Here is a 52868-nt window from a genome sequence, read left to right as displayed (position 1 = left end):
GCTTCGTGTACGAGATCGCCTTCCACGTCGTCGCATTCTGCGTTCTGTGGTTCTGGCTGCGTCATCGACCCATCGCCGCCGGCGAGACGCTCACCCTCTTCATCGCGGCCTACGCGATCTTCCGGTTCGGCGTCGAGTTCGTCCGCGGGAACGACGTGGCCTGGGCGGGGCTGACCCGCCCGCAACTGTTCCTCGCCGTGTCGATCCCGCTCCTGATCGCGCGGCTCGTGTGGATGGCACGGCGCGGCGATTTCACTTCCGGTTCCCCCCGACCAGAGAGGCTTACGGATGCCACAGCAGCCTGACGCGCCCGACGAACACGAGGATGTTCCCCCGGAGGAGACGAAGGCACCGGACGGCGTCTCACCGCGGGACGACACACCGGAGCCGGAGCGCGGCGCGCAGCCGGATGCGCCCGATGCCGCGCCCGCGCCGCCCTCCGCTGCCGCGCAACAGGAGTGGCCTCCCCCGGCGGCCTTCCCTGCGCACCCCGGCGGCCCCGCGGCGACAGACGACGGCGTCGTTCCCGCGCCGCCTCGGGACACCGCTCCGCCGGAGGAGCCCGGAGCGCCGGCCGGATCCGGTGCCCCCGCGGCCCCGCCTGCGGCAGGCCGCGGGCCGGGGGTGGGCGTCGGCGTCGGTCTCGGGTGCGTCGCGCACGTGATCGCGTTCCCCCTGATGTTGATCACCCTGATGAGCGCCGCGGGCATCTGGGGTGCGCTCTGGCCGTTCTACGTCATCGGGCTGGCCGCGATCGTCGGGATGTTCTCCGAGGCCAGCCGGAAGGTCTCGACGGGGGTCCTCATCGTCAGTGCGGCCGCGTGGATCGTCTTCCTCGGCCCGTGCGTCGCGCTCGTGGGCGGCTGAGGTCGGCGGCCGGCGCGGCGCGCAGCGGAGCGGCGGCTGAGCTCGGCGGCCGGCGCGGCGCGCAGCGAGGCCGCGACTGGCTCGGCGATCGGCGCGGCGCGCAGCGAGGCCGCGACTGGCTCGGCGATCGGCGCGTCGCGCAGCGAGGCAGCGGGTGGCTCGGCCCCCGCCGCGCCCCGCGACGCGAGCGGAGGCCGACGATCAGCGACCGCTGCGTCGTGCGACGATCCCCGCGAAGAGCGCGTGCGCGGCCGGGCCGATCGACAGCACCATCAAGACCGTGCCGAAAACGGCCTGCTCGGCCTGCAGCAGGATGCCGCCCACGAGGAGCCCCGTGAAGAGCACCGCCGAGACGACCCGACGGATCATGCGCTCGAGGTCGCGCAGACGGCGCTCCACCCGCGGGACCTGAGCGGACACGCCGCCCTCCTCGACCCGGGAGATGAGCGCGTCGAGGCGCCGCGGCAGACGCGCGGTGAGGGCCGCGACCGAGGCGGCCTCGCGCGCCAGCGCCTGAACGGTGTTCCCGCTCTCCTCGCGGATGAGGCGCTGCGCGTACGGCTCGACGGCATCCCAGATGTTGAAGGCCGGATCGAGCCCGCTGCACATCCCGCTCGTCAGGGACATCGCCCGGACGATGAGGAGGAAGTTCTCGGGCAGCTGGAACGGCAGCGCCCGCACCACGTCACCGAACTCGACGGCGAAGGCACGGAACTCCCGCGGGTCCACCTCCTGCAGCTCGGCGAAACCCATCCCGCCGAAACGGGAGAACAGCTGGGTCATGGCCCGCTCGAGCTGAACGGTGTCGGCCGAGGGGAGCAGGACGCCGACGTCACGGATCCCGTCGACGAGACCCTTTCCGTCGCGCGACGCGGCGGCGATCAGCACGCGCCGCAGACCCTTGCGGAGGTTCGGCGGCACCTCGCCCATCATCCCGAAGTCGATGAACGTGAACCGCCAGGCCGGGGAGCCGGCATCCGTGGAACCGGGGAGCGGTGTCACGAAGACGTTTCCCGGGTGCGGGTCGGCGTGGAAGAACCCGTCGTCGAACAACTGGTCGAACATGACGGCGGCGAAACGCCGGGCGACCTCGGCGGGATCGATCCCCGCCGCGCGAAGGGCGTCGACGTCGTTGATCTTGATCGCCGTGACGTCCTGGAGGGTCAGCAGCCGTCGAGTCGTGCGCTCCCAGACCACCTCCGGGACGGCCACTCCCCCTTCGCCGCCGAAGTCCTCGGCGAAGCGTTCGGAGTTCGCCGCCTCGTGGAGGTAGTCGATCTCTTCCAGGCTCGTCGCGGCGAACTCCTCGACGAGAGCGGGCATGTCGACGCGGTCACGGACGAGGGCGACCCGACTCAACCAACCGCCGACCTTGCGGAGCGCCCGCAGATCGACGTCGACGATCCGGTCGATCCCGGGGCGTTGGATCTTGACGACCACATCGCGCAGCCCCGTGTCCTCGGCCAGCGCGTCGGTGAGGACGGCGCGATGCGCCTGCCCCAGTGAGGCGGCCGCGAGCGGGCGCTCGTCGATCGATGCGAACGCCCGCTCCAGCGGCATCCCGAGCTCTTCCTCCGCACGCGCCCGCATCTGGGCGAACGGCACCGACGGCACCTCGTCCTGCAGACCCTCGAGCTCTTTGGTGATGATGGGCGGCAGGACGTCGAGGCGCGAGGACATGAACTGTCCGACCTTGATCATCAGGCCGCCGAGGTCGATCGCGAGTCCGTGGAATCGGCGGGCGATGATCTGCAGCCGGCGGGTGCGGCCCCGGGCGGAGATCCGCTCGAGGCCGAGCCGCGGCAGGAACAGCTCATACCACCATGCCTGGACGAGATAGCGCGCGGCGAACCGCGTGATGCGCCGATAGCGGGCGCGCATGAGGGCGTCGTCGGTCATCGGATCTCCGGGATGCCGATGCCCCCACGAAGGCCGTCGGGATCGGGCACCCTCAGCTCTGGGCGAGGATGGAGTAGAGCTTACGGCGGGCCTCGTCGAGGATCTCGACGGCCTGCGCGACCTGCTCCTTGTCACCCGTGCGGGCAACCTGGGCCGCCGCCTGCGCCAGTTCGACACCGGCCTTCGGCAGCGCCGTCATCCGGCCGCCGTCGCGCGTGGTCGCCGACTCCCACGGAGCGGTGCGCTCGGTGGTCTCGTCGCCCGCCGCGGCGCGCCCTTCCTCGGTGAGCGAGTACGTCTTGCGCCCACCGGACTCCTCGGCGCGCACGAGGCCCTCGTCGGTGAGCAGCTGCAGCGTGGGGTACACCGAGCCGGGGCTGGGCTTCCACGAGCCGCCGCTGCGCTCCTCGATCTCACGGATGATCTGGTACCCGTGCATGGGCTGCTCGAGCAGCAGGGACAGCACGGCGGAGCGCACATCGCCCTTGTTCATCCGCGAGCCGCCCGAGGTCTTCTGCTCGAACTGCGTGCGGAGCTGCTCCATCGCGTCGAGGATGTTCGACATCGGCCAGCCTTGCCCGGCGGCACCGCGGGCGCCGAAGGCGTCTCCCAGGAACGAACCACTCATGATGACCTCCCGAAAAGCGGACTCCCGATGAGTCCAGCGATACACAACGATATATCGCTGAGGAGGAACCGAGCCTGAGAATTCCCGATCAGTACCAGTCGGTCGCCTGCGAGTGCGCCCACGCGCTGCAGGGGGTGCCGTAGCCGCGGGAGATGTAGTCGAGACCCCACTTGATCTGCGTCGCGGCGTTGGTCTGCCAGTCGTCGCCGAACGTGGCCATCTTGCTCCCGGGAAGGGACTGCGGGATGCCGGTCGCGCCGCTGGAGTTGTAAGCCTGGTAGTTCCACCCGGATTCCTTGGTCCACAGCGACACCAGGCAGGAGAACTGGTCGGAACCCCACCCGTACTGCTCGGACGCGTAGGACTGGGCGAACTCCTTCGCCCCCTCGGGGGTGTTGACCCGCGCCAACGCCTCGGCGGCTTCCTTCTGCCGCTGCGCCTCCGCCGCCGCAGCGGCCTCGGCCTGGCGCTGAGCCTCGGCCGCGGCATCCGCAGCCTCCTTCGCGGCGACGGCGTCGTTCAGGCTGCCGCGGAGGACGGCGACCCGCTCGGCGACCCGCTCGGCCTCGCTGCTGGCGTTCTGGCTCAGAGCCGGCACGAGCACGACCGGGAGCAGATCCGAGGACGACAGACGATCGGTCGCGGTCTCCAGCGCCGAGGTGTCCACCGACGCGTCTCCGACGGAGAGCGGCAGACCGGCCGTCTGGATGTCGGATTCGACCGTCGCCGCATCCGCGAGCGTGGCCTGGGCCCGGGTGAGCGCGGCGTCGGCGTCGCCGACGACGCCCTCGAGCGTGGGGGACGTCGCGACGGAGGATTGCGCCGCACGGAAGGCCGGAGCGGCGAACGAGGACGCCGCCGCATCGGGGAGCGACAGCGGCGCCGCCGCGGCGACCCCGGTCAGAGCGACGATCCCCAGAGCCACTCCGGCGCACGTGGCGGCGGTGGCGAGGGTGCGGCGGGCGCGGTTGACATGGGTGAGCTTCAGATCGGAACGCAGCAAAACGTGAGGAGTCTTTCGTCATCGGGCGCGTCTCGTCGGGTACGAGCGCGAAATCGTGCCGTCGGGTCGGCACAGGACCCCGAGTGTGAGGTGCTCTTCTGGACGTTATCTATTCGTTACCTGAAAGGCTCGTGCACGCCGCCGTCGCAGTCGGCCGCACCCGCGGAGGTCGCGGCAGGGGCACGGACCGGGTGCGCGAGCGCCCGGATCGAGAGCTGCGATTATCCCTCTGATCAGGTATTTATCAGGGAAGCGGCGCGACGCGCGCGCTTCCCGAGCGCCGGAGCGGGAGGGCAGACCGGCCACCAACGACGAGACGGGCCGATCCGGCGAGAAAAATTCCCGCGAATCGACCCGCCACGTGATGCTCCGGAGCCCTCAGCCCCGACCGGGCGGCGAAGCCCGCCCGGGATCAGGCGCGGTGCGCGCGGTAGTAGTGCAGCAGCGCCGCCGTCGAGGCATCCTGAGACGCGAGAGCGTCATCGTCGCCCTCGATCGCGGGAGCGATCTGCAGAGCGAGCTGCTTGCCGAGCTCGACGCCCCACTGGTCGAACGAGTTGATGCCCCACACGGTGCCCTGCGTGAACGTGATGTGCTCGTACAGCGCGATGAGCTGGCCGAGCACCGCGGGGGTGAGCGCCGGCGCGAAGATCGACGTCGTCGGACGGTTGCCGGGGAACGTGCGCGCCGCCACGAGCGCACCGGTCGTGCCCTCGGCCTCGACCTCTTCGGCGGTCTTGCCGAACGCCAGGGCCTTCGTCTGCGCGAGGAAGTTCGCGAGGAACAGACCGTGCACGTCGCGGCCGCCGTCGGCGAGCGGATAGGCCGGGTTCACGAAGGCGATGAAGTCCGCGGGGATGAGGCGCGTGCCCTGGTGGATGAGCTGGTAGAAGGCGTGCTGACCGTTCGTGCCGGGCTCGCCCCAGAAGATCTCGCCCGTGTCGGTCGTGACCGGCGAGCCGTCCCAGCGCACCGACTTGCCGTTGGACTCCATCGTGAGCTGCTGGAGGTACGCCGCGAAGCGGCTCAGCTGCTGGGCGTACGGCAGGACCGCGTGCGACTGCGCGCCGAGGAAGTTGGTGTACCAGACGTTCAGGAGCCCCAGGAGGACGGGCACGTTCTGCTCGACCGGCGTGGTCGCCACGTGGACGTCCACGGTGTGGAAACCGCTCAGCAGTTCGCGGAAGGCCCCCGGGCCGAAGACGATCGCGAGCGACAGACCGATCGCGGAGTCGACGGAGTAGCGCCCGCCGACCCAGTCCCAGAAACCGAACGCGTTGGCCGGGTCGATGCCGAAGGCCTCGACCTTGTCGAGCGCGGTGGAAACGGCGACGAAGTGATGCGCGACGGCGTCGACGCGCGCCTGGTCGGTGTCGTCGATGGCGCCCGCACCCGCGAGTCCGGCCCACAGCCAGTCCCGCGCGAGACGCGCGTTCGTGAGGGTCTCGAGAGTGGTGAAGGTCTTGGACGCGACGATGAACAGCGTCGTCTCGGGATCGAGGTCGGCGGTCTTCTCGGCGATGTCGGTCGGGTCGATGTTGCTGACGAACCGGGCCTGGATGCCGGCATCCGCCAGGGGCTTGAGGGCTTCGTACACCATCACCGGACCGAGGTCGGAGCCGCCGATGCCGATGTTGACGACGTGCGTGACCTTCTTTCCCGTCACGCCCTGCCATTCCCCGCTGCGCACACGCTCCGCGAACGTCGCCATGGCCGACAGCACCGCCTGGACGTCGTGGTCCACATCCTGCCCGTCGACGTGCAGAGCGGGCGTGGCGTCGGCGGGGCGACGCAGAGCCGTGTGCAGCACGGCGCGGTCCTCGCTCGTGTTCAGGTGCGCGCCACGGAGCATCTCGGCGAACCGCTCACGCACCCCCGTCTCGTCGGCGAGCGCGACCAGAGCGTCGAGGACCTCGGCGGTGACGAGGTTCTTCGAGAGGTCGACGTGCAGATCTCCCACGGTGCGGGTGAGGCTCTCGACGCGGCTGGGGTCTGCGGCGAACCATCCGCGCAGGTCGGGGTCGAAGCTCTCGCGGAGGGCCGTGAGGCGGGTCCAGGCGGACGTGGTGGTGGGGTCAACGGGAGCAGTCACGACCCCCACGCTAGCGACCCCGGGCGACACCCGCGCGCGGCGTGACGAACCGGGAGGAAAACGCTAGGAGACGGACGCTCGGGGTGGAGTCGCCGCGGTCCCCGGACCGGGCACCGGAAGAGCGATCTCCCGCGTGGCATCCCAGGGTTCGGTCCACCCGAGACGATCGAACAGGCCGTCGAGGAGCATCGCGGTGAAGCCCCACACCACGTGGGTTCCCGTCGCGTGCGGGACGAGGAACGCGGGCCCGCGCCACTCGCGGCCATCGCGATGGATCCGGGTGGTTCCGCGCCGCGCCGGGTCGAGCAGATCGGCCACCGGCGCCCGGAACACTGCCGCGGACTCGGCGGCGTCGACCGCGCGCACCGGAGTGGGCCGATCCCACCAGGCGACCACCGGCGTCACGAGATGCCTCGAGTACGCCAGGGGGACGCGCGGAAGCGTGCCGATGACGTTCACCCCGGCGGGATCGAGGCCGGTCTCCTCCCGCGCCTCTCGGAGCGCCGCGTCCACCGGGCCGGCATCCCCCGGATCGACCCGGCCGCCGGGGAACGCGATCTGCCCGGGGTGCGCACGGAGGGTGTCGGCGCGGGAGAGGAGGAGGACGTCCAGATCGGGGGGCACGGACGCGGCGGTGTGCGCCGCGGGCACGGCATCCAGCGTGCCGAAGAGCATGAGCACGGCGGCGGCGCGGGCACCCTCCTCCACCGGGAGTGCGCGCAGGTCGGCGAACATCTCCCCCGTCGCGTCCTCGACGACCGTACGGAGGTCGTCGCGCGGGGAGGGCATGGATCGAGGGTAGCCCCGGGCGACCGACGGGGCCGCGCGTTCCCGTCCCTGCCCCCGGCGGGGCGGGACGTGTGAGGATGAACGCGGGAGGTGCCCGATGACCGAAAGACTCCACGCCGTGACCCTCGTCGTCGACATGCCCATCACCAAGATCGACGCCCTCGACGTGATCGCCTTCGCCGCCGACGGCGGGGTGGACGATGCCCGCACGTCGCACCCGCGCGTGTGGTTGGCCCCCCACGCGTGGGTCGAGGTGGAGATCCCGAAGTTCGCCGATCCGCCGCCGTTCGCGATCGACGTCTATTCCGACGTCTCCGGCGAGGTCGCGTGGGCGCAGGCGCATCGGCTGCACGCCGCCCTGGAGAGGCTGGGCTGGACCGTCGAGCGGCCCCGCCGGAGCGCGCGATGAGCGTGAGCGGGGCCCGATGAGCACCCCCGAGGACACCCGACGGCCCCGCCTGCTCTACGTCGAGGACGACGGCGAGATCTCGGCCATGACCACCGAGGTGCTCGCCGAGGCGTACGACGTCACGCACGAGAGCGACGGTGTGGTCGCGCGCGACCGAGCCCTGCGCGAACGGTTCGACCTCATCGTCCTGGACCGACGGCTCCCCCGACTCGACGGGGAGCACATCGTCCAGGCTCTGCGCACGGCGCGCATCACCACCCCGGTTCTCCTCCTCACCGCCCTCGGCTCCGTCGCCGATCGCGTCGACGGCCTGGATGCCGGCGCAAACGACTACCTCGTCAAACCGTTCGACTACGACGAGCTGCTCGCGCGTCTGCGCGCCCTGCTGCGCGGCTTCCGCGCCGAGGGCCGCCGGCGGGCCGTGGCGGACTGGACGTACGTGCCGGATGCCGCGGCGGTGTACGCCCCGTCCGGTGCGCGCGTGACGCTCACCGCCACCGAGAACGCTCTGCTGGACCTGCTCACCTCGAGCCCCGACCACGTGTTCTCGCGCGAGCAGATCGCCCGTGACGTCTTCTCGTCCGTCGATGCGGTCACCACCGTCGACACCTACGTCCACTATCTCCGACGCAAGTGCGCCCCGGACGTGGTCGAGACCGTCCGAGGACGCGGCTACCGCGCGGGCGGTGCCCGGTGAGCGCCGCGGAGGACCGTCGGGTCGTCCGGCGGGCGGGGGCACGGGTCGGTCTGCTGGTCGGGGGCGCCTCCGCGGTCGCTCTGACGATCGGCGTGGCGATCCTGGTCGGCGTGCTGCTGACCGGCGCGCGGAGGGAGACCGACCACCACGGGGGTCGCGGCGGTCTCCCGGGCGATCGCGTCGTGGTCGATTTCGACGACGTCCTGCCGTGGGTGCTCGGCCTCGGGCTGCTCGGCGTCGCCGTGATCGGCGTCGTGGGGTGGGCGGCATCCCGATGGTCGGTCCGACCGCTCGACGAAGCGCTCCGACGCCAGCGGGCCTTCGTCTCGGATGCCAGCCACGAACTGCGCACGCCCCTGACGGCGCTCAGCAGCCGCGTGCAGATCGCGCAGCGGCGTCTCGCCCGCGGCGAACCGCTCGACGACACCCTCGACCGGCTGCGGCGCGACGCCGACCTCATGGACGACGTCCTCACCGACATGCTGCTGTCGGCGGAGGGGGCGGCGTCCGCGGACGGGACCGCGGCCGTGGCCGACGGCCTTCGGTCCGCGGAGGCGGTGGTGGCTCCGCTCGCCGCCGAGGCGGGGGTCGCGGTCGAGGTCGACGCGGGACCGGAGGGTCTCCGGGTCGACATGCCGACGGTCACCCTCACGCGGGTGGGCATCGCGCTCATCGACAACGCGGTGAGCCACGCCCCCGGCGGCAGCGCCGTGCGCGTCACGGCGAGTGTCGCCGGCGACACCGTCGAGATCCGGGTCATCGACGCGGGTGGGGGCATCCGCCCCGAGGATCAGGGGCGCATCTTCGAGCGGTTCGCGCGCGGCGCGGAATCGGGGCGTCGCCGGGGATTCGGTCTCGGGTTGGCGCTGGTCCGCGAGGCCACCGAGCGGCACGGGGGCACGATCGCCGTCGAACGCACCTCAGCCGAAGGCACGGTCTTCCTGCTCCGGCTCCGCCGCGCCCGTTGACGGGTCGACGAGGCTCTGGAAACGGTCGATCTCGATGCCACCCGCCCACCGGCGGACGCGTCCGTCGGCCCAGACGATCCCGGAGGTGACCGGCGCGGTGCGGACGGCCTCGAGGTCGTCGACGCCCGCGACGGCCGCGACCGTGGCCCAGACGTCCGCCACGGTGAGGGTGTCGGCCACGACGGTCGCCGAGACGAGACCGGGCACCGGCCGCAGGGACCGCGGGTCGATCAGATGAGCCCCGCGCTCGGCCGTCCCGGACGTCGCGACGGCCCCCTCGGCGAGGGCGATGGTGGACAGGACACCCGCGGAGTCCTCGGGGTCGGCGACGCCGACGTTCCACACGTGCCCGCTCCCGGGAGCCCGGAGAAGACGCATGTCGCCGCCGACGTTGACCGCCGCGGCCTCCACTCCCGGAAGCGACAGGACGTCGGCGAGCGCGGTGGACGCGGCATCCACCGACCACCCCTTGACGACGCCGGTGGGGTCGAACCACCCGCGCCACCACGCGTCGAAGACGCCGCCGGTGTCGTCCCGGAGACGGCGGCACAGCTCCTCGACCTCGCGCACGCGGGGGTCGACGTCGTCGAGCCCGCGGAGGCCGTCGCGCAGCAGACTCACGTCGGAGTCGGCGCGGTAGGTCGAGAACACGCTCTCGTCGTCGCGCATCCGCGCGATGACCGCGGCGATGGCGGTGTCGACCTGCGCACGAACCGCGGCGTCGGTCGTCGCACGCCCGCGGACCTGCACGGTCACGACCGTCCCCATGACCGGCTCGACGACCGTGACGGCGGGGAGGGCACTCATACGTGCGCCTCATCGAGCGCGGCCTGCAGAGAGGTCCGGTACCCGGTGCTGGTGTACGTGGCGCCCGAGACCATGTCGATCTCGGCCGACTGCGCGGCGAGGGTCTCCTTCACGAGGATCGGCACGGCGCGGGAGTTGATCTGCTGGTCGCGGCCGTTCTCGGACGGGTAGACGGGGACCTGCACGTCCGTGACGACTCCGCCGGACACCGTGATCTGAACCTGCACGGGGCCGAAACGGGTGTTCGCGGCCGAGCCGGTGTAGGTGCCGTCCGCGAGACCCGATGACGCGGGGGCCGCCTGCGTCGGGGCGGCGGCCGACGGCGCGGAGGCCGAGGCCGACGGCGAGGCCGACGCCGACGCGGAGGCGGAGGGCGACGCCGATGGTGTGGCGCGCTGGGCCGAGGCGGGCGCAGGGGTCGTGGCCGGCAGGGCCACCGCCGTCTCGCCGCCGCCGAGCGACGTGCGGTAGCTGAACAGCAGCACGAGGCCGGTGAGCGTCGCCATCACGGCGTAGAAGATCTTCTTCATCTCTGTCTTCCTCTCAGGTCTCAGACGGTGAACGACTCGGCGTGGACGCGGTCCGACGGAACCCCCGCGCGGCGCAGGTCGGCGCGCACGGCATCCATCCACGCCCCCGGACCGCAGAGGTAGACGTCGTACTGGTCGAGGTCGGGGGCGACGTAACGCAGGAGGTCGACGCCGCTCCACGCGGCGTGGCCGGCCGACAGCCACGGCGAGGCTCCGGGAGCACGCGGTCCCACCAGGGCGGCGTAGCGCAGGCCTCGGTCGCGCTCGAGGCGCCCGATGGCCTCCCGGCGGAGGGCGTCGCCCTCCGCGTGGTCGCGCACGAGGAGCGTCGCCTCACCCGGAGACCATGCGGAACCCTCGGCGAGCGCGACCAGCGGTGCGACGCCGGCGCCCGCGCCGATGAGGAGGAGCTTGCGCCCGGTGCGCTCGTCCGCCGTCATCTCGCCGTAGGGCCCTTCGATGAGGACGCGCGTCCCCGGACGGACGGATGCCAGCCGCGAGGTGCCGTCGCCGACGAGCCGTGCCGCGATCGTCAGCGATGTCCCGTTGGGGGCCGCGGCGAGCGAGAACGGGTGGCCACGGGTCCAGCCGGGGCCGTCGAGGAACCGCCACACGAAGAACTGACCCGCGCGCACCGGCATCCGGTGCAGGCCCCGCCCGGTCATCGTGACGGCGACACCGCGGTCGCCGTCCCGGTGGACCGTCGAGACGCGGAGCCCGTGCCGCAGCGAACGGAGCAGGGGCAGACCGACGCGGAAGACGAGCACGGCCGCTGCCGTCGCGCCCCACAGCGCCCACCAGTACACCGTGGCGAGGGGGTGGGCGGTGAAGTCGGCACCGGTCCACAGCATGTGCGGGACGGCGAGCCCGACCCCGAGGTAGCCGTACAGGTGCAGGAGGTGCCACGACTCGTAGCGCAGACGCTTCCGCGCCTTGCGGATCGAGGTCGCGACGACCAGGAGGAGCAGGCCCGTTCCGGCGGTGGCCAGCAGCATGCCCGGGTAGTCCCACACGAACTCCCACAGCTGCACGATCGGATTCACCGCCGCGGATTCGGCGTAGCCGAGGGTCTGCAGCACGATGTGCGCCGAGAACAGCGCGAAGGACCAGAAGCCGACGAGCCGGTGTATCCGGGTGATCCTGTCACGGCCGAAGCCGCGTTCGAACACCGGCACCCGGGCCATGAGCAGCACCTGGTAGAGCAGCAGGTTCGCCGACACCAGTCCGCAGAGCCGACCGAGGGTGTTCAGCGTTTCGGCATCCCTACCGAGAAGGGCTTGGATGCCGCCACCGGCGACCCACAGCGCCACCACCGCGAGGCTCGAGAGCCAGATCAGCGCGGTCGCGGCGAGGGTCCAGCCGAGGCGACCGCGCCGGCGGGCCGTGCGCGGGCGTCGGATCGGCGAAGAGAGGGGGTCCACGCCGAGAGGAACGGTGGTGGTGGCGGTCATGCGCCCAGCGTGGCGGGGGGCCTCCCAGGGTTCACCAAGAAAGCGGCATCCTGGGCCTTCGCATAGGAAACCGACAGCTTCTCAGGACGCGAGCCCCACCAGTTCGGCGCTCCGGTCCCACAGCAGCCGGGCCAGCGCGGGGTCGTCGGCCCGCCGGTGCGTCCGGGCGGGCTTGTTGTTGGCGTAGAAACCGCCGGGCTGCCAGTCGACCCCTGGCTTGCCCAGGGCGAGCCAGGTCAGGCGGGCACCGCCGACGTCGGTCGAGGTCATGAAGCGCTCCGCGAGCGGACCGCCGTACAGGAACTTCCACGACCCGCTGCCGGTGGACCCGAAGCTCGAGGCGATCACCCCCGGGTGGTAGGCGACCGCGGAAAGTCCCGCGTCGCCGAACCGGCGGTTCAGTTCCTTCGTGAACAGCACGTTCGCGAGCTTGGCGTTGCCGTAGGCGCGTGACGCGGAGTAGCGGTGTGCGCCCTGCAGGTCGTCGATGTCGAAGCGGGAGAACAGACGCGCCGCGGCACTGGAGGTCTGGATCACCGACGCCCGAGACTCGATCAGCACCTCGCGCAGGAGGTTCGTCAGCAGGAACGGCGCGAGGTGGTTCACCTGGAACGTGACCTCGTACCCGTCGCCCGTGAGCTTGCGCTCGCCGAAGATCCCGCCGGCGTTGTTGGCGAGGACGTCGATGCGGGGATACTCGGCACGCAGCGTCTCGGCGAGTTCGCGCACCTGCGCGAGGTCGGAGAAGTCGGCGGTGAAGGAGCGCACCCCGAGCGCGTCGGCGACACGACGGGTCTTGTCGGGGTTGCGTCCGACGACCACGACCTCCTCGCCGATCTCGTGCAGCTGCCGAGCGGCGGCCGCGCCGATTCCGTCGCTGGCTCCGGTGATGACGATCGTGCGGGGCATGAATCCTCCTGGGGTGTCGGACGCCACGGTAGCGAGCGCGCCTCTGCCAAATCGGGGGGTTGCCCACGGCATCCGGGAGGCCCGAGAACTCACAGCGCGCTCCCAGCCCCACGGGACCAAAACCGCAGGGCCGCGCGTTCTCCTCAGTGATGCCTGAACCGGCATCGCAGGCGAAAGGACCACACCGTGACCACGGAGTACCGCAAGACGTCGGAGGCGCTGGGCCGCCTCACCGACCGCCAGTTCGCCGTCACGCAGGACGACGCGACGGAGCCGCCGTTCCGCAACGAGTACTGGGACAACCACGAGCAGGGCATCTACGTCGACGTGGTGTCGGGGCAGCCGCTGTTCTCCTCGACGGACAAGTTCGACAGCGGGTCGGGCTGGCCGAGCTTCACCAAGCCCATCGACGCGACCGCGGTCGTGGAGAAGACCGACCGGACGCTGTGGATGAAGCGCACCGAGGTGCGCTCGAGCGGCGCCGACAGCCATCTCGGCCACGTCTTCGACGACGGCCCGCGCCAGGCCGGCGGGCTGAGATACTGCATGAACTCGGCGGCGCTGCGGTTCGTGCCCGTGGCGGAGCTCGAGAAGCAGGGCTACGGCGACTTCCTGTCCCTGTTCCGCGAGACCCGAGCCTCATGAACCTCTTCCCCTTCCGCAACCGCAAAAGGAGCAACACCATGACCAGCGGACCCACCGATTCCGGCGAGATCACCCGCCGCCCCGGCACCGAGACCGCCGTCCTCGCGGGCGGCTGCTTCTGGGGCGTCGAAGACCTCATCCGTCGCCAGCCCGGCGTGCTCGACACGCGCGTCGGCTACACCGGCGGATCGAACGACCACGCGACCTACCGCAACCACCCCGGTCACGCCGAGGCCGTCGAGATCGTGTTCGACCCCACCAAGACGACGTACCGCGACATCCTGGCGTTCTTCTTCCAGATCCACGACCCGTCGACCCTGAACCGTCAGGGCAACGACATCGGCACGAGCTACCGCTCCGCGATCTTCCCCCTCTCCCCCGAGCAGGAGCGGGTCGCGCGCGACACCATCGCCGACGTCGACGCGTCGGGCATCTGGCCCGCGAAGGTCGTCACCACGATCGAGCCCGAGGCTCCCTTCTGGGAGGCCGAGCCCGAGCACCAGGACTACCTGCTCCGCATCCCCAACGGCTACACGTGCCACTTCGTGCGCCCCGGTTGGGTGCTGCCCAAGCGCGAGGACGCGACCGCGTAAGTCTCGAACAGAGGGCCCGGATGCCATGGCATCCGGGCCCTCTCCCGTTCCCCGCGCGCCGACGGTTGGTACGGTGGCGGCACCATGGACATCCGCGTCGACGCCGCCTCCGCCACACCGCCGTTCGCGCAGGTGCGCGCGCAGATCATCGCGCTGATCGACGGCGGCGAGCTGCCGACCGGGACGCGGCTGCCCCCGGTGCGCGCCCTCGCGACCGACCTCGGCCTCGCCGCGAACACCGTGGCGCGCGTCTACAAAGAGCTCGAAGAGGCGCGTTTCGTCGAGACCCGCGGCCGCGCCGGAACGTTCGTCTCGGCGGGGACGGATGCCACGCGCGCCCGCGCCGCGGACGCCGCCGCCGCGTTCGCCCGCGCGATGCGCGACCTCGGTGTCGCGCCGTCGGAGGCGCTGGACCTTGCGCGCGCGGCGTTGGGGAACGAGCGCTGACTCACCCCTGGCCGGGAGCACCCCAGCGCGAACCCGAGCCGGGGTCGGCGCACGTCGCATCGGCGGCGAGTGCGGCGACCTGGGCGCGGATGACGACGGAGCCGTCGTAGATGCGCATGACGTCGAACACGATGCCCTCCTGGCTGTCGGGCGTCGGAAGCTGCCCCACCGACATCTCGCCCGTGTTCCCGGCCGGGTACTGCGGCATGAAAGGAACCGTCAGACCGGGAGTCGGGTTCGCGGCCAGCCAGTTCACGGTGTCGACGGCGTCGGCATCCGGGATCCGCCAATACCCCGTCAGAGTCGCGACCGGCGTGCACGGCCAGCCCACGAAGGAGTGGAACGCCGGGACGTCTCCCGCCTCCACGCGAACAGCCCCGTCGGGCACCGAGGCGGAGTCGAGCCACGTGTGGGCGCGTGCGATCGCGCCGGCCTCGGCCGTGGGGGTCGCAACCGTCGCCGGCACCTCTTCCGACGCGGGCGGCGGGCCTTTGCGTGTCGGCGACGGATCGGCGCTCCCCACCGGCGTGGCGCATCCCGCGAGGACACCGACAAGAATCACGCCGGCGATGATGGACAGCCCCCGCCCCCGGGGTCGCATACGCATGCCGCCACCCTAGCGGCGGATAGCGTGAGGACATGGCGCGGATCCTGCTCACGGGCATGTCGGGCGCGGGCAAGTCGACCCTGCTCGCAGAGCTCGCGCGCCGCGGTCACCGCACCGTCGAGACCGACCTCGACGGATGGACCGACGGGAACGGTGGACCGTGGGACGAAGATCGCATGACCGCTCTCCTCCAGAGTCATCCGGACGTGGTCGTGTGCGGAACGGCGGAGAATCAGGGCCGGTTCCGCGAGCGATTCGATGAGGTCGTGCTCCTGAGTGCTCCCGTCGACGTCCTGATCGAGCGAGTTCGCACGCGGACGGACAATCCCTACGGTCGGACGTCCGCACAGCAGGACGAGATCCGGCGATACGTGCGGGGCGTGGAGCCGGCGCTCCGGCGGATGGCGACGGTCGAGCTGGACGGCCGCCGGCCGGTCGCCGAGCTCGCCGACGCCGTCGAGGCGCTCATCTGAGCGGCCGCAACCCCCGCTTCCCGGCAACGTGCCCTCCCTAGGCTCGAGACGTGAGCGGATACGACGTCGTGGTAATCGGTGCGGGACTCGCGGGGTTGCGATGCGCGACACGGCTGGCCGAGGCGGGACGCGACGTCGTCGTCCTCGAGGCGGAGGACGCCGTCGGCGGGCGCGAGCGTACCGACGTCGTCGACGGGTTCCGCCTCGACCGCGGCTTCCACGTGCTGAACCCCGCGTATCCGGCGGTGCGGCGGTGGGTGGACGTCGGTGCGCTGGCACTGCGCCGGTTCCCGGTGGCCCTCTCGGTGCGGCTCGATGACGGCGTGGCCCGTATCGCCCATCCCCTCCGCCACCCGGCGACGATCCCGGCGTCGCTCGGGAGCGGACTCGTACGCCCCGCCGACCTGCTGCCCCTCGCGCGATGGGCGCTTCCCGTCCTCGCGAGTCCGCGCGCGGTGAAGCGCGGTCCCGATCGCCGTCTCGCCGAGGCGTGGGACCGGGCCGGGGTGCGCGGACCCCTGCGCGAAAGCGTCCTCGAACCGTTCCTTGCGGGCGTGCTCGCCGACGACGATCAGGAGTCCTCGGACATCTTCGTGCGGCTGCTGGTCCGCAGCTTCGCGCTCGGCACCCCCGGTGTTCCCGCCGCGGGCATCGGGGCTCTCCCCGCGCAGCTGGCCGACACCGCGCGACGGGCAGGGGCCGGCATCCGTCTCGCCCACCGCGTCTCCGCAACCCGGCCGCACGGTCGAGGGTGGCGCGTGGATGTCGAGAACGCGGATGCCGTCGACGCCCGCGCCGTCGTCCTGGCCACCGGCCTGACCCCCGGTCTGGATGTCCCGCTCCCCCGCCCGCGGGGCCTTCAGACATGGTGGTTCGCCACCGACGAGCGCCACAACGACGACGGCGCGCTGCGCGTGGACGGGCTGCGCCGAGGACCGATCGTCCACACCGCGATCGTCACGAACACCGCTCCGACCTACGCGCCGCGCGGGCAGCACCTGGTCGAGGCGACCGTCGTGATGCCCACGACCGCGACGGAGGCGGACGTCCGCCGGCACCTCGAGGAGCTGTGGGGCACCGATACCCGACCCTGGCGGCTGCTGCGGCGCGACGACCTCGCGGCGGCGCTCCCCGCGCAGGACCCGCCGCTGCACCTACGGCGGCCGGTCCGCCTGGGCGACGGGCGATACGCGGCGGGCGACCACCGCGACACCGCGTCGATCCAGGGTGCGCTCATCTCCGGGCAGCGCGCCGCCGAGGCGGTGCTGCACGACCTCGGGTGACACGCCCCCTTTCGGCATGTCCGAGGTCGGTGTCACAGTGGCCGCATGCGATTCCTTCTCAACGTCATCGACGACCGCAGCTCTTCCGCGACCGACGACGAGGGTGCGGCGATCGACGCGTTCAACGACCGCCTCGTCGCGGAGGGGCGGTGGGTCCTCGCCGCCGGCGTCGCCCACCCCGCCGACTCGACGGTGGTGGACGCGCGGTCCGGGGAGCCGACGGTCACCCCGGGGCCGGTCAACGACACCGCGGAGTGGGTCGCCGGTTTCTGGATCATCGATGCGGCCGATGTCGACACCGCGCGCGACCTCGCGATCGAGGGTTCGCGCGCCTGCGGTCGCCGCGTCGAGCTGCGTCCCTTCCTCGGCTGACATGCCGACGCACGCGGAACACATCGACCGCCTCAACGCGCTCGGGCCTCGACGCTCCGGGAACGACGCCCATCGCACGCTCACCGACGAGGTCGCCGCCGAGCTCGCCACGCTCGGCTACCGGGTCGAACGCGATACCCACTCGTTCGAGCGCTGGGATGCCGCGGACGATGCCGTGTCACTCACGGTGGAAGGTGACGCCGTCGAGGTGGCCTCGGCGTGGCCGTACTCCGGTGAGACCGGATCATCCGGCGTCACGGCTCCCCTCATCCTGCTCCCGGGTCGACGGAAGCGCTGGGCGTCGGCCGCGGGTCGCATCGCCGTCATCGAGGTCGACAACGTCGAGGCTCCGGCATCCCTCGTCCTCGACTCGTGGGACGGCCGGTTCCCTTTCGACGCCGTGGCGAACCCCGTCATCTCGTCGGAGCTCGCGGGCACCGACCTCACGGCGGCGCGCGCGGCGGGGGTGGTCGGCGTCGTCGCGGTCTGGCGGGGTCTGGACGACCACGAGGCACGCGGCCAATACCTGCCCTTCACTCGCCCTCACCAGGGTCTCCCCGCCGTCTGGGTGCCCGAGTCCGAGGGCGACGGTCTCGTCGCCGCCGCGCGCCGGGGTGAGACCGCGACGCTCGTCCTCGATGCCACCCGCCACCCGGGAGCGACGATGGACACCGTCTGGGCGGTGTCGCCGGGCACGGGCCCGCACGCCGACGAGAGCGTCCTCGTCGTCACGCACAGCGACGGCGGCAACGCCGTGGAGGAGAACGGGTTCATCGGTCTCCTCGAGCTCGCCCGCGACGCGGCCGGCACCCCGCACGACCGGACCATCGTGTTCGTCCTCGTGGCCGGGCACCTCCGCATCCCGGCGGTGACGACGCACGGCCAGGCCACGACGGCCTGGCTGCACGCGCATCCCGAGCTGTGGTCGCCCGCGGCGAGCGGGCTGACGGCCGTGGCGGGACTCGTCATCGAACACCTCGGAGCGAAGCACCGCCGCGACGACGACCCCTCGATGGATGCCGGAGGTGACGCCGCCGAACCGGAGCTGCTGTACGCCACGACCCGCGAGTTCGACGCGCTCGTCCGCACCGAATGGCGGAACCCCGCGGTGCGCCCCGTGCGACCGGGTGCGGTCGTGCACCTCGGCGAGGGCGAGCCCCTGTGGGAGAACGGCATCCCCGCCATCGCCCTCGTGACCGGCCCCGTCTCGCTTCTCGCGGAGACGGCGCACGCCGCAGTCGATTTCGATCTCCTCACCCGCCAGATCGACAGCTTCCGCGCCCTCCAGCGCCACCTCGCGGACGCCCCCGACCGTGCGGCCTTCGGCACCGTGCGGCGCCCCGGGCGGCTGCGGAAACTCCTCGCGGTCGCGCGGATCGCCTGGTTCCTCGCCCGACGCGCGCGGCGCTGACGTCAGCGTCGCGTCGCCAGCGCCTCCAGCGCCGCACCGGTGACGCGGCGCGTCGTCCACTCCTCCATGGCCTCGGCACCGAGCGCGCGGTAGAACCCGATCGCGGGCTCGTTCCAGTCGAGCACCGTCCACTCCAGCCGCGGGTACCCCTGCGCGAGGCACTCCGCGGCGAGCGCGGACAGCAGCGCCACTCCGTACCCGTTCGATCGGTACTGCTCGTGCACGTAGAGGTCTTCGAGCCAGATGCCGTGCTTGCCGGTCCAGGTCGAGTAGGTGAGGAACCAGATCGCGATCGCGCGGATCTCGCCGTCTCCCCCGTCGACGACGAACGCGAAGGCGCGCGGGTCGTCACCGACGAGCGTGGCCGTGAGCATGTCGACCGTGTTGTCGACGGCATCCGGTTCGCGTTCGTAGTCGGCGAGCGCCTGGATGCAGGCGAGGATCCCGGCCTCGTCGCCGGGGCGGGCGGGGCGCAGCACGGCGCCGTCGGTCAGTTCGGTCATGGCTGAGGCTCCCAGCTCTCGAGGGCGACGCGGCGGAAGTTCCCGCCGAGCACCGCCGCGATGTCGGTGTCGTCCCACCCGCGGTCGCGGAGCGCCGCGCCCAGGCCGACGAAGGTCTCGGGTGGCATCCATTCGACCGGGCCCCACGCGGTGTAGCTCGCGTCGTAGAGCGCGGGGCTCTCGGCCAGGGTGGTCTGGAACGTCTCCCAGTCGAACGAGAAGTCTGTGCTCACCCCGACGTGCCGGATGCCGACGACCTCGACGGCGTACTCGATGTGGCGCACCATGGCTTCGAGCGTGGGGGTGTTGGGACCGAGGAAGATGCCGACGCCGGTGATGCCGACGACTCCCCCGGTGTCGGCGGCCGCGCGCGCCTGGTCGTCGGTGATGTTGCGGGGGTGGTCCCACACGGCCTTCATGCACGAGTGGCTGAAGACGACGGGCCGCGTGGACACGGCGCACATGTCGAGCGAGGTCCGGGCGCCGACGTGCGAACCGTCCGGAACCATGCCGCGGAGATTCAGTTCGGCGACGAGGTCGCGGCCCCAGCGCGAGAGCCCCGGGTCGTCGGCATCCAGGCATCCGCCCCCGGCCGCGTTCGCGTAGTTGTAGACCGGGCCGAGCGTGCGAACGCCCTGAGCGACGAGCGTCGCGACGGCGTCGAGGTCACCGCCCAGCGGCGCTGCGTCCTCGAGGTCGAAGACGACGGCGGTGTCGCCGGCGGCGGCGATCCGGTCGACGTCGGCGACCGTCGCGGCGAGCTCCAGTCCGTCGATCGCGGTCACCTGCGCACGGAACGCGCGAAGGATGGATGCCGCGACCTCGGGGCCGTGGGGCGCGTAGCCGGCGTTCAGCGATACGAGTCCGCCGCCCGCCGGGCGGTAACGGTGCAGCTCCGTCAGGTCAGCGGTCTCGACGAGTTCGGCGCACGCGTGCTGATCCCACAGCATGGATCAGGCGCCCGCGCGGGCGGACAGCGCCGGGTCGAGGGCCTCGCGCTCGTCGAACACGAAGCAGTCGCCGTCCCAGTGCGCGTTCCCCTCGGCGGCGAACCAGCCGAGGATGCCGCCGTCGAGCTGGTACGCGTCGAGGCCCTGGTCGCGCAGGTACAGGGCCGCCTTCTCGCACCGGATACCGCCGGTGCAGAAGCTCACAACGGTCTTGCCGTCGAGCTCGTCGCGGTGGGCGCTCGCGGCATCCGGGAACTGGGTGAACCGCTCGATGCGCCAGTCGCGGGCGCCCGAGAACGTGCCGTAGTCCACCTCGAAGGCGTTCCGCGTGTCGACGAGCACGACCTCGCGTCCCTCGTCGTCGGCTCCGCGATCGAGCCAGCGGCGGAGGGTCGCCGGCGACACGGCGGGCGCACGACCGTCCTGCGGGCGCACCTCGGGCCGGTCCATGCGGATGATCTCGCGCTTGACCTTCACGAGCAGCCGGCCGAAGGGCACGGCATCCGACCAGCTCTCCTTCGCGTGGAGAGCCGGAAAATCGACGCGCAGCCCGTCGACGAAGGCCCGCACAGCGTCCGGCTCACCCGCGAGGAACAGGTTGATGCCCTCCTCGGCCAGCAGGATCGTCCCGCGCAACCCTGCACCCGTGGCGCGGTCGCGCAGCACGGGCCGGAGCGCCGCGGGATCGTCGATCCGCGTGAACAGATACGCCGAGACGTTGAGGACGGATGCCATGGCATCCAGGGTACGCAGAGCGCAAGGCACCTCGTGCCGGAGGCCGCGGCCGCTAGCGTGACTCGCGATGACTCTCGCCGCCCCGACCGTCTCGGTCGTCATCCCCGTCCGAGACGATGCCGTGCCCCTCGCCGGGTGCCTCGACGCCCTTGCCGCGCAGACCCGACCGGCCGACGAGATCGTCGTCGTCGACAACGCCTCGACCGATGACAGCGCCGACGTCGCCCGCGCCGCGGGAGCGCGGGTGGTGTTCTGCGGCGAGCGCGGGATCCCCTCCGCCGCGGCCGCCGGCTATGACGCCGCGACAGGCGAGCTGATCCTGCGCCTCGACGCCGACAGCCTCCCCGGCCCCGGATGGATCGCGTACATGACGGCCGCGCTCTCCGACCCCGACGTGGATGCCGTCACCGCCGGTGCGGTGTTCCACGACGGGCCCCCGCGGGGGCGCCGGCCGATGGCGTGGGCGTTCCTCGGCACGTACGCGGCCTTCGCGTACCCGGCTCTCGGGCACGCGCCGCTGTGGGGGTCGAACATGGCGTTCCGGCGCACCGCGTGGCTCGCGGTGCGCGACGAGGTCCACCTCGACCCCGAGCTGCACGACGATCTCGACCTCGCGTTCCACCTCGGCGAACACCACCGCATCCGCATCGTGCCGGGTCGATCGCAGATGCGCGTCTCGTCGCGGACGGTCCGCCCGCGACGGTTCGCCAAGAGCTTCTCGCGCGGCATGGGTACGGTCTTCGCGCACTGGCCGCGCGAGATCCCGCCGCTGCGGTGGGCACGGCGACAGAGGGTGGGGCGCTGATGGGCGCGGTGCTGTTCCCGAACGTCGAAGCCCCCGACCTCCTCGTCATGAGCTTCAACATCCGCCGTCGCTTCGAACGCCTCACGTGGCCTCCGGAGGACCGCTGGGGTCTGCGGAAAGAGCGGCTCCGCGTGTACCTCGGCGCGAACAAGCCGCACGTGCTCGGATCTCAGGAGGCCCGCCCCGACCAGGCGCGATGGGTGCAGAACTCCCTCGGTACGTCGTACGGCCGCATCGGCCACGGGCGGGGCAAGGACAGGGACGGCGAGGGGACACCGATCTTCTACGACCGCGACCGTCTCGAGCTGCGGGACTGGACGCAGGTGGCCCTCTCCGACACCCCGGCGCTCGACGGCTCCGTGGGCTGGGGCAACACGATCCCCCGCATCGCGGTCATCGCGCGATTCGTCGACTCCGCGACGGGCGCGCCGTTCGTGTTCGTCAACAGCCACTTCGACGCGTTCTCGCGCCGCGCCCGGCGACGCTCGGCGCGCTGGCTCGCCGACCTCGTCGCCGCGGAGGAGTTGCCCCTGCTCTTCACCGCCGACGTCAACGCCCCGATCCGGTCGGCGGAGCTCGCCGCCATGTTCGCCGACGGCGGTCTCGTCGACACCTGGTCGTATGCCCCGACGCGCCGCACGGTCGAGTGGGGGACGTTCAACGACTACCGGAAGCCGCGCGTGGGCGCTCGCCGCATCGACGCGATCCTCGCCACCCCCGACGTCGGCGTCCGCGCAACGGGGATCGACCCGCGTCCGACGGGAACCAGCTGGCCGTCCGACCACCTGCCGGTGCAGGCCGTCGTGCGCATCCCGGTGCCGCCCGGCGACGGCCCGGTGCCGCACGGTGACGCGACACCGGCGGGCCACCCCGACTCGGAGTAGGCCCGCCGAACGTCGATCAGACGCGTCCCGCGACGTCCCGACCGACGAGGTCGCCGTCGGGGTTGGGCTCGCTGAGCTGCTCACCGGGGGCCGTCGAGTCTTCGAGCGGCGGGAGGCCGGCCTCGACGCGTGCGCCGATCTCGGCATCCACGTTCTTCCAGTACTGCACGGCCCGGTCGCGCACCTCGGCGCGGGTGACGCCACCGACGTGCCCGGTGATCGTCTCCACCAGCCGGTCGCGGGCCTCCGCCGACATCACCTCGCGCACGAGGGTCCCCGCCTGGCCGAAGTCGTCGTCCTCGGGGTGCAGGGTCGCCGCCGACCGGACGAGCTCGCCGTCGCTCTGCCACCCGCCGTCACCGGCACGGCGCGGATCGGCAGCCGGTCCGCCGGCCGAGTTCGGGGCGTAGACGGGCACCTCGGGCGGGTTGTACTCGTAGCGCATCGCGCCCTCCTTCGAGTACGAGTGCACCTCGGTGTGGGGACGGTTGACCGGCAGCTGCTGGTAGTTCGTGCCGACGCGGTAGCGGTGCGCATCGGCGTAGCTGAAGATGCGCGCCTGCAGCATCTTGTCGGGGCTGCCGTCGATACCGGGCACGAAGTTCGACGGCTCGAAGGCCGCCTGCTCGATCTCCGCGAAGTAGTTGCCGGGGTTCCGGTTCAGCTCCATCGTGCCGACCTCGATCTCGGGGTAGTCGCTGTGCGGCCAGACCTTCGTGAGGTCGAACGGGTTGAAGCGGTAGGTCTTGGCATCCTCGTACGGCATGATCTGCACCTTGAGGGTCCACGTCGGGAACTCGGCGCGCTCGATCGCGGCGTAGAGGTCGCGGATGTGGAAGTCGGCGTCCTGACCTGCGATCTGGTCGGCTTCGTCCTGCGTCAGGGTCTTGTGGCCCTGGTCGGTGTGGAAGTGGTACTTCACCCAGAACCGTTCGCCCGCGGCATTGATCCACTGGTAGGTGTGCGACCCGTACCCGTTCATGTGCCGCCACGAGGCCGGGATGCCACGGTCACCCATGAGCCAGGTGACCTGGTGCGCGCTCTCGGGCGACAGGGTCCAGAAGTCCCACTGCATGGTGTTGTCGCGCAGGTGGCTGCCGGGAAGGCGCTTCTGCGACCGGATGAAGTCGGGGAACTTGATCCCGTCCTTCACGAAGAAGACCGGGGTGTTGTTGCCGACGAGGTCGTAGTTGCCCTCGGTCGTGTAGAACTTCAGCGAGAACCCGCGCGGGTCTCGCCAGGTGTCCGGGCTCCCCTGCTCGCCCGCGACCGAGGAGAAGCGCGCGAGCATCTCGGTCTCGACACCGGGCTGGAACAGAGCCGCGCGCGTGTAGGCCGAGACGTCTCCGGTGGTGCGGAACGTCCCGAACGCGCCGCCGCCCTTCGCGTGCACCACGCGCTCGGGCACGCGCTCGCGATTGAACTGCGCGAGCTTCTCGATCAGATAGTGGTCGGTCAGGGCGATGGAGCCGTCGGCCCCGACGCTCTGGGAATGCTCGTCGCTGGCGACGGGAGATCCGTTGTTGGCGGTGGTGGGCTCGGACATGGCGCTCCTCACATGGAAATCCGGGGACGTCTTCGACGCTACGCACGGCGCCCCGGCTGGACGAGGCATTGCACAACTCGTCATGAGCGCGTACGGTCCCGCGGCTGTCAATCCCCGGCTCCACGACCCCGCCGCTGGCGACCATGACGGGACCGAACGGAAGGAAACGCACATGTCGAAGGATCTGTCCAAGGGCGACCGGGTCAGTTGGGACACCCCGCAGGGGCGCACCCAGGGTGAGGTCGTGGAGAAGAAGACGAAGGACTTCCAGCACGACGGTCAGAAGTTCACGGCATCCGAGGACGAGCCGGCCTACATCGTGAAGTCGGAGAAGACCGACGCCACCGCCGCGCACAAGGGCTCGGCGCTGAACAAGCTGAAGGGCTGACCCGTCCCGGGCTCCGGAGAATTCGGCGGGTAGGCGGGCTCAGTCGCGTGGCGGCTGCCCCGATCGCCCGCTGATCCGGAGCCCGGCACCGACGCCCGCGGTCACCCCGCGGCGTCGCGCCGCTGGCGCATCTGCGCGAGCGCGAGGGAGAGCCGGTGGTTGCCGGCGAGGACGTCCTCGTGCCGTTCGAGGAACCCCCAGTACGCGTCGGTGAAGACCGAGTCCTTGGCGGCCTGGGCCGACGGCCACCACGCCCCCATCCTCTGCAGGTACGCCCCGCCCGAGACGTAGGGCTTCGTGGCGACGAAGCCGCCGTCGGCGAATTGGCTCATGCCCATGACGTTGGGCACCATCACCCAGTCGTACGCGTCGACGAAGAGTGCCAGGAACCAGCGGTTGACCTCTCGCGGCGAGTACCCCTGCAGCAGGAACCAGTTGCCCAGCACCATCAGCCGCTCGATGTGGTGCGCATAGCCCCACCGGTGCACGCGTTCCAGGACGGTCCGCACCGGCACCGGCAGGTCGGACGGCATCCGCTCCCCCGAGTACCAGTACTTCTGCACGCGCTTCTCGAGGTGCAGCGCATTGACGCGCTCGAGCTCCGGGTGCGCCCGGTACATCCCGCGCATGTACTCCCGCCAGCCGATCACCTGCCGGACGAACCCCTCGACGGATGCCAGCGGCGCATCGGTCCGCGTGACGGCGGCGATCACGTCGTCGACGGTGAGCAACCCGATGTTCAGCAGCGGGGAGACGACCGCGTGGAAGAGGAAGGGCTCGTCGGCCTTCATGGCGTCCTCGTACCGGCCGAAGTCGTGCAGGCGTTCGGCGACGAAGACCTCGAGCCAGGCGTGCGACTCCTCGGGGGTGACGGGGAGCCAGAACTCGGTCGCTGCGCCGGGATGGTCGGGGAAGCGTTCGTCGACCTCGGCGATGACCGCGGCCGTGATGTCGTCGTGCGCGGGCGTCGGCAACGGCGGGATCTCGACGCCCTTCTTCGGCAGGGGCTTGCGGTTGTCCGCGTCGAAGTTCCAGCGGCGCCCGGCGGGTTTCCCGCCGTCCATCAGGATGCCGGTGCGCCGACGCTGCCAGTGGTAGAAGTCCTCCATCAACGGCGTGGGGTGCTCCGCGAACCATCCGTCCACCTCCTCCTCGGGAGTGAGGAACAGCCCGTCCGGGAGGATCTCGGGCTCGACGCCGTGGGCCGCGCAGATCGCCGAGATCCGCTCGTCTACCGGCCGGTTGGGGTCGCTCATCCACGTGAGCTCGGTGACGCGGTGCTCCGTCAGGAGACGGTCGAGACCCGCACGGAACGTGAGGTCGTCGGACAGCGCGATGCGTCGGACCGTCCGCCCCTCGGCCTCGAGCCGCGCCGCCGTGTGCCGCATCGCCGAGAGCAGCAGCACGATCTTGTGCCGGTGGTAGGGCAGCTTCGCGAATCGCGGAGCGGACTCGATGAAGAAGAACTCCTCCACGTCGTCGTCGGCGAAGGCCGGATGCTCCGCGAACTGCTGCGTCGCGAGGATCAGCGCGGCCCTCACGCGCGTCTCCGTTGCTTGGCGGCGCTGGCGCGGCATCCGCGCGAGCAGTAGAGGACCTCGTCCCATTGGTCGCGCCCGCTCCAGCGCTTGCGATCGGAGAAGGGTCTGCCGCAATAGGCGCAGGGCTTGGTGCGCAGCGGGGCTCGTGCCATGGCGTCATGGTGCCAGCGCGGCTCGCGTCGGTTCGGGGGCTTGCGCCCTGCACAGGGAACCCTCTCGCGCAAGGGTCGTGCGCGCAGCGCAGCCCGTTGATCGAGTGGATGCCATGGACACGACACCGCAGAGCACCCCCGACACCGCCGACCAGCCGGACGAGCTGGAGACAGCGGACCTGCCCGAGATCCCCGACGGCACCGACGACGACGACGCCCCCGTCGACAACCCGTCCGGGGGCTGACGCCGCGCCTGTCCGCCCGGTCAGGCGGGCAGGTCGAACTTCTCGTTCTCGCCGCGCGGTCGCTCGCCGGTGACCTTGGATGCCACCAGGGCCACCGCCGTGGCGATGCGACCGCCGGCGCTCCCCCAGTACTCGCCGCTCAGGGCGGAGACCTTCAGCAGAGTGACGCCGGGTGACTCGGGACCGTCGGGGAACCAGGCTTCGACGGTGGTGGACCACAGCTCCTTCAGTTTCGCCAGATCGTCGATCACCTCCGCTTCGCCCGCGAGCGACAGCCACAGGCCGTCGGAACTGAACGACAGGCCGACCTTCGGGTCGCGTCGGACGTGCTCCACCGCCGAGGCGTGCGTGCCGACGATGAACCACAGGTCGCCGTCGGACTCCGACTCCTGCACCGTGAGCGGGTGGGCGTGGAGATCACCCTCCTCCGCCCGCGTGGTGACCATCGCGAAGCGGAACTTCGGGAGCAGTTCGTTCAGCTTGTCCAGCTCGGAAGCGGTGTCGGACATGGTGTCCTCCTTCTCTCGGGGAGGTGTTCAGCCCACTCGCTCGGACCACCGCCCGCCACCGGTTGACGCCGTGTCGAGAGTCTGATCTCGCCGGGTCTGTGCGCGCCGACCCTTCCGTGGTACCGTTGAGTATTCGTTCTGGGACCTGCTTCATCGACGTCCGCCTCATCGCTGAGATGCCGGGCGCACGGCACCGAGCCGTTATCGATGCGAGTCCCCCCTCATCTCCGCGCGGCCCATTCGGGTGCGACCATCCGGTCTCCCGTCGGCCGCGGAAAGTCCGCGTGTCTGCTTTTCTCCCCCTGCCCCTGTCGTGGCGCCAGGCCGATCTCGACGTGTTCGTCGCGACGGTCGATTCGGCGTACGCCGGTTTCGTCGGCGCCGTCCCCGTGGGCTTCGAAGCCCAGGGACCGCTCGGTGAAGACCTCGGCATCCACGACTCCGTCGACGCGGCCCGCGCCGCCGTCGACGCCCAACACGTTCGCACGACCCTCCCGGTCGCGCGGCGTCCCCGTCCGCTCCGCATGCGTCGGAGCGGCGCACCCGGCCGTAATCGCGGCCCGAAAAGAAAAAGGAAGAACACGATGGCCACTGGCACCGTGAAATGGTTCAACTCCGAGAAGGGCTACGGGTTCATCGCACCCGACGACGGCTCGGCCGACCTGTTCGCGCACTTCAGCGCGATCCAGGGCAATGGCTTCAAGGAGCTGCAGGAAGCACAGAAGGTCGAATTCGACGCCGAGCAGGGCCCCAAGGGCATGCAGGCGGCGAACATTCGCCCCCTCTGAGCTCACGCTCCTCAGCGAAGGCCGGGAGGGTCGCTTCGGCGGCTTCCCGGCCTTCGCCGCGTCTGCGCCCGGGTTTCTTGCGGTGCAGGAGGGGTGTCGGGAAGATGACCGGTTCCGGTGAGTATGCCGAGGATGCACTCGTATTCCGGTGAGCCCATACGCCCCGCCGTAGTGTGGGCCGCAGCCCGGGTAGCCGCCCCGGCTCCCGACTACGGTCACCACTCCCGAGGAGCTTCTTCATCGCCTCCACCATCGTCGAGTCCCGTCTCGGCCCCGTTCGTCAGACCTATTCCGGCACCACCGAATTCCCCCCGATCGCGAAGGCCTACACAGAGCTGTCCCAGGTCGTTCGCGAAAGCGGGCTCCTCGCCCGCACCCCCGTCTTCTACGCGCTCGTCGGCGCCGCCGTCGTCCTCGGATTCGGCGGAGCGATCACCGGTTTCGTGCTCCTCGGCGACAGCTGGTTCCAGTTGCTCATCGCCGCAGCACTCGGCATCCTGTTCACCCAGGTCGCCTTCCTCGCCCACGAGGCCAACCACCGCCAGATCTTCGCGTCCGGCCGGGCGAACGACCGCCTGGCGCTGTGGATCGGCAACGGCATCGTCGGCATGAGCCAGTCGTGGTGGGCCACGAAGCACACGCGCCATCACGCGAACCCCAACCGCGTCGGCAAGGACCCCGACATCGAGATCGACACGATCTCGTTCCTCGACGAGGATGCCGCCAAGGCACGCGGCATCCAGCGGTGGATCACGCAGCGGCAGGGCTGGCTGTTCTTCCCCCTCCTCACGCTCGAGGGCCTGAACCTCCACGTGCTGGCCATCCGCCACCTCGTCTCCCGCGGCGAGGTCAAGGGTCGCTGGACCGAACTGGGCCTCATCGCCCTCCGGATGGCGGTCTTCGTCGCTCCCGTGTTCATCTTCCTGCCCCTCGGGATGGCGTTCGCCTTCCTCGGCGTGCAGCTCGCAGTGTTCGGCGTGTACATGGGCGCATCCTTCGCCCCGAACCACAAGGGCATGGCCGTCATCGCCCCGGGTGCGAAGCTCGACTTCTTCAGCAAGCAGGTGCGCACCTCCCGCAACATCTCCGGCGGCTGGTGGGCCACGTGGCTCATGGGCGGTCTGAACTACCAGATCGAGCACCACCTGTTCCCGAACATGCCGCGGCCGTACCTGAGCCGTGCGCGCGAGATCGTGCGCGAGCACTGCGAGACGCTGCAGGTCCCCTACGTCGAGACGACGCTGTTCCAGTCGTACGGCATCGTCATCGCGTACCTCAACCGCGTCGGGCTCGCCGCCCGCGATCCGTTCGAGTGCCCGATGACGTCGGCCGCGCGGCGCATCTGACCCGCAGTCAGTCCCGCTCCACCTCGACGACGTCGAGGGAGCGGACCCCGCCGTCAGCCAGAGCGAGCATCATCATGGTGCACGCCGGCTGGCGGCGGCGGTCTGTCGGCGACCCGGGATTGACCAACCGCATCCCGGCGGGCGTGACGGTGTCCCACGGGATGTGGCTGTGACCGAACACCAGCAGATCCACGGAGGGGAACGCGGCATCCATCCGTTTCTCCCGTCCCGCGGCCGGACCGGTCTCGTGGGCCACCGCCATGCGGACCCCGTCGACCTCCGCCCGGGCCACTTCGGGCAGCCGCGCCCGGAGGTCGGCGCCGTCATTGTTCCCCCACACACCCACGACAGGGGCGAGGGACTCGAGCTCGTCGAGCACCGTGGCGGTCACCCAATCGCCGGCGTGCACGACGAGGTCGACCTCGGATGCCGCTCGGCGCACGGCCTCCGGAAGGCTGCGCGCCCGCTTCGGGACGTGCGTGTCCGCGAGGAGCAGCAGTCGCGTCGTCATCGGGCTCACGCTACCCGCGGTGCTGCGAGGATGGGAACGTGACCGCTCGCCGCCCCGTCCTGTTCGCCCTGATCCTCGACATCGTTCTCGTCGTCGTGTTCGCCGCGATCGGCCGGGCGACGCACGACGGCGACGTGCTGGGTCCCGCGGGCGCAGGCCTGGCGACCACCGCGTGGCCGTTCGTCGTCGGCCTGCTCCTCGGGTGGGCCGTGAGCCTCGGCTGGCGACGCCCGCTCGCACCGCTGCGGACCGGCCTGCCGGTGTGGGGTGTGACGCTGGTGGCCGGGATGCTGCTGCGCGCGGTGAGCGGCCAGGGTGTGGCCGTGGCGTTCGTCGTCGTCGCCGCGATCACCCTGGCGCTGTTCCTGGTCGGCTGGCGCACGGTCGCCGCGATCGCGGCCCGCGCGCGGGTCAGTCGGTGAGCGTGACGTCGACCTGGATCTCGGCCGCGAGGTTCTGAAGGTCCTCCACCAGTTCGTCGACCCCGCCCCCGTCGACGAGCGTCGCGGTCAGCGAGGCCTCGAACAGCCGACCGCCCGCCATCGCGGCATCCGTGGTTTGAGTGGACATCCGGTCGATGCTGGCCCCGCGGGCGCTCAGCGCCCCCGTGATCTCCCGCACGATGCCCGGGCGGTCGTTGCCCATCACCGTCAACGCGACGGTGCGCGCCGCCATCGCGGGGACCGCAGCCGGACCGTGCACCGTGACCCGGAGGGTGCCCGCCGCCGCCTCGAGCGCCGCGCGCAGGTCGTCGGAGCGCTCGGCGGCCACCGAGACCTCGACGATCCCGGCGAAGGCACCCGCGAGTTCCGCCAGCTCGCTGGTCTCCCAGTTTCCGCCGTGCGCGTTGACGATGTCGGCGAGGGATGCCACGAGCCCGGCGCGGTCGTCGCCCACCACGGTGATCACGAGAGTCGTCATGCCCGACAGCGTAGCCACCGACCCGCTGGTAGCGTGAGGGCTCGACCGAGGAGAGGGGGCACGGGATGATCGCGTCGTTCCTGACCGCTCTGAACCTGCTGCTCGTCGCCGCAGAGGTCGCGCTCACCCCCGACGGAGGCGCCTCCCCCGCGCCGCTGCTGGCCCTGGCGCTGGCGGCCGCCGTCGTGCTGACCGTCGCCGTCGCCGTCCTCGTGTTCCGCCTCCTGGCGGACGCCCCGCCGGCGCGACCGACACGCCCCATCGATCCCTCCGCTCCGCTCGCGCAGAGCGATCCCGACGCCGCCGGCCACCCGCGCCCGCGAGCTCCCGGACGCGCGGCAACGGCCGCGTAGACCGCCCGGCGCCCTCGACGGCGCCGCCTCGGCATCCCTTCGTGGCCGATCGCTCCCAGATCGCTCCCACGAACGGATACTTCTTTGGACCTCTTCGCCCTGCCGCCGCTGGCGGCCCTGCTCGACCTGACCACGCGGGGCCTGCTGGCCCTCACCGTCCTCCTCTCCCCCGCCGCCGGAGCCGCAGCCGCCGCGCTGGCGGTCGTCCTCGTCACCCTCGTCGTCCGCGCCGCACTCATCCCCGTGGGGGTGTCGCAGGCCCGCGCCGAACGCGACCGCGCGCGACTGGCTCCGCGCCTGCGCTCACTCCGCGAGAGGTGGGGGAAGAACCCGGAACGCCTGCAACGGGAGACGATGCAGCTCTACCGCGACGCGGGCGTGTCGCCGTTCGCCGGCTGCCTGCCGGTGCTCGCCCAGGCGCCGGTCGTCGGACTGCTGTACGCCGTGTTCCTGCACCCCACGGTCGCGGGGCACGCGAACGGCCTGCTCACCGAAAATCTCGCGGGCGTTCCGCTCGGGTCGAGTCTGCTGACCGCGCTCACCGGCGGATCGGCGGATGCCCTGACTTTCGCCCTCTTCGGGCTCATCGTCGCGATCATCGCCGGCGCGGGTGAACTGACACGGCGATTCCTGCGACCCCCGTACGACCCGGCCACGCCGAGGTCGGTGGTCGTGATGACCGCGGTGCTGCCCTTCAGCACCGCGCTCGTGGCGATCTTCGTGCCGCTCGCGGCGGCCCTCTACCTCGCCGTCACCACCGTCTGGACCTTCGGCCAGCGGTGGGTCCTGCGGCGGTTCTACCCGATCGACGACGGGCCGGCGGCATCCCACCGTCGAGCGTGAACGAGGTTGACCGCGGCCATGGCGAGCACGAGGAGCGCCGCACCCGCGGGGATCAGCATCGCCGACTCGACCGAGGCGCGCTCGGCGACGGCGCCGGTGACCGCGGACGACAGCGCCTGCGCGAGCGTGAGGGCCGAGGCGAGCAACGTCATCGTGGTCGCCGTGCGCCCCGCCGGCGCGCGGTGCCCGGCGAGGCTGAAGAGCGTCACGAGCGAGGGTCCGACGCCGATGCCCATGAGGCACAGCACGACCGTGACGGTCAGCACCGAACCGCCCACCGAGTACGCGCCCGCCGAGGCGAAGAGGAGGATCGCGAACGCCACGAGCCGCCACCGCAGCGAGAAGCGGGCGGGCAGCACCGCCACCGCCAGGGCGAGCACCGCGGAGCCGACGCCCATGACGCCGTACAGCAGAGCCCCGGCCTCGGGCGCCCCTCGGGCCTCCATGAACGCCGTCAGCGACGTCAGCGTCGAACCGAAGAACGCGCCGACGCCGAAGACCGCGGCGACGAGCATGAGCATCCGCGGCCGGAGCAGCTCGCGGGCGGGAGCCATCGTGCCGCGCTCGGAGGCGACGGGGACCACGCGACCCGTGGGGTGCAGCGCGAACGCGGTCACGAAGACGAAGCTCAGCGCGGCGGCCGCAACGATCGGCGCCCACGGCGCCACGACCGCGGCGAGCACGCCCACGACGAAGGGTCCGATCACGAACGCCGTCTCGTCGGCCGCCGACTCGTATGCCATCGCCCGCGAGAAGGTGCGCTCGCGCCGGTCGGCCTCGATCCGCGCGCCGATGAGCGCCATGACGCGGCTGCGCGACATCGCCGCGGTCTGCGGGCCGGTGAGACCGATCGCGACGGCGCTCGCGAGCACGAGGGAGTCAGCGGCGAGAGACCCCACGACCACGGGGAAGAGCGCGAGCAGGATGCCGTTGGCGAGCCCCGTCGGCACCAGCACCCGCGACTGCCCGAACCGGTCGGCGAGATCGCCGAGCACGGGCCCGGCGATGACGACGCCGATGCCGACCGCCGCAGAGGTGAGCCCGCCGAGCGCGACCGACCCGCGCACCGAGACGACCAGCGCCAGGACACCGACCGTCATCATCGCGAACGGCAGACGCGCGATGAAGGCGACGGGGAAGTACCAGAAACCCGTGTGGTGGATCAGGGGGCGCGGCGCAGTGGACGGGACGGGGTGGTGCATGGGGATCTCCGGGGCGTGGGGCGGTGCCGCCTTGCCGGTCCGGTAGGTAGATGCACGAGGTGCGGCGGGCGAACCCGCGCCCCCATTCTACAGAGCCCGCGCGCGCGACGGCCTAGGAGACCAGGGCCGCGATCGCGGCGATCACCGATGCGAGCGCCAGCACCAGGGCGATGGCGATCAGCACCGTGTGCACCACGAGGAACGCCGTGGGCTTGCCGGCGGCATCCCGGGCGCGGGGATCCTTCGCGATCCGCGGGTAGAACCGGGGCCACACGACCGCGTTGAAGACGGCGTTGGCGAAGAGCAGGACGATTAGCAGCGGTTCCACCCTCCGAGCCTACGGCGGCGACCGGGACTCAGGTCGCGCAGACGATGCAGCGCCGTGCCGTCGGCCGGGCCTCCAGGCGCGCGTCGGCGATCGGCCGCCCGCACACCTCGCACACCCCGAAGGTCCCGGATGCCACGCGCTCCCGCGCCGCGCGGATCTCGTCGCGCTCCGCGACCGACGCGCGGGCCAGCGCGTCGACCTGCGCCCACTCCCCCGACAGCGTGGAGCCCTCGGGATCGTGCTCGTCGTCCGCCGTGGCATCCGCCCGGTCGTGCCGGAGGCTCTCCGCGTCGGCCGTCAGATGTCGCAGTCGCCGGTCGACGGCGCGCTCGAGCTCATCGAGCAGAGCCGTGGCGCGGGTGGCATCCATTCCTCGACGCTACTGCGCGGCGGCGACATCGGGACGGGGCTGGATCACGGAGCGCGCAACCGCCAGGATCGGCGCATGGCTGACCTCCTCAAGCACTGGACACCGCTGTCGGTCGCGTTCCTCGTACTGTCGATCCTCGGGCTCGTCGGAACGTGGACCTTCAACGTCTTCGCGATCGTGCAGATGGTCGACTTCCTCGGCGATCTGGTCTCCAGCGGCCCGGCCGTGTCATCGATCACCGTCGACCTGCTCGTCGTCGCGGTCGCCGGCAGCATCTTCATCCTCGTCGAGGGGCGACGCCAGGGCATGCGGCACGCGTGGCTGTACGTCGTCCTGTCCGGCCTCACCGCCTTTGCGTTCACCTTCCCGCTGTTCCTCGCGATGCGCGAGCGGAAGCGGACGGGCGCTCGCTCCGCTCGCGCAAACGCGTGAGTCGCCAAGATTCGTCGCTTCGAGCACGGCTCAGGCGACACTTCCTGGCGACTCACGCCCCCGGCGCGCGTCAGCGGGCGCGCAAGCCGGCGACGAGCGGGGTGGTCGGGCGGCCGATCACGCGGGCCAGAGTGCCGTCGGTCTGCGACAGCGCGCCGCGGGCGATCGCGTCGTCGATGCCGGCGACGAACGCCGCGGTCCCGGCATCCAGGCCCGCCTGCTCGAGTCCCGCCGTGAGCTGCTCCAGCGTCACCGGCTGGTAGACGACCTCACGGCCGAGCACCTCTGCGGCCGCGGCGGCCAGCTCGTCGTACGTCCAGGCGACGTCGCCGGCGAGCTCCAGGGTCCGGCCGCGGAACTCATCGGTGGTGAGGGCCACAGCGGCCGCCTCGGCGTAGTCGCGACGGCTGGCGCTCGCAACGCGCGCGTCACCGACCGCGGCGACGATCACGCCGGACTCCGCCGCGCGCGCGACGGAGTCGAGGTAGTTCTCCGTGTACCAGTTGTTGCGGAGGATCGTGGCATCCAGGCCCGCCTCGGCGATCGCGCGCTCGGTGGCGAGGTGGTCGGCGCCGAGGGCGTAGTCGATCTCGTCGACGCGCGGCGCGCTCGTGTAGACGAGGCGGTCGATACCGGCGGCGCGCACGGCCTCCACGACGTTGCGGTGCCCCGCGACGCGGTCGACATCGGTCCCCGAGATGAGCAGTACGCCGGTCACACCCTCCAGGCCCGCGGTCAGCGTGTCGGGTCGGGCGTAGTCGAACTCGACGACGCGGATGCCGCGCGCGGCGAGGTCGCCGGCCTTGGCGGGGGTGCGGACGCCGGCGACGAGGTCGGATGCCGCGACACCGCGCGCGAGCAGCGCGTCGATCACGAGGCGGCCGAGGTGCCCGGAGGCGGCGGAGACGAGGAGGGTCATGGGAGTGTCCTTTCGGTCGGTACGCCGAAGCCAACGTGGCCGGACGGGACGCATTCCGGAATGCGGGTACCCACTTTCCGGTTAGGTACTCACGTGATGGTGAGTCTTGCGGATCTGCGCGCCGAACGTCCTGACGTGTTCTCGGACGGGTGCCCCACCCGAACGGTGCTCGACCACGTGATGGGCAAGTGGGGGGTCCTCGTCCTCGTCGGACTCTCGGACGGGACGCAGCGGTGGGGCGAACTGCGCCGGAACGTCACCGGCATCAGCGAGAAGATGCTCGCGAGCACTCTGAAGACCCTCGAGGGCGACGGCCTGGTCCGCCGCACCGCGTATCCCGAGGTGCCCCCGCGTGTCGAGTACGCCCTGACCGATCTCGGACAGGACCTCATGGAGCGCATGCTGCCGCTGATGGCGTGGGTCGCCGAGAACGCGGATGCCATGCTGGACCGGCCGAAGTGACGGCGCCCTCGGCCTACTCTCGATTCATGCGATTCCCGCTCCGACTTCCGCGTGAAAGCCTGAGTTTCCGGGCTGCGCGGCGGGGACCGTTCCTGCAGGTCGCGAAGTCCGCGGTCGCGATGATCGCGGCCTGGATCGCGGCGGGCGCGCTCGTCCCCGGACCGCCCCCGATCTTCGCGGCGATCGCCGCCGTCCTGGTCGTGCAGCCAAGCATCAATCAGTCCTTCGCCCGCGCCGTCGAGCGCAGCGTCGGCGTGATCGTCGGCGTCGTCATCGCCTCCCTCCTCGGCATCGCGCTCGGGTCCCCCACCTGGGTGATCCTGCTGGCCGGCGCAGTGTCCCTCGGCGTGGCGTGGGCGCTGCGGATGTCACCGGGCGCGACCAACCAGGTCGCGATCAGCGCGGTGCTCGTCCTGGCACTCGGGACGGCGACCCCGAACTACGCCCTCGACCGCGTGCTGGAGACGGTGATCGGTGCGGTCATCGGCATCCTGGTGAACACCGCCCTCGTCCCCCCGGTCCTCGTCCCCCCGGCGCGCGAGAAGCTCGACGTCCTCGGGCGCGAGCTCGCCGCAGCCCTCGAACGTCTCGCCGACGCCCTGGAGACCCCGCAGAGCCGCGAGTCGCTGGAAGGTCTCCTCCTGGAAGCGCGCCTCCTGCGCCCGGTCCGGGATGCCGCGGCCGAGGCGATCCGCGACGGCGCCGATTCGCTTTCGCTCAACCCGCGCAGTTCCCGCCACCGCGCCGACCTCGCGGAGATGCAGGCGCGCCTCGACCGATTTACCCCCGTCGTCACGCAGACGGTGGGGATGACGCGGGCGGTGTACGACGGATACACCCCGTCGATCACCGATGACCCGTCGGTGCGCGCGATCGCGGAGCAGTTGCACCGGGCGGCCCACGACGTCCGCCTCGAGTTCTCGCTCGATCCGAACACCGAGCCCGCGCCGATCGCGGAGGAGCCGGCCCTCACCCGGCCCCTGCAGATCCGCACCCCCTCGACCGAGCACTGGGTGCTGATCGGCTCGCTGCTGATGGATCTCCACCGCATCCACGAGAGCCTGCGGGACGAGCCGGCGTGAACACCGCGGAGACGGCCCTCGTCGCCCGCAGCGCTGGTTGACTGGTGCCATGGGTACCGCGATGTTCCCGTTGGGAGCCGTCCTCTTCCCGCACACCCCCCTGGCGCTGCGGATCTTCGAGGAGCGCTACCTCGTCATGCTGGGGATGCTGCTGGACGAGGTCGATCCCGAGTTCGGCGTCGTCCTGATCGAGCGCGGTGTCGAGACCGGCGGCGGCGACCAGCGCTTCGCGTTCGGGACGATGGCGCGCCTCAGCCACGTCGTGCCGCAGGCCGGACAGATGTCGATTGTCGCCCGCGGAGCGGAGAGGTTCGAGATCGTCGAGTGGCTCGACGACGCCCCGTATCCCCGGGCCGAGGTGCGTCCGCTTCCCGACCTCGAGTGGAACGACGACCTCGCGCCGCTCCTGGAGGAAGCCGAACGCATCGTGCGCCGCGTCCTCGGCCGCGCGCGCGAATTCGGGGTGGCCCGGTGGGACCCCGACGTCGAGTTGTCGGAGGCGCCCCTCGAACGCGCGTGGCAGATCGCCGCGATCGCGCCGCTGGGCGAGCTCGATCAGATGCAGCTGCTGCGGTCCCCCACGATGGGCGGGCTGCTGCGCGCGACCGTGGATCTCACTCTCGCCGCCGAGCCGTTGCTCGGCGACCCCATCCCCGACGGCGTCATCGTGGTCGTGGACGACCCCGATGACGACGCCGAGGACGACGACTGATGCGGCTCAGTTCAGGGCGCGCACCGTGGACGGGATGACGCCCGAGCCGTAGAGGTCGATCGCCAGGTCCTGCAGGGCGGTGAGTGCGACGCGCTGCGTCTGCGGTCCGTAGGAGATCCGCGCCACCCCGAGCGCCTCGTACTCGGCGGCGGTCAGTGCGCCGGGCACGCCGATCACGCTCACCTTGCGTTCGCCGATGCCCTCGACCAGGCGACGCGTCGCGTCCGCGTCTAGGAGGCCCGGGACGAACACGGTCGTGGCGCCGGCGTCGAGGTACGCGCGGCCGCGGGCGATGGCATCCTCGAGCTTCTCGTCGAGGGGACGATCGCCGCCCTTCAGAACGGCGTCGGTGCGCGCGTTGAGGACGAAGGGCACGCCCTCGGCCGCACCCGCGGCGACGATCGCCTCGACCGCGGCGACGGAGTCCGCGAGCGGCCGGAGACGGTCCTCGACGTTGGCACCGACGACGCCGACGCCGATCGCGCGGCGCACGGTCTCGCCCGGGTCGCCGAACCCGGCGTCGAGATCGGCGGAGACCGGAACGTCGACGGCCGCGACAATGCGCCCGACCATGTCGAGCATGAGGTCGAGCGGGATGTTCTCGCCGTCCTCGTAGCCGAAGGTCGCGGCGATCGAGTGGCCGGCGGTCGCGAGCGCCCGGGTCTGCGGCAGCTCGGCGATCGCGCGCGCCGAGACGACGTCCCACACGTTGACGACGCGCAGGATCTCGGGGGCGTGGTGGAGAGACGCGAGGGTCTCGGCGCGGGCGGTGAGATCGGTCATGCGGATGCTCCTTCGGAGTCGGATACGAGTGCTTCAGCGATGAGGGTGTCGCCCGCACCGAAGCGGATGAACCGCCCGATGGTCGCCGACTGCACGAGGCTCGCCGCGACGACGGCGGCGACGTCGGCGCGACCGACCTCGCCCTTTCCCTGCGGGGCGGTCGTGATACGACCGGTGGGCGGGTCGAGTGTCAGGGTCCCGGGTCCGAGGATCGTCCAGTCCAGGTCGCTGGCCCGAAGGTGGTCGTCGGCCTGGAGCTTGGCGTCGGCGTAGGCGAAGAACGGGTCGTCTTCCGGGATGCCGTGGTCCGGCGTCGACCCGATCCACGACACCATCACGAACCGGCGCACGCCCGCCTTCGCGGCCGCGTCGACGGCGCGCTGCGCGGCGTCGCGGTCGACCGCGTACGTCCGCTCGGCGGAACCGCCGCCGGCGCCGGCGGACCACACGACGGCGTCCGCGCCGTCGAAGGCGGCGGCCATCTCGTCGACGTCCGCCTTCTCGACGTCGAGCACGAGCGGCTGCCCGCCCGCGGCTTCGACGTCGGCGCGGTGGTCGGGGTTGCGCACCACCGACACCGCCTCGTCGCCGCGCTCGGCGAGAAGACCCGCCAGGTGCAGGGCGACCTTGCCGTGTCCTCCGATGATCACGATGCGTTCCATGTCACTGTCCTCCGACTTTCTCGACCGACATCTTCAGGATCACGCGGTTCGCGCGATCGGGCGGGGGCTGCTGCCCCGCGTTGCCGTAGCGCTGACCGAGGCGGACGTAGAACGCCCCCTCGGGATCGGCGACCTCGTCCACGAGCCGCCCGCGCACCTCGATGTAGCGGTACGGCTGATCGGGGTCGAAGACCATGAAGCTCATCGATGGATTCGCCTGCAGGTTGCGGTACTTCTGCCGCGTGGTGGTGTGCGTGAACAGCACGTGCTCGCCGTCGAACTCGAACCACATGGGGTTGACCTGCACCGTTCCGTCGGGACGGACGGTGCCCAGGGCGCCGTAGTTCGGATTCTCGAGCAGGTCACGAAGCGCATCGGGGATCATGCGTGTCCTCTCATCGGGTTCCAGCCGCGAGCCTACGCACCGCCTCCGACACGGATGCCGGGCTTGACGGCTCAGGCGACGTCGCCGTCGACGTACACCCAGCGGCCCCCGCGCCGGATGAATCTGCTCCGCTCCGACAGCACGCCCCGCTCGCCCGCGCGCCGCCACGATGCCGCGAACGCCACCGTCGCGGCATCCCCGTCCTCGACGGCCTCGTCGATCACGAGCCCCTCCCAGACCGTGTCGTCGAGGTCGATGTCCTCCGGACGGGTGCGGGGATGCCACGTCCGCGCGAGGTGGTCGGCGTCGCCGACCGCGAACGCGGTGTAGCGCGATCTCATCAGTCGCTCGGCCGAGGGCGCCGCGGCGCCGTCGAGGAGCGGGCCGCAGCACTCACCGAACGCCGCGCGCCCGCACGGGCACGGAGCGGAGGCGGAGGGGCGGAGGGGCCGGACACCGAAGGACACCCCCGACACTCTAGGCAGTCCACACGGCGAGCAGCGTGCGCACGGTCGTCTCGTACTGCGCGCGGTCGAAACGGAGCGTGGCGGGCGGGGTGGCGGACGTCACGCGCTCGTCCCCGAGACCAATCTGATATCCGATGTCGCGCCACTCGACGACCTCGCCGTCGACGCGCACGTCGACGCTCAGAGCCCCGCACGCGAGATCGCCGCACTGCGGACAGAACAACACGGCCACACGGTCGTCGATGAAGGACACCCACGGGTCCATTCCGGAGACGTCCTCGCCGAGGAGCGCGCGCAAGCTCCCGATGACATAGCGCTCCCCGTGGAGGTCGTCGCTCATGAACGTGACCTCGTCGATCGTCACACCTTCCGGGAAGAGGACGATCTCCCGGAGGGGGATGCCATCCACGGTCCAATCGAGGATCCGCCGCGTCGGCGGAAGGCTGCGCCCGATGCGGCGCCACGGACTCGGTCGGAGATTCCAGCGCGGGAACTCCGCCCAGCGCACGCCGAGGATGGAGAGCGGCGACACCGATCCGGACATGCCTGCGAGCCTATTGGGCGGGTCGCCCGCGAAAGAGGGATGCGATGCCGCGACCCGGCATCACTACCCTGAGCACATGGCATCCCGTCCGGAAAAGCTGCTCCTGCTCGACACCGCCTCGCTGTACTTCCGCGCGTTCTACGGCGTGCCCGACAAGGTGAAGGCCGACGACGGCACCTCCGTCAACGCGGTACGGGGGCTTCTCGACATCATCGCGAAGCTCGTGACGACGTATGAGCCGACACGGCTCGTCGCCTGCTGGGACGACGACTGGCGACCGGAATGGCGTGTCGATCTCCTCCCGACGTACAAAGCCCACCGGGTCGTGGAGACCGTCGAGGGCGGACCCGACGTCGAGGAGGTCCCGGCGGCGTTGACCGCACAGATCCCCCTCATCCGCGAGACCCTCGAGACGCTCGGCCTCGCGATCGTCGGAGCCGCCGAGCACGAGGCCGACGACGTCATCGGCACGCTCGCCACGCGCGCCGACGTGCCCGTCGACATCGTCACCGGCGACCGCGACCTCTTCCAACTCGTCGACGACGACCGTGGCATCCGGGTGATCTATACGGCCCGGGGAATGAGCAACCTCGAGATCATCGACGACGCGGCCGTGCAGGCCCGATACGGCATCCGCGCGGCTCAGTACGCCGACTTCGCGGCGCTGCGCGGCGACCCCTCCGACGGCCTGCCCGGGGTACCGGGCATCGGCGAGAAGTCCGCGGCCGCGCTCCTGGCCGCGGCCGACGACCTCGACGGCATCCGCTCCGCCGCCGCGGAGGGCACGGTCGGCACCCCCGCACAGCGGGCCAAGATCCTGGCCGCCGCGGACTATCTCGACGCCGCGCCGACCGTCGTCGGAGTCGTCCGCGACCTCGATCTCGCGCCCGCCGACGACCGCATCGCGGTGGACGACGACCGCGCGGAAGCCGCCACCGAGCTCGCCGCGCGCTGGAACCTCGGCACGTCGATGACCCGGGCACTGGCCGCCCTGCGCGCCTGAGCGCGGCTCAGCGGTCGCGGGCGAGCCAGTCCCGCAGCCGGGGCAGGGGCCACGTCGTGATGATCCGCTCGGCCGGGACGCCCGCCGCCTCCGCGCGGACCGCGCCGTAGTCGAGCAGCGACAGCTGCCCCGGGGCGTGCGCATCCGAGTCGATCGAGAACAGGCACCCCTCCGACAGCGCCAGGGCGAGCAGGTCGTCGGGCGGGTCCTGACGTTCGGGACGCGAATTGATCTCGACCGCCACACCGGATGCCGCGCACGCCGCGAACACCTCCCGCGCGTCGAACTCCGACGGCGGCCGGGTGCCGCGCGCTCCCTCGACGAGGCGTCCCGTGACGTGGCCGAGCACGTCGACGCGCGGGTCACCCGCAGCGGCCACCAGCCGGCGCGTCATCGGGCCGCCCTCCATACGCAGCTTCGAGTGCACGGATGCCACGACCACATCGAGTTCGCGCAGGAGAGCGTCCTCCTGGTCGAGGGCACCGTCGTCCAGGATGTCGACCTCGATGCCGGTCAGGAGGGTGAACCCGTCGCCGGAGAACCCGCGGACGACCTCGATCTGCGAGCGAAGCCGCTCGGGCGACAGACCGTTCGCCACCGTCAGCCGCGGCGAGTGGTCGGTGAGGGCCAGATACTCGTGACCGAGCCTCCGCGCCGCCTCGACCATCGGCTCGATCGGTGTCAGGCCGTCGGACCAGTCGCTGTGGCTGTGCAGGTCACCCCGGAGCGCCGACCGCAGTTCTCCCCCACCGCCGAGGCCCGCCTCCGCGCGGAGCGTCGCCAACCGCTCCGGCACACCGCCGCCCAGCGCCTCCCGGATCACCGCGAACGTGGAGTCCCCGATCCCCGGACGCCGACGCAGCCCGGGATCGCGCAACTCCTCGTCGCTCAGTCCTTCGATGGCCGCGGCCGCTGTGCGGAACGCCTTCGACTTGTAGCGCGACGACCTCTCCCGCTCGAGCAGATACGCGATTTCGGTGAGCGCGTCGAGCGGGTGCATGCTCAGCCCGCCAACTCGCGGGTCGCGGCGACCCAGTCGTCGAGCTTCGCGAGCGCGCGGCCGTCGTCGACCGCGGCGGACGCGTCGGACATCGCCTCGGCGAGACGCTCCAGGATCGGACGCTGCACCTCGGCGGCATCCTGGAACAACCGGTAGGACACGAGCCCCGCCGCCGCGTTCAGCAGCACGATGTCGCGGACCGGGCCGGTCTCGCCGGCGAGCGTGCGGCGCACGACCTCGGCGTTGTGGTCGGGCGAACCGCCGAGGAGGTCGTCGATGTCGGCGAGGGGGATGCCGAGATCCCGGGGATCCAGATCGTGCTCGTGCACGTCACCGCGGCTGATCTCCCACACCCGGCTGTGCCCGGTCGTGGTCAGCTCGTCGAGGCCGTCGTCGCCGCGGAACACCAGCGCGGTCGCGCCGCGTGTCCGGAAGACGCCGGTGATCAGGGGGACGCGGTCCAGGTGCGCGACGCCGACCGCGTTGGCTTCGGCGCGCGCGGGGTTGCAGAGCGGACCGAGGAAGTTGAACACCGTCGGCACGCCGAGCTCCGAGCGCGTCGCCGCGGCGTGGCGGAAGCCCGGGTGAAAAGCGGCAGCGAACGCGAAGGTGATCCCGGTGCGTTCGAGCGTCGCGGCGACAGCCTCGGGATCGAGCGTCAGAGCGATCCCCAGAGCAGAAAGCACGTCGGAGGAGCCGGATGCCGAGCTCGCGGCCCGGTTGCCGTGCTTGACCACGGGGACTCCGGATGCCGCCGCCACCACGGCCGCCATCGTGGAGACGTTGACCGTGCCGAAACGGTCGCCGCCGGTACCGACGATGTCGAGGACCTCCGCGCGCACGGGAAGCGGAACCGCCGCCTCGAGGATGGCGTCGCGGAAGCCGACGATCTCCTCGACCGTCTCGCCCTTCGCCCGCAGCGCGACGAGGAATCCGGCCAGTTGCGAGGGCGTGGCCTCCCCCGCCATGACACGCCGCATCGCCCACGTCGACTCCGAGACACTGAGGTCGCGGCCCTGCAGCAGGGTGGTGAGCAGATCGGGCCAGGTGAAGCGTTCCGCCATGCCATGATCCTTCCACACGCGGCGTGTCGGACGAGGTCGTTCGGAGCCGGGCGGGAACCCGTTCCGCACCGGGGATTCCTTGCGGATTCTTAGGCTTCCCTAAGTCTCGATGATGGAATATCTCAGGCTGGAGATGGGAATATCGCTGCGTCGGATCGCGCATAATGGGATGGTGACGACACCAGCGACGTATTCCCAGGCCGTGCGCGCCGTGAAGCGACCCGATCCGGTCGCCGTCGGCACCATCGTGTGGCTGGGCAGCGAGGTCATGTTCTTCGCGGGCCTGTTCGCGATCTACTTCACACTGCGCAGCACGTCCGCGCCCCTGTGGGCCGAAGAGACGCAGCTGCTGAACGTCCCCTTCGCTGCCGTGAACACGTTCATCCTCGTGATGTCCTCGGTCACGTGCCAGATGGGCGTGTTCGCCGCCGAGCGGTACCAGCCGTACACGGTCAAGTCGAACAGCTTCTGGAAGCGCTGGGGAATGGTGGAGTGGTTCTACCTCACCTTCATCCTCGGCGCGGTCTTCGTGTCCGGCCAGGTGTGGGAGTACGCGACGCTGGTGACCGAAGGCATGCCGATCAGCGCCAACCCCTACGCTTCGGCCTTCTACCTGACCACCGGCTTCCACGCCCTGCACGTGACGGGTGGCCTCATCGCCTTCCTCCTCGTGATCGGCCGCGCGTACGCCGTGAAGAACTTCGGCCGCAAAGAGATGACCACCTCGATCGTCGTGTCGTACTACTGGCACTTCGTCGACGTCGTCTGGATCGCGCTGTTCTTCGTCATCTACTTCCTGAAGTAAGAGAGCTGTACCTCACATGGCACGAGAGAAGAAGCCGCGTCGCTCGAACGGACGCCGCAGCCCCCTGGCCGCCGCCGCGCTGATCGGAATCGGTCTGCTGCTGACGGGTGGCATCTACGCCGGCGCGTCGGCCGCGATGGCCGCCACCGACACCCCCACGAGCGCGTCCAACTCGGCCAGCACGGTCGAGGAGGGCAAGAAGCTCTTCCAGGCCAACTGCGCCACCTGCCACGGGCTCGATCTCGAGGGCAGCCAGCAGGGCCCGTCGCTGTTCGGCGTCGGCGAGCTCGCGGTGCACTTCCAGGTGTCGACCGGCCGCATGCCGCTGCAGGCGCAGGGCCCGCAGGCTCCGGTCAAGCCGGTGCAGTTCACCGAGGAGCAGGTCAACGCGATCGCCGCCTACGTGCAGTCCGCGGCCCCCGGCCCCACCTACCCGTCAGACGAGATCCTCGACGGCCAGGGCGACGTGTCGCACGGTGCCGAGCTCTTCCGCATCAACTGCGCCATGTGCCACAACGTGGCCGGCGCCGGTGGCGCGCTCACCGAGGGCAAGTGGGCGCCCGACCTGCACACGGTCACTCCGCTCAACATGTATGCGGCGATGGTCACGGGCCCGCAGAACATGCCGGTCTTCAACGACCTCAATCTGACCCCCGAAGACAAGCGCGACGTCATCTCGTACCTGATGTTCCTTCAGAAGTCCGAGTCCCCCGGCGGCTTCGCGCTCGGATCGCTCGGTCCGGTCTCCGAGGGTCTGTTCATCTGGATCTTCGGCATCGGAGCGCTCATCGCGCTCACCGTGTGGATCACGGCGAAGTCCAACTGATCGTCGTCATCGACATTACGTAAACGTACGAGGAGCACCATGGCACACGAGGAAGACGCACTCGAGCACGAGAGGGCTTCATGGAAGCCCGGCTCCGGGCTCGCCGTCGCGGTTCCCGACCCCGTGCAGAACCCCGGTCTCCCGGGGCACCGCCAGCGCATGACCGATCAGGACCCGCAGGCGATGAAGCGTGCGGTACGCACGGTCTACACGCTGTTCTACTTCTCCGTCGCGGCGAGCATCTGGGCGAGCATCGCCTACATGATCTTCCCGATCGAGTCGGGCGCCCTGGTCGACATCCGGAACAACAACCTGTTCATCGGTCTGGGCATCGCCTTCGCGCTGCTCGCGATCGGCATCGGCGCCATCCACTGGTCCAAGGCCGTCATGTCCGACAAGGAGCACATCGAGGACCGCCACGCGACCCGTGGCCGTGACGCCACCCGTGAGGGTGCGGTCAACGTCTTCGTCGAGGCCGAGAAGGACTCGGGCTTCGGGCGTCGCGAGATCATCCGCAACTCGATGTTCGCGGCGCTCCTCGCCTCGGTCATCCCCGGGATCACCCTGTTCCGCGGCCTCGCTCCGCAGGATGCCGATCCGGTGAAGCTCCTCAGCCACACGATGTGGAAGGGCGGCATGCGCCTCGCGCACGACCCGTCGGGCCGTCCGATCCGCGCCGCCGACGTCACGCTCGGCTCGGCCTTCCACGTCATTCCGGAAGAGCTCGCCGGAGTCGGCCACGACGAGGGCTACCTCGAAGAGAAGGCCAAGGCCATCGTTCTCCTGATGCGTCTGCAGCCCGAGTCGCTCAACCCCGAGACCAACCGCCTGGACTGGACGTACGACGGCATCGTCGCCTACTCCAAGGTCTGCACGCACGTCGGCTGCCCCGTCGCGCTCTACGAGCAGCAGACCCACCACCTCCTGTGCCCCTGCCACCAGTCGCAGTTCGACGTCGCCAACGGAGCGGCCGTCATCTTCGGCCCGGCTGCCCGTCCCCTGCCGCAGCTCCCCATCACCGTCGACGCCGAGGGTTACCTCGTCGCGCAAAGTGACTTCGAAGAGCCCGTCGGCCCCAGCTTCTGGGAGCGCTCATGAGCACCGCCACCCACCCCGCGGAGAACATCACCACCGAACCGGCGGTCTATTCGGGTCCGCCCAAGGCAGACCTGCAGGGCAAGCCTCTCGGTGGCCGCTTCGTCGGCGCCGCGGCGAACTACCTCGACGAGCGCACCAGCATCTCGGGCATCGTCAAAGAGCTCGGTCGCAAGATCTTCCCCGACCACTGGTCGTTCATGCTCGGTGAGATCGCTCTGTGGAGCTTCGTCGTCGTCCTGCTGTCGGGAACGTTCCTGACGTTCTTCTTCCAGGCCTCCATGGTCGAGACGCACTACAACGGTGCGTACGAGCCCATGCGCGGCATCGCGATGTCCGCGGCGATGGAGTCGGCGCTGCACATCTCGTTCGACCTCCGCGGTGGCCTGCTCGTCCGTCAGATCCACCACTGGGCGGCTCTGGTGTTCGTGGCCGGCATCGGCGTGCACATGCTCCGCGTGTTCTTCACCGGCGCGTTCCGCAAGCCGCGCGAGCTCAACTGGGTGGTCGGCTTCATCCTGTTCATCCTCGCCATGGCCGAGGGCTTCACCGGATACTCGCTCCCGGACGACCTGCTCTCGGGCAACGGTCTGCGCATCATCGACGGCATGATCAAGGGTCTGCCCGTGATCGGCACGTGGACCTCGTTCCTCCTCTTCGGTGGCGAGTTCCCCGGTACCGCGATCGTCGGCCGCCTGTACACGCTGCACATCCTGCTGCTGCCGGCGATCCTCGTCGCGCTGCTCGCCGTGCACCTGATGCTCATGATCATCAACAAGCACACGCAGTTCGCCGGCCCGGCCCGGACGAACAGCAACGTCGTGGGCTACCCGATCCTGCCCGTGTACGCGTCCAAGATGGGCGGGTTCTTCTTCATCACGTTCGGTGTGATCGTCCTGATCGCTGCGCTCGTGACGATCAACCCCATCTGGAACTACGGCCCCTACGACCCGTCGCCGGTGTCGGCCGGTACTCAGCCCGACTGGTACATCGGCTTCGCCGACGGAATGCTGCGCCTCATCCCGCCGCACCTCGAGTTCGTGCTCTGGGACCGCACCTGGTCGTGGAACATCATCATCCCGGTCGGCGTCCTCGGTCTGTTCATCGTTCTCGTGCTGATCTACCCCTTCATCGAGGCGTGGATCACCGGCGACAAGCGCGAGCACCACATCGCCCAGCGTCCCCGGAACGCCGCCACCCGGACCGCCATCGGCGCCGCCGGTGTGACGTTCTACGCGGTCATGTGGGCGGCAGCCTCGTCCGACATCATGGCGACGCACTTCCACCTCACGATGGAAGGTGTCATCCACGCCCTGCAGGCGCTGCTGATCCTCGGGCCGATCGTCGCCTACTTCGTCACGAAGCGCGTCTGCATCGCGCTGCAGAAGAAGGATCGCGAGATCGCGCTGCACGGGTACGAGTCGGGTCGCATCGTCCGCCTTCCCGGTGGCGAGTACATCGAGGTGCACCAGCCCGTCGACGAGTACGAGCGCTGGAAGCTGGTCGACAACGAGACCTACGAGCCCCTGGTGGTGCGCCCCAACGCCAAGGGTCAGATCTCGGCTCTGCAGAACTTCCGCGCCTCCGTGTCGCGCTGGTTCTTCGAGGATCGGCTCACCCCGCTCACGCAGGCTGAGCTCGATGCCGCGGTGGCCCACCAGCACCACGAGCTCGATCACATCGATCACGAGGAGGCCGACGAGATCGCCGGCGCCGATGCTCGTGCCGACGCCGAGGGTCGCCCTCACAACGCGGTCGGCGAGCGTGTCGAGGTTGAGTTCCCCGCCCCGAAGGGTCTCGGCCCGGACGGCGACAAGAGCGCGTAGATCGTCCACGAAACCCCGGTGCCTCGGCACCGGGGTTTCGTCGTTTCATCGGGGCGCTAACGGGGACGGTGGAGTGGCAGAAAGCGATCGGCGTCTGGCATCCCTCCCCCTCTCCCCCGAGCGCACCCGGGATCTAGCGTGGGGGCATGACCGACGCGCACACCTACTTCTCGAACCGGCTGGCTTTCGAGACCGATCCCTCCGACGTGTACGCCGCGCAGAAGGCGGGAGACGTGTTCGTCCTCGTCGACGTGCGCGGAGACGAGGCGTGGGCGCACGGACGCATCACCGGCGCGATTCACATGCCGTACCGGGACATCGCCGAGCGTGCGCCCCTCGAACTCGACCGTGGCGTGCCCGTGGTCGTGTACTGCTGGAGCCCGGGCTGCAACGCCGGGCAGAAGGGGGCGCTCGAGTTCGCCCGCCTCGGCTATGCGGTCCGCGAGATGATCGGCGGGTACGAGTACTGGGTGCGCGAGGGCCAGCCGTTCGAGAACGATGGAGGAGCGCTCGAGCGGGTCTTCGATCCCACCGTCATGGTCGTCCGCGGCGGACACGGGAAACGGCCCGCCTGAAGCCCGGGGCCGGGTGTCCGCCGCCCGGGCGGACCGGCGGCCGTCGCCCCCGTCAGGGCATTCGTGGACGTCGCCGGGTCAGGCGGTCTCGATGTCTTCCGTGAACCAGCGCGCCGCCGACCCGAAGAAGACCGGTTCGCTCGGCGGGAAGTCGTCGTCGACGACGTCGCACACCACGACCGTGACGTTGTCGCGCGTACCGGCCTCGAGCGCCAGCGCGACCGCCGACGCCGCAGCAGAACGGGGATCTTCGGCGCCGGCGACGAGACGGGCGACGTCGCCCTCCGGGACGTAGTCGGTGAGTCCGTCGCTGCAGAGCACCCAACGGTCGCCCGGTCGCGGCGCGTGGGACGCCACCGACACCACGTCGCCCTCCGAGCCCCCGAGCGACGCCGTGATGATATTGCGACGCGGATGCGCCGCAGCCGCCTCCGGAGAGATGATGCCGTGGTCGACGAGCGCCTGCACGTAGGAGTCGTCGCGCGTCTGACGCGTGAACTCGCCGTCCCGGAGCAGATATGCGCGGGAGTCACCGGTGTGGGCGAGCAGCAGTTCGGACTCGACGCCGAGGAAGACGCCGGTGAAGGTCGTAGCCATCCCCTGGAGGGCCGGGTCGCGCTCCACGTGGGCGCGGATGTCCCAGTTGGCCTCGCGGATGCGGACGAGCAGACCGTCGGCGTCGAGACCGGTGCCGCGGGTGGCCACGAGACGGTGGACCAGCGCCGCCGAGGCGAGATCGCCGGAAGGGCCGCCCCCCACGCCGTCGGCCACCGCCGCACCCCAGGATGCCGCGAAAGCGGCGTCCTGATTGGTGGGACGGTGGGCGCCGGCGTCGGAGACGGCCGCGGTGTTCAACCGGAGGGGCACGAGATCAGCGCGCGAAGTACCCGCGGTAGTACTCGTACACCCAGCCGACGATGGCGATCGCGAAGATGGCGAAGGCGACGGGCACGAGCCAGCTGCCGACCGCCAGGCCGATCACGGCGATGGCCGCCGAGCCCGCGAGGACGATGGGCCACCAGGACCAGGGGCTGAACTCGCCCATCTCGGGGTCACCGTCGTCGATGTCCGCGGTCAGCGAGTCCTCGGGGAGCTCGCCGCGCTGCGCCTTGACGACACGGCTGATGTAGAACGCGATCATGGCGCTCATCAAGCCCATGAAGATCAGCGCAACCGTGCCCACCCACTCCACGGAGCCGTGGCTGATGACGTTCCACACCGCGTAGACGATGCCGATGAAGAACGCGAAGCCCGTGAGCAGCCACCAGAGTCCGACATTGGTACGCATGGGTTACTTGACCTCTCCAGCTGCGGCGTCGACGACAGGCGCGTCGGGGGCATCCTTCGCGGGGCCCACACCGACCGGGATGCCGGCCTCGGGGTGGTTCAGGTCGAACGCGGGACGCTCGCTGCGGATGCGCGGGATCGACGTGAAGTTGTGGCGCGGGGGCGGGCAGGACGTCGCCCACTCCAGCGAGGCGCCGTAGCCCCACGGGTCGTCCACCGTCACGCGCGGCGCCTTGCGAGCCGTGATCCAGACGTTCAGGAGGAACGGGATCATCGAGGCGCCCAGGATCATCGATCCCACGGTGGACAGCTGGTTGCCCCAGGTGAACCCGTCCGCGGCGGCGTAGTCGGCGTAGCGACGGACCATGCCGTCCACACCCAGCCAGTGCTGGATGAGGAACGTCATGTGGAAGCCGATGAACAGCATCCAGAAGTGGACCATGCCGAGGCGCTCGTTGAGCATCTTCCCGGTCCACTTCGGCCACCAGAAGTAGAAGCCGGCGAACATCGCGAACACGACCGTGCCGAAGACGACGTAGTGGAAGTGCGCGACGACGAAGTACGAGTCCGACAGGTGGAAGTCCAGCGGCGGCGAAGCCAGGATGACGCCGGTGAGGCCACCGAAGACGAACGAGACGAGGAAGCCGAGGGCGAAGACCATCGGGGTCTCGAAGGTCACGGATCCGCGCCAGAGGGTTCCGATCCAGTTGAAGATCTTCACGCCGGTGGGCACCGCGATGAGCATCGTCATGAGGGCGAAGAACGGGAGGAGGACGCCGCCCGTGACGTACATGTGGTGCGCCCACACCGCGACGGACAGGGCCGCGATCGCGATCGTCGCGTAGACGAGCGTCTTGTATCCGAAGATCGGCTTGCGGCTGAACACCGGGAAGATCTCGGAGACGATGCCGAAGAACGGCAGGGCGATGATGTACACCTCGGGGTGACCGAAGAACCAGAAGAGGTGCTGCCACAGCAGCACGCCGCCGTTCTCGGGGTTGTAGATCTGAGCGCCGAGCACGCGGTCGGCGGCGGCGGCGAAAATGGCGGCCGCGAGGACCGGGAACGCCAGGAGGATCAGGATGCTCGTGATCAGCGTGTTCCACGAGAAGATCGGCATGCGCCACATGGTCATGCCCGGCGCGCGCATGGTGAGGACCGTGGTGATGAAGTTCACGGCGCCGAGGATCGTACCGAAGCCGCTGATGCCCAGACCCAGCATCCAGAGGTTGCCTCCGACACCCGGAGAGAAGCTCGCATTCGCCAATGGCTGATACGCGAACCAGCCGAAGCCGGCGGCGCCCTGCGGGGTGAGGAAGCCCGACACCGCGATCGTGGAGCCGAAGAGGAAGAGCCAGAACGCGAAGGCGTTCAGACGCGGGAAGGCGACGTCGGGAGCACCGATCTGCAATGGGAGCAGCGCGTTGGCGAAACCGGCGAACAGCGGCGTCGCGAACATCAGCAGCATGATCGTGCCGTGCATCGTGAACAGCTGGTTGTACTGCTCCTTGGTGGGGATGATCTGCATCCCGGGCTCGAACAGTTCGGCACGGATGATGAGCGCCATCACGCCGCCGAGCATGAAGAAGAGCACCGACGAGATGAGGTACATGTACCCGATCGTCTTGTGGTCGGTGGAGGTGATCCACTTGACGACCAGGTTGCCCTTCTCCTCGACGCGGGTGCCGCTCAGCAGCGCAGCCTGGCGGGGCGGAAGGGTCGTGGGGCGCGAAGGACCCGTTCCCTGGAGCGGAAGCGTCGTGGCCATGATCACTTGTTCCCTTCGGCGCCGGCCGTGTTGAGGTTCTGCAGGCGGGACAGATCGCTGATGTCGCCGACATCGCCGGCCTCGCGCAGCGAGTCGAGATACGCCTCGTACTCGGCCTCGCTGACGACCTTGACGTTGAAGAGCATCGCGGAGTGGTACTCGCCGCAGAGCTCGGCGCACTTGCCTTCGTACGTGCCCTCGCGCGTCGGCGTGAACGACCATTCGTTCTCGCGGCCGAGGTACATGTCCTTCTTGTAGAGGAAGTCGATGATCCAGAACGAGTGGATGACGTCGCGCGAGCGCAGGTCGATCTTCACCGTCTTGTTGACGGGGAGGTAGAGCGTCGGGACGTCTTGCAGGTCGTATCCGTCGCCCGTCGCCTTGGCCTGGACGCCCATCGAGTACACGGCGTCGGAGTTGTCCTCGCGGGTGCCGTTGTACTGGAAGTCCCACGCCCACTGCTTGCCGTAGGCGGTGATGGACACGTCGGGGTTGTCGTACTGGGTCTCGAGGGTGTTCTGGTCACGAGCGGTGAACGCGAAGAACCCGATGACGAGGATCAGCGGCACGACCGTGTAGAAGATCTCGACCGGCATGTTGTAGCGCAGCTGCACCGGCAGGCCGGACTGGCCCTTGCGACGGCGGTAGGCGATGACGGCCCACAGCATCAGGCCCCACGTGATGACGCCGACCGCGAGCAGCACGATCCACGAGTTCACCCACAGACCGGCGACCATGTCGGTGTGGTTCGTCGCAGGCGTCCCGTCATCGACGAACCCCGGGAGGAATCCGTGCAGCTGCGACGTGGTGCAGCCCGAAAGAAGTGCGACGGAAGCGATCCCGACGGGGACGGCTGCCCAACGAAGGCGACGTTTGGAGGGCACAGTGCACCTTTCCGGGTCGTGGATGTTGCTCTCGACAGTCTAGAGCAACCTCTTACGGTTCTCTGGCCAATCGTCCAGCACCGAAGCATCGAAAACCCCCGGTTTTCGCGGTGTGATCCGCGGTTCCCGGGGGTCGTCGAATTCGGCGCCGGAGCGACGTGGCGCGGCTCAGTGGAAGCTGTCGCCGCACGCGCAGGAGCCCTGCGCGTTGGGGTTGTCGATCGTGAAGCCCTGCTCCGAGATCGTGTCCTTGAAGTCGATGCTCGCACCGTCGAGGTACGGGACGCTCATGTCGTCGACGATGACCTCGACACCGTCGAAGTCGGCGACCTTGTCGCCGTCGAGGTAGCGCTCGTCGAAGTAGAGCTGGTAGATCAGGCCCGAGCATCCGCCCGGCTGCACGGCGACGCGCAGTCGCAGATCGTCGCGTCCTTCCTGGGACAGGAGGCTCTTCACCTTGTCGGCGGCGGCGTCGGTCAGGGCGACT

General features: G+C 70.5%; 66 protein-coding genes (2 of these 66 running past the window's edge). 31 read left to right on the top strand and 35 right to left on the bottom strand.

Annotated elements, in window-relative coordinates:
• Together P8R59_RS13450 and P8R59_RS13445 are read left to right on the top strand one after the other, a co-directional pair.
• Positions 1-305: the end of a prolipoprotein diacylglyceryl transferase gene (locus P8R59_RS13450; protein WP_278101477.1), read on the top strand. It extends 508 nt beyond the left edge of the window; the window shows 305 of its 813 coding nt (coding positions 509-813); its start codon lies beyond the left edge, outside the window; it ends in the stop codon at positions 303-305.
• Positions 289-867 carry a hypothetical protein gene (locus P8R59_RS13445; RefSeq protein ID WP_278101476.1) on the top strand — a complete coding sequence of 193 codons (579 nt, stop codon included), beginning with the start codon at positions 289-291 and terminating at the stop codon, positions 865-867. The genes P8R59_RS13450 and P8R59_RS13445 overlap by 17 nt, the downstream gene beginning before the upstream one ends.
• Before the next feature lie 201 nt (positions 868-1068).
• Here P8R59_RS13445 and P8R59_RS13440 read toward each other — a convergent pair whose 3' ends face one another.
• The 5 genes from P8R59_RS13440 to P8R59_RS13420 form a co-directional block, all read right to left on the bottom strand.
• Positions 1069-2766 carry an ABC1 kinase family protein gene (locus tag P8R59_RS13440; RefSeq protein WP_278101475.1) on the bottom strand — a complete coding sequence of 566 codons (1698 nt, stop codon included), beginning with the start codon at positions 2764-2766 and terminating at the stop codon, positions 1069-1071.
• A 52-nt stretch (positions 2767-2818) separates the two neighbouring features.
• Entirely contained in the window at positions 2819-3394 is a 576-nt protein-coding gene (locus P8R59_RS13435; RefSeq protein ID WP_278101474.1) for a PadR family transcriptional regulator, read from the bottom strand.
• Positions 3395-3482: 88 nt separating this feature from the next.
• The gene (locus P8R59_RS13430; RefSeq protein ID WP_278101473.1) at positions 3483-4397 is read right to left on the bottom strand and encodes a phospholipase; all 915 of its coding nucleotides are present in this window, start codon (positions 4395-4397) and stop codon (positions 3483-3485) included.
• Between the two features lie 412 nt (positions 4398-4809).
• Positions 4810-6489 (bottom strand): glucose-6-phosphate isomerase, encoded by a 1680-nt coding sequence (gene pgi / locus P8R59_RS13425; protein WP_278101472.1) that lies wholly within the window; start codon positions 6487-6489, stop codon positions 4810-4812.
• Positions 6490-6552: 63 nt separating this feature from the next.
• Entirely contained in the window at positions 6553-7278 is a 726-nt protein-coding gene (locus tag P8R59_RS13420; protein ID WP_431606856.1) for an NUDIX hydrolase, read from the bottom strand.
• A gap of 97 nt (positions 7279-7375) precedes the next feature.
• Between P8R59_RS13420 and P8R59_RS13415 the strand changes: the two genes are divergently transcribed.
• Genes P8R59_RS13415 through P8R59_RS13405 form a run of 3 tightly spaced genes read left to right on the top strand, consistent with a single transcriptional unit; the run spans position 7376 to position 9352 of the window.
• Positions 7376-7687: a hypothetical protein gene (locus P8R59_RS13415; RefSeq protein WP_278101471.1), complete on the top strand. Its 312-nt coding sequence runs from the start codon at positions 7376-7378 to the stop codon at positions 7685-7687.
• A gap of 16 nt (positions 7688-7703) precedes the next feature.
• Positions 7704-8384, top strand: a complete 681-nt coding sequence (locus P8R59_RS13410) for a response regulator transcription factor (RefSeq protein WP_278101470.1) — start codon at positions 7704-7706, stop codon at positions 8382-8384.
• Entirely contained in the window at positions 8381-9352 is a 972-nt protein-coding gene (locus P8R59_RS13405; protein ID WP_278101469.1) for a sensor histidine kinase, read from the top strand. Before P8R59_RS13410 ends, P8R59_RS13405 begins: the two co-directional genes overlap by 4 nt.
• On the opposite strand, the gene P8R59_RS13400 is transcribed toward P8R59_RS13405, so the two are convergent.
• The 4 genes from P8R59_RS13400 to P8R59_RS13385 all read right to left on the bottom strand — a co-directional run bounded on the left by P8R59_RS13400 (position 9305) and on the right by P8R59_RS13385 (position 13049).
• Positions 9305-10159 (bottom strand): FAD:protein FMN transferase, encoded by an 855-nt coding sequence (locus P8R59_RS13400; RefSeq protein WP_278101468.1) that lies wholly within the window; start codon positions 10157-10159, stop codon positions 9305-9307. The two genes, P8R59_RS13405 and P8R59_RS13400, sit on opposite strands and share 48 nt — an antisense overlap.
• Positions 10156-10689 (bottom strand): FMN-binding protein, encoded by a 534-nt coding sequence (locus P8R59_RS13395; protein ID WP_278101467.1) that lies wholly within the window; start codon positions 10687-10689, stop codon positions 10156-10158. Before P8R59_RS13395 ends, P8R59_RS13400 begins: the two co-directional genes overlap by 4 nt.
• A gap of 20 nt (positions 10690-10709) precedes the next feature.
• On the bottom strand, positions 10710-12140 hold the full coding sequence (locus P8R59_RS13390) for a ferredoxin reductase family protein (RefSeq protein WP_278101466.1): 1431 nt from the start codon (positions 12138-12140) through the stop codon (positions 10710-10712).
• An 81-nt stretch (positions 12141-12221) separates the two neighbouring features.
• Entirely contained in the window at positions 12222-13049 is an 828-nt protein-coding gene (locus tag P8R59_RS13385) for an SDR family NAD(P)-dependent oxidoreductase (RefSeq protein WP_278101465.1), read from the bottom strand.
• Positions 13050-13235: 186 nt separating this feature from the next.
• On the opposite strand from P8R59_RS13385, the gene msrB reads away from it, so the two are divergent.
• From msrB to P8R59_RS13370, 3 genes are all read left to right on the top strand, one after another.
• Entirely contained in the window at positions 13236-13694 is a 459-nt protein-coding gene (gene msrB / locus P8R59_RS13380) for a peptide-methionine (R)-S-oxide reductase MsrB (protein WP_077049951.1), read from the top strand.
• A gap of 38 nt (positions 13695-13732) precedes the next feature.
• Complete coding sequence (gene msrA / locus P8R59_RS13375) at positions 13733-14287, top strand: peptide-methionine (S)-S-oxide reductase MsrA (RefSeq protein WP_077049950.1); 555 nt, start codon at positions 13733-13735, stop codon at positions 14285-14287.
• A gap of 84 nt (positions 14288-14371) precedes the next feature.
• Positions 14372-14734, top strand: a complete 363-nt coding sequence (locus P8R59_RS13370) for a GntR family transcriptional regulator (protein ID WP_278101464.1) — start codon at positions 14372-14374, stop codon at positions 14732-14734.
• A 1-nt stretch (position 14735) separates the two neighbouring features.
• Here P8R59_RS13370 and P8R59_RS13365 read toward each other — a convergent pair whose 3' ends face one another.
• Complete coding sequence (locus P8R59_RS13365; protein ID WP_278101463.1) at positions 14736-15341, bottom strand: hypothetical protein; 606 nt, start codon at positions 15339-15341, stop codon at positions 14736-14738.
• Between the two features lie 32 nt (positions 15342-15373).
• Here P8R59_RS13365 and P8R59_RS13360 point away from each other — a divergent pair, with 32 nt between their 5' ends.
• Genes P8R59_RS13360 through P8R59_RS13345 form a run of 4 tightly spaced genes read left to right on the top strand, consistent with a single transcriptional unit; the run spans position 15374 to position 18880 of the window.
• The gene (locus P8R59_RS13360; protein ID WP_278101462.1) at positions 15374-15814 is read left to right on the top strand and encodes an AAA family ATPase; all 441 of its coding nucleotides are present in this window, start codon (positions 15374-15376) and stop codon (positions 15812-15814) included.
• A gap of 50 nt (positions 15815-15864) precedes the next feature.
• A complete protein-coding gene (locus P8R59_RS13355; RefSeq protein WP_278101461.1) occupies positions 15865-17097 on the top strand; it encodes an NAD(P)/FAD-dependent oxidoreductase in 1233 nt (410 codons plus the stop codon).
• 45 nt (positions 17098-17142) lie between these two features.
• Entirely contained in the window at positions 17143-17469 is a 327-nt protein-coding gene (locus tag P8R59_RS13350) for a YciI family protein (protein ID WP_077049942.1), read from the top strand.
• Between the two features lies 1 nt (position 17470).
• Positions 17471-18880: a hypothetical protein gene (locus P8R59_RS13345; protein WP_278101460.1), complete on the top strand. Its 1410-nt coding sequence runs from the start codon at positions 17471-17473 to the stop codon at positions 18878-18880.
• A gap of 2 nt (positions 18881-18882) precedes the next feature.
• Here P8R59_RS13345 and P8R59_RS13340 read toward each other — a convergent pair whose 3' ends face one another.
• Genes P8R59_RS13340 through P8R59_RS13330 form a run of 3 tightly spaced genes read right to left on the bottom strand, consistent with a single transcriptional unit; the run spans position 18883 to position 21068 of the window.
• Positions 18883-19383 carry a GNAT family N-acetyltransferase gene (locus P8R59_RS13340; protein WP_278101459.1) on the bottom strand — a complete coding sequence of 167 codons (501 nt, stop codon included), beginning with the start codon at positions 19381-19383 and terminating at the stop codon, positions 18883-18885.
• On the bottom strand, positions 19380-20333 hold the full coding sequence (locus P8R59_RS13335; protein ID WP_278101458.1) for a dipeptidase: 954 nt from the start codon (positions 20331-20333) through the stop codon (positions 19380-19382). The genes P8R59_RS13340 and P8R59_RS13335 overlap by 4 nt, the downstream gene beginning before the upstream one ends.
• Positions 20334-20336: 3 nt before the next feature.
• On the bottom strand, positions 20337-21068 hold the full coding sequence (locus P8R59_RS13330) for a sulfurtransferase (RefSeq protein WP_278101457.1): 732 nt from the start codon (positions 21066-21068) through the stop codon (positions 20337-20339).
• A 67-nt stretch (positions 21069-21135) separates the two neighbouring features.
• Between P8R59_RS13330 and P8R59_RS13325 the strand changes: the two genes are divergently transcribed.
• Together P8R59_RS13325 and P8R59_RS13320 are read left to right on the top strand one after the other, a co-directional pair.
• Positions 21136-21873, top strand: a complete 738-nt coding sequence (locus P8R59_RS13325) for a glycosyltransferase family 2 protein (RefSeq protein ID WP_278101456.1) — start codon at positions 21136-21138, stop codon at positions 21871-21873.
• Entirely contained in the window at positions 21873-22757 is an 885-nt protein-coding gene (locus tag P8R59_RS13320; RefSeq protein WP_278101455.1) for an endonuclease/exonuclease/phosphatase family protein, read from the top strand. Before P8R59_RS13325 ends, P8R59_RS13320 begins: the two co-directional genes overlap by 1 nt.
• A 16-nt stretch (positions 22758-22773) precedes the next feature.
• Here P8R59_RS13320 and P8R59_RS13315 read toward each other — a convergent pair whose 3' ends face one another.
• Positions 22774-24303 (bottom strand): catalase, encoded by a 1530-nt coding sequence (locus P8R59_RS13315; RefSeq protein ID WP_278101454.1) that lies wholly within the window; start codon positions 24301-24303, stop codon positions 22774-22776.
• 172 nt (positions 24304-24475) lie between these two features.
• Here P8R59_RS13315 and P8R59_RS13310 point away from each other — a divergent pair, with 172 nt between their 5' ends.
• The gene (locus tag P8R59_RS13310) at positions 24476-24691 is read left to right on the top strand and encodes a DUF2945 domain-containing protein (RefSeq protein ID WP_063257024.1); all 216 of its coding nucleotides are present in this window, start codon (positions 24476-24478) and stop codon (positions 24689-24691) included.
• Positions 24692-24792: 101 nt separating this feature from the next.
• Here P8R59_RS13310 and P8R59_RS13305 read toward each other — a convergent pair whose 3' ends face one another.
• Positions 24793-26232, bottom strand: a complete 1440-nt coding sequence (locus tag P8R59_RS13305; RefSeq protein WP_278101453.1) for a cryptochrome/photolyase family protein — start codon at positions 26230-26232, stop codon at positions 24793-24795.
• Positions 26229-26384 carry a DUF2256 domain-containing protein gene (locus P8R59_RS19235; RefSeq protein ID WP_077050117.1) on the bottom strand — a complete coding sequence of 52 codons (156 nt, stop codon included), beginning with the start codon at positions 26382-26384 and terminating at the stop codon, positions 26229-26231. The genes P8R59_RS13305 and P8R59_RS19235 overlap by 4 nt, the downstream gene beginning before the upstream one ends.
• 113 nt (positions 26385-26497) lie before the next feature.
• Between P8R59_RS19235 and P8R59_RS13300 the strand changes: the two genes are divergently transcribed.
• Positions 26498-26629 (top strand): hypothetical protein, encoded by a 132-nt coding sequence (locus tag P8R59_RS13300; RefSeq protein ID WP_260025260.1) that lies wholly within the window; start codon positions 26498-26500, stop codon positions 26627-26629.
• A 20-nt stretch (positions 26630-26649) separates the two neighbouring features.
• On the opposite strand, the gene P8R59_RS13295 is transcribed toward P8R59_RS13300, so the two are convergent.
• Positions 26650-27138 carry a pyridoxamine 5'-phosphate oxidase family protein gene (locus P8R59_RS13295; protein WP_278101452.1) on the bottom strand — a complete coding sequence of 163 codons (489 nt, stop codon included), beginning with the start codon at positions 27136-27138 and terminating at the stop codon, positions 26650-26652.
• A gap of 584 nt (positions 27139-27722) precedes the next feature.
• On the opposite strand from P8R59_RS13295, the gene P8R59_RS13290 reads away from it, so the two are divergent.
• Both P8R59_RS13290 and P8R59_RS13285 read left to right on the top strand, forming a co-directional pair.
• Complete coding sequence (locus tag P8R59_RS13290; RefSeq protein WP_026095524.1) at positions 27723-27926, top strand: cold-shock protein; 204 nt, start codon at positions 27723-27725, stop codon at positions 27924-27926.
• 251 nt (positions 27927-28177) lie between these two features.
• Positions 28178-29272, top strand: coding sequence for a fatty acid desaturase family protein (locus P8R59_RS13285; RefSeq protein ID WP_431606896.1), 1095 nt, complete (start codon positions 28178-28180; stop codon positions 29270-29272).
• Between the two features lie 7 nt (positions 29273-29279).
• On the opposite strand, the gene P8R59_RS13280 is transcribed toward P8R59_RS13285, so the two are convergent.
• The gene (locus P8R59_RS13280; protein ID WP_278101451.1) at positions 29280-29783 is read right to left on the bottom strand and encodes a metallophosphoesterase family protein; all 504 of its coding nucleotides are present in this window, start codon (positions 29781-29783) and stop codon (positions 29280-29282) included.
• A 38-nt stretch (positions 29784-29821) separates the two neighbouring features.
• Between P8R59_RS13280 and P8R59_RS13275 the strand changes: the two genes are divergently transcribed.
• Entirely contained in the window at positions 29822-30205 is a 384-nt protein-coding gene (locus P8R59_RS13275) for a DUF3054 domain-containing protein (protein WP_278101450.1), read from the top strand.
• Here the strand turns inward: P8R59_RS13275 and P8R59_RS13270 are convergent.
• Positions 30195-30704, bottom strand: coding sequence for a glycine cleavage system protein R (locus P8R59_RS13270; RefSeq protein ID WP_278101449.1), 510 nt, complete (start codon positions 30702-30704; stop codon positions 30195-30197). The two genes, P8R59_RS13275 and P8R59_RS13270, sit on opposite strands and share 11 nt — an antisense overlap.
• 65 nt (positions 30705-30769) lie before the next feature.
• Between P8R59_RS13270 and P8R59_RS13265 the strand changes: the two genes are divergently transcribed.
• The gene (locus tag P8R59_RS13265; protein WP_278101448.1) at positions 30770-31057 is read left to right on the top strand and encodes a DUF6412 domain-containing protein; all 288 of its coding nucleotides are present in this window, start codon (positions 30770-30772) and stop codon (positions 31055-31057) included.
• Between the two features lie 84 nt (positions 31058-31141).
• Positions 31142-31900, top strand: coding sequence for a YidC/Oxa1 family membrane protein insertase (locus P8R59_RS13260; protein ID WP_278101447.1), 759 nt, complete (start codon positions 31142-31144; stop codon positions 31898-31900).
• On the opposite strand, the gene P8R59_RS13255 is transcribed toward P8R59_RS13260, so the two are convergent.
• The 3 genes from P8R59_RS13255 to P8R59_RS13245 form a co-directional block, all read right to left on the bottom strand.
• Complete coding sequence (locus P8R59_RS13255) at positions 31855-33102, bottom strand: MFS transporter (protein ID WP_278101446.1); 1248 nt, start codon at positions 33100-33102, stop codon at positions 31855-31857. The genes P8R59_RS13260 and P8R59_RS13255 overlap by 46 nt on opposite strands.
• A gap of 112 nt (positions 33103-33214) precedes the next feature.
• The gene (locus P8R59_RS13250; RefSeq protein WP_077049926.1) at positions 33215-33430 is read right to left on the bottom strand and encodes an SCO4848 family membrane protein; all 216 of its coding nucleotides are present in this window, start codon (positions 33428-33430) and stop codon (positions 33215-33217) included.
• 28 nt (positions 33431-33458) lie between these two features.
• Entirely contained in the window at positions 33459-33800 is a 342-nt protein-coding gene (locus tag P8R59_RS13245; RefSeq protein ID WP_077049925.1) for a TraR/DksA family transcriptional regulator, read from the bottom strand.
• Between the two features lie 75 nt (positions 33801-33875).
• On the opposite strand from P8R59_RS13245, the gene P8R59_RS13240 reads away from it, so the two are divergent.
• Entirely contained in the window at positions 33876-34232 is a 357-nt protein-coding gene (locus tag P8R59_RS13240; RefSeq protein ID WP_278101445.1) for a DUF2834 domain-containing protein, read from the top strand.
• 70 nt (positions 34233-34302) lie between these two features.
• On the opposite strand, the gene P8R59_RS13235 is transcribed toward P8R59_RS13240, so the two are convergent.
• Positions 34303-35151 (bottom strand): SDR family oxidoreductase, encoded by an 849-nt coding sequence (locus tag P8R59_RS13235; protein ID WP_278101444.1) that lies wholly within the window; start codon positions 35149-35151, stop codon positions 34303-34305.
• A 93-nt stretch (positions 35152-35244) separates the two neighbouring features.
• Between P8R59_RS13235 and P8R59_RS13230 the strand changes: the two genes are divergently transcribed.
• From P8R59_RS13230 to P8R59_RS13220, 3 genes are read left to right on the top strand one after another with little or no spacing between them, the layout of a single operon-like run.
• The gene (locus tag P8R59_RS13230; protein WP_278101443.1) at positions 35245-35613 is read left to right on the top strand and encodes a winged helix-turn-helix transcriptional regulator; all 369 of its coding nucleotides are present in this window, start codon (positions 35245-35247) and stop codon (positions 35611-35613) included.
• A 26-nt stretch (positions 35614-35639) separates the two neighbouring features.
• Complete coding sequence (locus P8R59_RS13225; protein ID WP_278101442.1) at positions 35640-36695, top strand: FUSC family protein; 1056 nt, start codon at positions 35640-35642, stop codon at positions 36693-36695.
• A gap of 49 nt (positions 36696-36744) precedes the next feature.
• On the top strand, positions 36745-37407 hold the full coding sequence (locus P8R59_RS13220) for an LON peptidase substrate-binding domain-containing protein (protein WP_278101441.1): 663 nt from the start codon (positions 36745-36747) through the stop codon (positions 37405-37407).
• 6 nt (positions 37408-37413) lie between these two features.
• Here P8R59_RS13220 and P8R59_RS13215 read toward each other — a convergent pair whose 3' ends face one another.
• From P8R59_RS13215 to P8R59_RS13195, 5 genes are all read right to left on the bottom strand, one after another.
• Complete coding sequence (locus tag P8R59_RS13215; RefSeq protein ID WP_278101440.1) at positions 37414-38190, bottom strand: isocitrate lyase/PEP mutase family protein; 777 nt, start codon at positions 38188-38190, stop codon at positions 37414-37416.
• On the bottom strand, positions 38187-38852 hold the full coding sequence (locus P8R59_RS13210) for an SDR family oxidoreductase (protein ID WP_278101439.1): 666 nt from the start codon (positions 38850-38852) through the stop codon (positions 38187-38189). Before P8R59_RS13210 ends, P8R59_RS13215 begins: the two co-directional genes overlap by 4 nt.
• 1 nt (position 38853) lies before the next feature.
• Positions 38854-39237, bottom strand: coding sequence for a PPOX class F420-dependent oxidoreductase (locus tag P8R59_RS13205; RefSeq protein WP_278101438.1), 384 nt, complete (start codon positions 39235-39237; stop codon positions 38854-38856).
• A 71-nt stretch (positions 39238-39308) separates the two neighbouring features.
• Entirely contained in the window at positions 39309-39704 is a 396-nt protein-coding gene (locus P8R59_RS13200; protein ID WP_278101437.1) for a YchJ family protein, read from the bottom strand.
• A 10-nt stretch (positions 39705-39714) separates the two neighbouring features.
• Complete coding sequence (locus P8R59_RS13195; protein ID WP_278101436.1) at positions 39715-40248, bottom strand: hypothetical protein; 534 nt, start codon at positions 40246-40248, stop codon at positions 39715-39717.
• 76 nt (positions 40249-40324) lie between these two features.
• On the opposite strand from P8R59_RS13195, the gene P8R59_RS13190 reads away from it, so the two are divergent.
• Positions 40325-41251 carry a 5'-3' exonuclease gene (locus P8R59_RS13190; protein WP_278101435.1) on the top strand — a complete coding sequence of 309 codons (927 nt, stop codon included), beginning with the start codon at positions 40325-40327 and terminating at the stop codon, positions 41249-41251.
• A gap of 7 nt (positions 41252-41258) precedes the next feature.
• Here P8R59_RS13190 and P8R59_RS13185 read toward each other — a convergent pair whose 3' ends face one another.
• Both P8R59_RS13185 and trpD read right to left on the bottom strand, forming a co-directional pair.
• The gene (locus tag P8R59_RS13185) at positions 41259-42251 is read right to left on the bottom strand and encodes a PHP domain-containing protein (RefSeq protein WP_278101434.1); all 993 of its coding nucleotides are present in this window, start codon (positions 42249-42251) and stop codon (positions 41259-41261) included.
• A gap of 2 nt (positions 42252-42253) precedes the next feature.
• Positions 42254-43315: an anthranilate phosphoribosyltransferase gene (gene trpD, locus P8R59_RS13180; protein ID WP_278101433.1), complete on the bottom strand. Its 1062-nt coding sequence runs from the start codon at positions 43313-43315 to the stop codon at positions 42254-42256.
• A 169-nt stretch (positions 43316-43484) separates the two neighbouring features.
• Here trpD and ctaE point away from each other — a divergent pair, with 169 nt between their 5' ends.
• The 5 genes from ctaE (at position 43485) to P8R59_RS13155 (ending at position 48442) form a co-directional block, all read left to right on the top strand.
• Positions 43485-44120 carry an aa3-type cytochrome oxidase subunit III gene (gene ctaE / locus P8R59_RS13175; RefSeq protein WP_077049913.1) on the top strand — a complete coding sequence of 212 codons (636 nt, stop codon included), beginning with the start codon at positions 43485-43487 and terminating at the stop codon, positions 44118-44120.
• Between the two features lie 16 nt (positions 44121-44136).
• The gene (gene qcrC, locus P8R59_RS13170; protein ID WP_077049912.1) at positions 44137-44946 is read left to right on the top strand and encodes a cytochrome bc1 complex diheme cytochrome c subunit; all 810 of its coding nucleotides are present in this window, start codon (positions 44137-44139) and stop codon (positions 44944-44946) included.
• Between the two features lie 39 nt (positions 44947-44985).
• Positions 44986-46044 (top strand): cytochrome bc1 complex Rieske iron-sulfur subunit, encoded by a 1059-nt coding sequence (qcrA, locus tag P8R59_RS13165; protein WP_077049911.1) that lies wholly within the window; start codon positions 44986-44988, stop codon positions 46042-46044.
• Entirely contained in the window at positions 46041-47867 is a 1827-nt protein-coding gene (gene qcrB / locus P8R59_RS13160; protein ID WP_077049910.1) for a cytochrome bc1 complex cytochrome b subunit, read from the top strand. Before qcrA ends, qcrB begins: the two co-directional genes overlap by 4 nt.
• Positions 47868-48013: 146 nt before the next feature.
• The gene (locus P8R59_RS13155) at positions 48014-48442 is read left to right on the top strand and encodes a rhodanese-like domain-containing protein (RefSeq protein ID WP_278101432.1); all 429 of its coding nucleotides are present in this window, start codon (positions 48014-48016) and stop codon (positions 48440-48442) included.
• Between the two features lie 78 nt (positions 48443-48520).
• Here P8R59_RS13155 and P8R59_RS13150 read toward each other — a convergent pair whose 3' ends face one another.
• The 5 genes from P8R59_RS13150 to erpA all read right to left on the bottom strand — a co-directional run.
• Positions 48521-49309, bottom strand: coding sequence for a PP2C family protein-serine/threonine phosphatase (locus P8R59_RS13150; protein WP_278101431.1), 789 nt, complete (start codon positions 49307-49309; stop codon positions 48521-48523).
• A gap of 4 nt (positions 49310-49313) precedes the next feature.
• A complete protein-coding gene (locus P8R59_RS13145; protein WP_077049907.1) occupies positions 49314-49730 on the bottom strand; it encodes a cytochrome c oxidase subunit 4 in 417 nt (138 codons plus the stop codon).
• 3 nt (positions 49731-49733) lie between these two features.
• Positions 49734-51497 (bottom strand): aa3-type cytochrome oxidase subunit I, encoded by a 1764-nt coding sequence (ctaD, locus tag P8R59_RS13140; protein ID WP_278101430.1) that lies wholly within the window; start codon positions 51495-51497, stop codon positions 49734-49736.
• 2 nt (positions 51498-51499) lie between these two features.
• On the bottom strand, positions 51500-52381 hold the full coding sequence (ctaC, locus tag P8R59_RS13135; RefSeq protein WP_083734962.1) for an aa3-type cytochrome oxidase subunit II: 882 nt from the start codon (positions 52379-52381) through the stop codon (positions 51500-51502).
• A 168-nt stretch (positions 52382-52549) separates the two neighbouring features.
• Positions 52550-52868, bottom strand: partial view of an iron-sulfur cluster insertion protein ErpA gene (gene erpA, locus P8R59_RS13130; protein WP_076490686.1) — the 3' portion only. Its footprint extends 47 nt past the window's final position; only the last 319 of its 366 coding nucleotides appear in the window; its start codon lies off the right edge, out of view; the stop codon is at positions 52550-52552.

Origin of the sequence: Microbacterium proteolyticum (assembly GCF_029639405.1) — a bacterium.
Taxonomy (GTDB): Bacteria; Actinomycetota; Actinomycetes; order Actinomycetales; family Microbacteriaceae; genus Microbacterium.
This window is presented reverse-complemented; position numbering and strand designations above follow the sequence as displayed.

What these genes read in the sequence shown, in the direction of transcription:
- P8R59_RS13395 (WP_278101467.1), bottom strand. Translation starts at nt 10,689, where the DNA reads ATGAAGAAGATCTTCTACGCCGTGATGGCGACGCTCACCGGCCTCGTG.
- P8R59_RS13235 (WP_278101444.1), bottom strand. Translation starts at nt 35,151, where the DNA reads ATGACCCTCCTCGTCTCCGCCGCCTCCGGGCACCTCGGCCGCCTCGTG.
- qcrB (WP_077049910.1), top strand. Translation starts at nt 46,041, where the DNA reads ATGAGCACCGCCACCCACCCCGCGGAGAACATCACCACCGAACCGGCG.
- P8R59_RS13245 (WP_077049925.1), bottom strand. Translation starts at nt 33,800, where the DNA reads ATGGATGCCACCCGCGCCACGGCTCTGCTCGATGAGCTCGAGCGCGCC.
- P8R59_RS13205 (WP_278101438.1), bottom strand. Translation starts at nt 39,237, where the DNA reads ATGATCCCCGATGCGCTTCGTGACCTGCTCGAGAATCCGAACTACGGC.
- P8R59_RS13300 (WP_260025260.1), top strand. Translation starts at nt 26,498, where the DNA reads ATGGACACGACACCGCAGAGCACCCCCGACACCGCCGACCAGCCGGAC.
- P8R59_RS13335 (WP_278101458.1), bottom strand. Translation starts at nt 20,333, where the DNA reads ATGCTGTGGGATCAGCACGCGTGCGCCGAACTCGTCGAGACCGCTGAC.
- P8R59_RS13435 (WP_278101474.1), bottom strand. Translation starts at nt 3,394, where the DNA reads ATGAGTGGTTCGTTCCTGGGAGACGCCTTCGGCGCCCGCGGTGCCGCC.
- P8R59_RS13270 (WP_278101449.1), bottom strand. Translation starts at nt 30,704, where the DNA reads ATGACGACTCTCGTGATCACCGTGGTGGGCGACGACCGCGCCGGGCTC.
- P8R59_RS13145 (WP_077049907.1), bottom strand. Translation starts at nt 49,730, where the DNA reads ATGCGTACCAATGTCGGACTCTGGTGGCTGCTCACGGGCTTCGCGTTC.
- msrA (WP_077049950.1), top strand. Translation starts at nt 13,733, where the DNA reads ATGACCAGCGGACCCACCGATTCCGGCGAGATCACCCGCCGCCCCGGC.
- P8R59_RS13185 (WP_278101434.1), bottom strand. Translation starts at nt 42,251, where the DNA reads ATGCACCCGCTCGACGCGCTCACCGAAATCGCGTATCTGCTCGAGCGG.
- P8R59_RS13240 (WP_278101445.1), top strand. Translation starts at nt 33,876, where the DNA reads ATGGCTGACCTCCTCAAGCACTGGACACCGCTGTCGGTCGCGTTCCTC.
- P8R59_RS13265 (WP_278101448.1), top strand. Translation starts at nt 30,770, where the DNA reads ATGATCGCGTCGTTCCTGACCGCTCTGAACCTGCTGCTCGTCGCCGCA.
- P8R59_RS13155 (WP_278101432.1), top strand. Translation starts at nt 48,014, where the DNA reads ATGACCGACGCGCACACCTACTTCTCGAACCGGCTGGCTTTCGAGACC.
- P8R59_RS13325 (WP_278101456.1), top strand. Translation starts at nt 21,136, where the DNA reads ATGACTCTCGCCGCCCCGACCGTCTCGGTCGTCATCCCCGTCCGAGAC.
- qcrC (WP_077049912.1), top strand. Translation starts at nt 44,137, where the DNA reads ATGGCACGAGAGAAGAAGCCGCGTCGCTCGAACGGACGCCGCAGCCCC.
- P8R59_RS13290 (WP_026095524.1), top strand. Translation starts at nt 27,723, where the DNA reads ATGGCCACTGGCACCGTGAAATGGTTCAACTCCGAGAAGGGCTACGGG.
- P8R59_RS13220 (WP_278101441.1), top strand. Translation starts at nt 36,745, where the DNA reads ATGGGTACCGCGATGTTCCCGTTGGGAGCCGTCCTCTTCCCGCACACC.
- P8R59_RS13340 (WP_278101459.1), bottom strand. Translation starts at nt 19,383, where the DNA reads ATGACCGAACTGACCGACGGCGCCGTGCTGCGCCCCGCCCGCCCCGGC.
- P8R59_RS13225 (WP_278101442.1), top strand. Translation starts at nt 35,640, where the DNA reads ATGCGATTCCCGCTCCGACTTCCGCGTGAAAGCCTGAGTTTCCGGGCT.
- P8R59_RS19235 (WP_077050117.1), bottom strand. Translation starts at nt 26,384, where the DNA reads ATGGCACGAGCCCCGCTGCGCACCAAGCCCTGCGCCTATTGCGGCAGA.
- P8R59_RS13310 (WP_063257024.1), top strand. Translation starts at nt 24,476, where the DNA reads ATGTCGAAGGATCTGTCCAAGGGCGACCGGGTCAGTTGGGACACCCCG.
- ctaD (WP_278101430.1), bottom strand. Translation starts at nt 51,497, where the DNA reads ATGGCCACGACGCTTCCGCTCCAGGGAACGGGTCCTTCGCGCCCCACG.
- P8R59_RS13190 (WP_278101435.1), top strand. Translation starts at nt 40,325, where the DNA reads ATGGCATCCCGTCCGGAAAAGCTGCTCCTGCTCGACACCGCCTCGCTG.
- P8R59_RS13210 (WP_278101439.1), bottom strand. Translation starts at nt 38,852, where the DNA reads ATGGAACGCATCGTGATCATCGGAGGACACGGCAAGGTCGCCCTGCAC.
- P8R59_RS13400 (WP_278101468.1), bottom strand. Translation starts at nt 10,159, where the DNA reads ATGAGTGCCCTCCCCGCCGTCACGGTCGTCGAGCCGGTCATGGGGACG.
- P8R59_RS13365 (WP_278101463.1), bottom strand. Translation starts at nt 15,341, where the DNA reads ATGCGTATGCGACCCCGGGGGCGGGGGCTGTCCATCATCGCCGGCGTG.
- P8R59_RS13295 (WP_278101452.1), bottom strand. Translation starts at nt 27,138, where the DNA reads ATGTCCGACACCGCTTCCGAGCTGGACAAGCTGAACGAACTGCTCCCG.
- P8R59_RS13410 (WP_278101470.1), top strand. Translation starts at nt 7,704, where the DNA reads ATGAGCACCCCCGAGGACACCCGACGGCCCCGCCTGCTCTACGTCGAG.
- ctaE (WP_077049913.1), top strand. Translation starts at nt 43,485, where the DNA reads ATGGTGACGACACCAGCGACGTATTCCCAGGCCGTGCGCGCCGTGAAG.
- P8R59_RS13420 (WP_431606856.1), bottom strand. Translation starts at nt 7,278, where the DNA reads ATGCCCTCCCCGCGCGACGACCTCCGTACGGTCGTCGAGGACGCGACG.
- P8R59_RS13445 (WP_278101476.1), top strand. Translation starts at nt 289, where the DNA reads ATGCCACAGCAGCCTGACGCGCCCGACGAACACGAGGATGTTCCCCCG.
- P8R59_RS13415 (WP_278101471.1), top strand. Translation starts at nt 7,376, where the DNA reads ATGACCGAAAGACTCCACGCCGTGACCCTCGTCGTCGACATGCCCATC.
- qcrA (WP_077049911.1), top strand. Translation starts at nt 44,986, where the DNA reads ATGGCACACGAGGAAGACGCACTCGAGCACGAGAGGGCTTCATGGAAG.
- trpD (WP_278101433.1), bottom strand. Translation starts at nt 43,315, where the DNA reads ATGGCGGAACGCTTCACCTGGCCCGATCTGCTCACCACCCTGCTGCAG.
- P8R59_RS13255 (WP_278101446.1), bottom strand. Translation starts at nt 33,102, where the DNA reads ATGCACCACCCCGTCCCGTCCACTGCGCCGCGCCCCCTGATCCACCAC.
- P8R59_RS13440 (WP_278101475.1), bottom strand. Translation starts at nt 2,766, where the DNA reads ATGACCGACGACGCCCTCATGCGCGCCCGCTATCGGCGCATCACGCGG.
- P8R59_RS13385 (WP_278101465.1), bottom strand. Translation starts at nt 13,049, where the DNA reads ATGCCCCGCACGATCGTCATCACCGGAGCCAGCGACGGAATCGGCGCG.
- P8R59_RS13350 (WP_077049942.1), top strand. Translation starts at nt 17,143, where the DNA reads ATGCGATTCCTTCTCAACGTCATCGACGACCGCAGCTCTTCCGCGACC.
- P8R59_RS13315 (WP_278101454.1), bottom strand. Translation starts at nt 24,303, where the DNA reads ATGTCCGAGCCCACCACCGCCAACAACGGATCTCCCGTCGCCAGCGAC.
- P8R59_RS13195 (WP_278101436.1), bottom strand. Translation starts at nt 40,248, where the DNA reads ATGTCCGGATCGGTGTCGCCGCTCTCCATCCTCGGCGTGCGCTGGGCG.
- P8R59_RS13390 (WP_278101466.1), bottom strand. Translation starts at nt 12,140, where the DNA reads ATGACCGCCACCACCACCGTTCCTCTCGGCGTGGACCCCCTCTCTTCG.
- P8R59_RS13330 (WP_278101457.1), bottom strand. Translation starts at nt 21,068, where the DNA reads ATGGCATCCGTCCTCAACGTCTCGGCGTATCTGTTCACGCGGATCGAC.
- P8R59_RS13215 (WP_278101440.1), bottom strand. Translation starts at nt 38,190, where the DNA reads ATGACCGATCTCACCGCCCGCGCCGAGACCCTCGCGTCTCTCCACCAC.
- P8R59_RS13360 (WP_278101462.1), top strand. Translation starts at nt 15,374, where the DNA reads ATGGCGCGGATCCTGCTCACGGGCATGTCGGGCGCGGGCAAGTCGACC.
- P8R59_RS13345 (WP_278101460.1), top strand. Translation starts at nt 17,471, where the DNA reads ATGCCGACGCACGCGGAACACATCGACCGCCTCAACGCGCTCGGGCCT.
- P8R59_RS13280 (WP_278101451.1), bottom strand. Translation starts at nt 29,783, where the DNA reads ATGACGACGCGACTGCTGCTCCTCGCGGACACGCACGTCCCGAAGCGG.
- P8R59_RS13370 (WP_278101464.1), top strand. Translation starts at nt 14,372, where the DNA reads ATGGACATCCGCGTCGACGCCGCCTCCGCCACACCGCCGTTCGCGCAG.
- P8R59_RS13320 (WP_278101455.1), top strand. Translation starts at nt 21,873, where the DNA reads ATGGGCGCGGTGCTGTTCCCGAACGTCGAAGCCCCCGACCTCCTCGTC.